Annotated in this window: 46 protein-coding genes and 8 pseudogenes (2 of these 54 cut by a window edge); 33 read left to right on the forward strand and 21 right to left on the reverse strand. The window is 69.4% G+C overall.

Annotation, left to right across the window (positions count from 1 at the left end; genetic code table 11):
• Positions 1–436: the end of a carbohydrate kinase family protein gene (locus BMZ82_RS04005; RefSeq protein WP_093771668.1), read on the forward strand. 527 nt of this gene lie to the left of the window's left edge; only the last 436 of its 963 coding nucleotides appear in the window; the start codon falls outside the window, past its left edge; the stop codon is at positions 434–436.
• 203 nt (positions 437–639) lie between these two features.
• Positions 640–942, forward strand: a complete 303-nt coding sequence (locus tag BMZ82_RS04010; protein WP_093771670.1) for a putative quinol monooxygenase — start codon at positions 640–642, stop codon at positions 940–942.
• 99 nt (positions 943–1,041) lie between these two features.
• Here BMZ82_RS04010 and BMZ82_RS04015 read toward each other — a convergent pair whose 3' ends face one another.
• Positions 1,042–2,982: an ATP-binding cassette domain-containing protein gene (locus tag BMZ82_RS04015; RefSeq protein WP_093771672.1), complete on the reverse strand. Its 1,941-nt coding sequence runs from the start codon at positions 2,980–2,982 to the stop codon at positions 1,042–1,044.
• An 869-nt stretch (positions 2,983–3,851) separates the two neighbouring features.
• Between BMZ82_RS04015 and BMZ82_RS04020 the strand changes: the two genes are divergently transcribed.
• A complete protein-coding gene (locus tag BMZ82_RS04020; RefSeq protein ID WP_093771674.1) occupies positions 3,852–4,436 on the forward strand; it encodes a dihydrofolate reductase family protein in 585 nt (194 codons plus the stop codon).
• The gene (locus tag BMZ82_RS04025; protein ID WP_093771676.1) at positions 4,433–4,846 is read left to right on the forward strand and encodes a VOC family protein; all 414 of its coding nucleotides are present in this window, start codon (positions 4,433–4,435) and stop codon (positions 4,844–4,846) included. Before BMZ82_RS04020 ends, BMZ82_RS04025 begins: the two co-directional genes overlap by 4 nt.
• Before the next feature lie 180 nt (positions 4,847–5,026).
• Here BMZ82_RS04025 and BMZ82_RS04030 read toward each other — a convergent pair whose 3' ends face one another.
• Complete coding sequence (locus tag BMZ82_RS04030) at positions 5,027–5,584, reverse strand: TetR/AcrR family transcriptional regulator (protein ID WP_093771678.1); 558 nt, start codon at positions 5,582–5,584, stop codon at positions 5,027–5,029.
• Positions 5,585–5,657: 73 nt separating this feature from the next.
• Here BMZ82_RS04030 and BMZ82_RS04035 point away from each other — a divergent pair, with 73 nt between their 5' ends.
• The 4 genes from BMZ82_RS04035 (at position 5,658) to BMZ82_RS41160 (ending at position 11,239) form a co-directional block, all read left to right on the forward strand.
• Positions 5,658–6,815, forward strand: a complete 1,158-nt coding sequence (locus BMZ82_RS04035) for an FAD-dependent monooxygenase (RefSeq protein ID WP_093771680.1) — start codon at positions 5,658–5,660, stop codon at positions 6,813–6,815.
• 487 nt (positions 6,816–7,302) lie between these two features.
• The gene (locus BMZ82_RS04040; protein WP_177244364.1) at positions 7,303–8,556 is read left to right on the forward strand and encodes a L,D-transpeptidase; all 1,254 of its coding nucleotides are present in this window, start codon (positions 7,303–7,305) and stop codon (positions 8,554–8,556) included.
• A 648-nt stretch (positions 8,557–9,204) separates the two neighbouring features.
• Positions 9,205–10,686, forward strand: a complete 1,482-nt coding sequence (locus tag BMZ82_RS04045) for a carboxylesterase/lipase family protein (RefSeq protein WP_177244365.1) — start codon at positions 9,205–9,207, stop codon at positions 10,684–10,686.
• A 352-nt stretch (positions 10,687–11,038) separates the two neighbouring features.
• Complete coding sequence (locus BMZ82_RS41160; RefSeq protein WP_093771686.1) at positions 11,039–11,239, forward strand: Tn3 family transposase; 201 nt, start codon at positions 11,039–11,041, stop codon at positions 11,237–11,239.
• A 352-nt stretch (positions 11,240–11,591) separates the two neighbouring features.
• On the opposite strand, the gene BMZ82_RS04055 is transcribed toward BMZ82_RS41160, so the two are convergent.
• Positions 11,592–12,551 (reverse strand): alpha/beta hydrolase family protein, encoded by a 960-nt coding sequence (locus BMZ82_RS04055; RefSeq protein ID WP_093771688.1) that lies wholly within the window; start codon positions 12,549–12,551, stop codon positions 11,592–11,594.
• A 168-nt stretch (positions 12,552–12,719) separates the two neighbouring features.
• Between BMZ82_RS04055 and BMZ82_RS04060 the strand changes: the two genes are divergently transcribed.
• The 6 genes and pseudogenes from BMZ82_RS04060 (at position 12,720) to BMZ82_RS04090 (ending at position 20,223) form a co-directional block, all read left to right on the forward strand.
• Positions 12,720–13,313, forward strand: coding sequence for a TetR/AcrR family transcriptional regulator (locus tag BMZ82_RS04060; RefSeq protein ID WP_093771690.1), 594 nt, complete (start codon positions 12,720–12,722; stop codon positions 13,311–13,313).
• A 436-nt stretch (positions 13,314–13,749) separates the two neighbouring features.
• A pseudogene (locus BMZ82_RS42615) lies at positions 13,750–13,920 on the forward strand (PadR family transcriptional regulator); the annotation flags it as partial.
• A gap of 431 nt (positions 13,921–14,351) precedes the next feature.
• A complete protein-coding gene (locus BMZ82_RS04075; RefSeq protein ID WP_093771692.1) occupies positions 14,352–15,332 on the forward strand; it encodes an NADPH:quinone reductase in 981 nt (326 codons plus the stop codon).
• A 913-nt stretch (positions 15,333–16,245) separates the two neighbouring features.
• Positions 16,246–16,431 (forward strand): hypothetical protein, encoded by a 186-nt coding sequence (locus tag BMZ82_RS41530; protein ID WP_256251746.1) that lies wholly within the window; start codon positions 16,246–16,248, stop codon positions 16,429–16,431.
• A 620-nt stretch (positions 16,432–17,051) separates the two neighbouring features.
• Complete coding sequence (locus BMZ82_RS42620) at positions 17,052–17,495, forward strand: GMC family oxidoreductase N-terminal domain-containing protein (RefSeq protein WP_177244366.1); 444 nt, start codon at positions 17,052–17,054, stop codon at positions 17,493–17,495.
• Positions 17,496–17,730: 235 nt separating this feature from the next.
• On the forward strand, positions 17,731–20,223 hold the full coding sequence (locus BMZ82_RS04090) for a glycoside hydrolase family 2 TIM barrel-domain containing protein (protein WP_093771698.1): 2,493 nt from the start codon (positions 17,731–17,733) through the stop codon (positions 20,221–20,223).
• A 15-nt stretch (positions 20,224–20,238) separates the two neighbouring features.
• Here BMZ82_RS04090 and BMZ82_RS04095 read toward each other — a convergent pair whose 3' ends face one another.
• Complete coding sequence (locus tag BMZ82_RS04095) at positions 20,239–20,814, reverse strand: TetR/AcrR family transcriptional regulator (protein ID WP_093771700.1); 576 nt, start codon at positions 20,812–20,814, stop codon at positions 20,239–20,241.
• Positions 20,815–20,894: 80 nt separating this feature from the next.
• On the opposite strand from BMZ82_RS04095, the pseudogene BMZ82_RS41540 reads away from it, so the two are divergent.
• A pseudogene (locus tag BMZ82_RS41540) lies at positions 20,895–21,431 on the forward strand (SDR family NAD(P)-dependent oxidoreductase); the annotation flags it as partial.
• Between the two features lie 66 nt (positions 21,432–21,497).
• On the opposite strand, the pseudogene BMZ82_RS41545 reads toward BMZ82_RS41540, so the two are convergent.
• Positions 21,498–21,677, reverse strand: a pseudogene (locus tag BMZ82_RS41545) (alcohol dehydrogenase); the annotation flags it as partial.
• Positions 21,678–21,792: 115 nt separating this feature from the next.
• Positions 21,793–22,616, reverse strand: a pseudogene (locus tag BMZ82_RS04110) (IclR family transcriptional regulator).
• Positions 22,617–22,665: 49 nt separating this feature from the next.
• Between BMZ82_RS04110 and BMZ82_RS04115 the strand changes: the two are divergent.
• The 3 genes from BMZ82_RS04115 to BMZ82_RS04125 all read left to right on the forward strand — a co-directional run bounded on the left by BMZ82_RS04115 (position 22,666) and on the right by BMZ82_RS04125 (position 26,906).
• Complete coding sequence (locus BMZ82_RS04115) at positions 22,666–24,378, forward strand: IlvD/Edd family dehydratase (protein WP_093771706.1); 1,713 nt, start codon at positions 22,666–22,668, stop codon at positions 24,376–24,378.
• The gene (locus BMZ82_RS04120; protein ID WP_093771708.1) at positions 24,365–25,057 is read left to right on the forward strand and encodes an SDR family NAD(P)-dependent oxidoreductase; all 693 of its coding nucleotides are present in this window, start codon (positions 24,365–24,367) and stop codon (positions 25,055–25,057) included. The genes BMZ82_RS04115 and BMZ82_RS04120 overlap by 14 nt, the downstream gene beginning before the upstream one ends.
• A gap of 148 nt (positions 25,058–25,205) precedes the next feature.
• Positions 25,206–26,906 (forward strand): CocE/NonD family hydrolase, encoded by a 1,701-nt coding sequence (locus BMZ82_RS04125; RefSeq protein ID WP_143098820.1) that lies wholly within the window; start codon positions 25,206–25,208, stop codon positions 26,904–26,906.
• A 69-nt stretch (positions 26,907–26,975) separates the two neighbouring features.
• Here the strand turns inward: BMZ82_RS04125 and BMZ82_RS04130 are convergent, their stop codons facing one another.
• The 6 genes from BMZ82_RS04130 to BMZ82_RS04155 form a co-directional block, all read right to left on the reverse strand.
• The gene (locus tag BMZ82_RS04130; RefSeq protein WP_093771712.1) at positions 26,976–27,476 is read right to left on the reverse strand and encodes a flavin reductase family protein; all 501 of its coding nucleotides are present in this window, start codon (positions 27,474–27,476) and stop codon (positions 26,976–26,978) included.
• Positions 27,477–27,495: 19 nt separating this feature from the next.
• Positions 27,496–28,878, reverse strand: a complete 1,383-nt coding sequence (locus tag BMZ82_RS04135) for an NtaA/DmoA family FMN-dependent monooxygenase (RefSeq protein WP_093771714.1) — start codon at positions 28,876–28,878, stop codon at positions 27,496–27,498.
• A 21-nt stretch (positions 28,879–28,899) separates the two neighbouring features.
• Positions 28,900–29,844: an alpha/beta hydrolase gene (locus BMZ82_RS04140; RefSeq protein WP_093771716.1), complete on the reverse strand. Its 945-nt coding sequence runs from the start codon at positions 29,842–29,844 to the stop codon at positions 28,900–28,902.
• A 36-nt stretch (positions 29,845–29,880) separates the two neighbouring features.
• Positions 29,881–32,331 (reverse strand): glycoside hydrolase family 2 TIM barrel-domain containing protein, encoded by a 2,451-nt coding sequence (locus BMZ82_RS04145; RefSeq protein ID WP_093771718.1) that lies wholly within the window; start codon positions 32,329–32,331, stop codon positions 29,881–29,883.
• A gap of 57 nt (positions 32,332–32,388) precedes the next feature.
• Positions 32,389–33,327: an ABC transporter substrate-binding protein gene (locus BMZ82_RS04150; RefSeq protein ID WP_177244367.1), complete on the reverse strand. Its 939-nt coding sequence runs from the start codon at positions 33,325–33,327 to the stop codon at positions 32,389–32,391.
• A 171-nt stretch (positions 33,328–33,498) separates the two neighbouring features.
• Positions 33,499–34,638, reverse strand: coding sequence for an adenosine deaminase family protein (locus BMZ82_RS04155; RefSeq protein ID WP_256251757.1), 1,140 nt, complete (start codon positions 34,636–34,638; stop codon positions 33,499–33,501).
• A gap of 182 nt (positions 34,639–34,820) precedes the next feature.
• On the opposite strand from BMZ82_RS04155, the gene BMZ82_RS04160 reads away from it, so the two are divergent.
• The 3 genes from BMZ82_RS04160 to BMZ82_RS04170 all read left to right on the forward strand — a co-directional run bounded on the left by BMZ82_RS04160 (position 34,821) and on the right by BMZ82_RS04170 (position 39,298).
• On the forward strand, positions 34,821–35,786 hold the full coding sequence (locus BMZ82_RS04160; protein ID WP_177244369.1) for an Lrp/AsnC family transcriptional regulator: 966 nt from the start codon (positions 34,821–34,823) through the stop codon (positions 35,784–35,786).
• Between the two features lie 311 nt (positions 35,787–36,097).
• Positions 36,098–37,858, forward strand: a complete 1,761-nt coding sequence (locus BMZ82_RS04165; protein WP_177244370.1) for a glycoside hydrolase family 3 C-terminal domain-containing protein — start codon at positions 36,098–36,100, stop codon at positions 37,856–37,858.
• Between the two features lie 36 nt (positions 37,859–37,894).
• Positions 37,895–39,298, forward strand: a complete 1,404-nt coding sequence (locus BMZ82_RS04170; RefSeq protein ID WP_093771728.1) for an NtaA/DmoA family FMN-dependent monooxygenase — start codon at positions 37,895–37,897, stop codon at positions 39,296–39,298.
• Between the two features lie 70 nt (positions 39,299–39,368).
• Here BMZ82_RS04170 and BMZ82_RS04175 read toward each other — a convergent pair.
• From BMZ82_RS04175 to BMZ82_RS04190, 4 genes and pseudogenes are all read right to left on the reverse strand, one after another.
• Positions 39,369–40,895 (reverse strand): annotated as a pseudogene (locus BMZ82_RS04175) (carboxylesterase/lipase family protein).
• Positions 40,885–41,796 (reverse strand): glycoside hydrolase family 3 C-terminal domain-containing protein, encoded by a 912-nt coding sequence (locus BMZ82_RS41550; protein ID WP_256251747.1) that lies wholly within the window; start codon positions 41,794–41,796, stop codon positions 40,885–40,887. The pseudogene BMZ82_RS04175 and the gene BMZ82_RS41550 overlap by 11 nt, the downstream one beginning before the upstream one ends.
• Before the next feature lie 300 nt (positions 41,797–42,096).
• Positions 42,097–42,489, reverse strand: a complete 393-nt coding sequence (locus tag BMZ82_RS41555; protein WP_256251748.1) for a hypothetical protein — start codon at positions 42,487–42,489, stop codon at positions 42,097–42,099.
• Positions 42,490–42,614: 125 nt separating this feature from the next.
• A complete protein-coding gene (locus BMZ82_RS04190; RefSeq protein WP_177244372.1) occupies positions 42,615–44,273 on the reverse strand; it encodes a CocE/NonD family hydrolase in 1,659 nt (552 codons plus the stop codon).
• A 326-nt stretch (positions 44,274–44,599) separates the two neighbouring features.
• On the opposite strand from BMZ82_RS04190, the gene BMZ82_RS04195 reads away from it, so the two are divergent.
• From BMZ82_RS04195 to BMZ82_RS04210, 4 genes are all read left to right on the forward strand, one after another.
• A complete protein-coding gene (locus BMZ82_RS04195; RefSeq protein ID WP_218159006.1) occupies positions 44,600–45,421 on the forward strand; it encodes an ABC transporter permease in 822 nt (273 codons plus the stop codon).
• Positions 45,422–45,429: 8 nt separating this feature from the next.
• Positions 45,430–46,239 carry an ABC transporter ATP-binding protein gene (locus tag BMZ82_RS04200; protein WP_052067543.1) on the forward strand — a complete coding sequence of 270 codons (810 nt, stop codon included), beginning with the start codon at positions 45,430–45,432 and terminating at the stop codon, positions 46,237–46,239.
• Positions 46,240–46,279: 40 nt separating this feature from the next.
• The gene (locus BMZ82_RS04205; protein WP_093771738.1) at positions 46,280–47,335 is read left to right on the forward strand and encodes an isopenicillin N synthase family dioxygenase; all 1,056 of its coding nucleotides are present in this window, start codon (positions 46,280–46,282) and stop codon (positions 47,333–47,335) included.
• Between the two features lie 118 nt (positions 47,336–47,453).
• Positions 47,454–48,563 (forward strand): amidohydrolase family protein, encoded by a 1,110-nt coding sequence (locus tag BMZ82_RS04210; protein ID WP_037750359.1) that lies wholly within the window; start codon positions 47,454–47,456, stop codon positions 48,561–48,563.
• Positions 48,564–48,616: 53 nt separating this feature from the next.
• Here the strand turns inward: BMZ82_RS04210 and BMZ82_RS04215 are convergent, their stop codons facing one another.
• The 5 genes and pseudogenes from BMZ82_RS04215 to BMZ82_RS04235 all read right to left on the reverse strand — a co-directional run bounded on the left by BMZ82_RS04215 (position 48,617) and on the right by BMZ82_RS04235 (position 52,857).
• Entirely contained in the window at positions 48,617–49,555 is a 939-nt protein-coding gene (locus BMZ82_RS04215) for an HpcH/HpaI aldolase/citrate lyase family protein (protein ID WP_093771740.1), read from the reverse strand.
• Positions 49,555–50,256, reverse strand: a complete 702-nt coding sequence (locus tag BMZ82_RS04220; protein WP_093771742.1) for a CoA transferase — start codon at positions 50,254–50,256, stop codon at positions 49,555–49,557. Before BMZ82_RS04220 ends, BMZ82_RS04215 begins: the two co-directional genes overlap by 1 nt.
• Positions 50,211–50,441, reverse strand: coding sequence for a CoA transferase (locus BMZ82_RS04225; protein WP_093771744.1), 231 nt, complete (start codon positions 50,439–50,441; stop codon positions 50,211–50,213). The genes BMZ82_RS04220 and BMZ82_RS04225 overlap by 46 nt, the downstream gene beginning before the upstream one ends.
• A 1-nt stretch (position 50,442) precedes the next feature.
• Positions 50,443–51,890, reverse strand: a pseudogene (locus BMZ82_RS04230) (aldehyde dehydrogenase).
• Positions 51,891–51,897: 7 nt separating this feature from the next.
• On the reverse strand, positions 51,898–52,857 hold the full coding sequence (locus BMZ82_RS04235) for a TIGR03621 family F420-dependent LLM class oxidoreductase (RefSeq protein WP_037750364.1): 960 nt from the start codon (positions 52,855–52,857) through the stop codon (positions 51,898–51,900).
• Between the two features lie 112 nt (positions 52,858–52,969).
• Between BMZ82_RS04235 and BMZ82_RS04240 the strand changes: the two genes are divergently transcribed.
• From BMZ82_RS04240 to BMZ82_RS04265, 8 genes and pseudogenes are all read left to right on the forward strand, one after another.
• The gene (locus BMZ82_RS04240) at positions 52,970–53,824 is read left to right on the forward strand and encodes an enoyl-CoA hydratase/isomerase family protein (protein ID WP_093771746.1); all 855 of its coding nucleotides are present in this window, start codon (positions 52,970–52,972) and stop codon (positions 53,822–53,824) included.
• A gap of 247 nt (positions 53,825–54,071) precedes the next feature.
• A complete protein-coding gene (locus BMZ82_RS41560; protein WP_256251758.1) occupies positions 54,072–54,665 on the forward strand; it encodes an aromatic ring-hydroxylating oxygenase subunit alpha in 594 nt (197 codons plus the stop codon).
• Positions 54,623–54,970: pseudogene (locus BMZ82_RS41565) on the forward strand (SRPBCC family protein); the annotation flags it as partial. The gene BMZ82_RS41560 and the pseudogene BMZ82_RS41565, both read left to right, overlap by 43 nt.
• Before the next feature lie 58 nt (positions 54,971–55,028).
• Positions 55,029–55,244, forward strand: a pseudogene (locus BMZ82_RS41570) (SRPBCC family protein); the annotation flags it as partial.
• A complete protein-coding gene (locus BMZ82_RS04250) occupies positions 55,241–55,600 on the forward strand; it encodes a hypothetical protein (RefSeq protein WP_093771748.1) in 360 nt (119 codons plus the stop codon). The pseudogene BMZ82_RS41570 and the gene BMZ82_RS04250, both read left to right, overlap by 4 nt.
• A gap of 57 nt (positions 55,601–55,657) precedes the next feature.
• Positions 55,658–56,392, forward strand: a complete 735-nt coding sequence (locus BMZ82_RS04255; protein ID WP_256251749.1) for an SDR family NAD(P)-dependent oxidoreductase — start codon at positions 55,658–55,660, stop codon at positions 56,390–56,392.
• A gap of 64 nt (positions 56,393–56,456) precedes the next feature.
• On the forward strand, positions 56,457–57,365 hold the full coding sequence (locus BMZ82_RS04260; protein WP_093771752.1) for a PaaX family transcriptional regulator: 909 nt from the start codon (positions 56,457–56,459) through the stop codon (positions 57,363–57,365).
• Between the two features lie 86 nt (positions 57,366–57,451).
• Positions 57,452–57,671 carry the 5' portion of an SDR family NAD(P)-dependent oxidoreductase gene (locus BMZ82_RS04265; RefSeq protein ID WP_037750376.1) on the forward strand. Its footprint extends 539 nt past the window's final position, so 220 of the gene's 759 nt are visible here — the first part of the coding sequence; the start codon lies at positions 57,452–57,454; its stop codon lies off the right edge, out of view.

Here is a 57,671-nt window from a genome sequence, read left to right on the forward strand (position 1 = left end):
CGCCCGGCTGGCGCACTGGTGCGCCCTCGCCGACATCCTGCGGCTGAGCGAGGACGACCTGGAACTCCTCCTGCCGGGCACCCCGCCCGAGGAGGCGTGCGACACCTGGCACGCCGCGGGGGCGCGGCTCGTCGTGATCACGCTCGGCGCGGGCGGCGCCCTGGCCTCGCTCGACGGCGAACGGGTGCACGTGCCCGCGGTGGCCACGCGGGTGGTCGACACCGTCGGCGCGGGGGACTCCTTCACCGCCGGCCTGCTGCACCACCTCGGCGCCCTCGGACTCCTCGGTGGCCGACTCGCCGACCTCGGTCTCGACGAGGTCGCGGAAGCCTGCCGGTTCGGCGCCAGGGTCGCGGCCCTGACCTGCTCGGTCGCGGGTCCCAATCCGCCCTGGCGGGACCAGTTGGCGCAACTCACGGCCGCGGGCGGCGCCTGACGTTCGGGCGGGCCGCGCCGGGCGATCCCGCCCGAACCGTTGACGGACCGGCCGGATCTCGCCCATCATCGGGCCACTCGATGTCAACGATGACACACCTGGTCGGGGGCGTGGACGACGACGCCGTCGGCCAGGGCCGTCACCCTGCTCGCCCACACGTGCCATCCACACGTGACATCCACAAGCGACAAGGACACGAGAACGTGAAGAAGACCCTGCTCGCCGAGTTCACCGCCCGCGAGGGAACACAGGACGAGGTCGCCCGCCTGATCGGGGACTACGCCCTCAAGGTGCGCGCGGAAGAAGGCAACATCGCCTTCGACGTCTACACCAAGTCAGCCGACCCCCGCGCGTTCTGGATCTTCGAGGTGTACCAGGACGAGGACGCCTTCCAGGCACACCTGGAGGCCCCCTACGGGGGCCCTTTCAACGCCGCCCTCGTCCCGCTCATCGAAGAGGACGCCTCGGTGCTGACCTTCCTGAACCCATCGCCCCCGACCTCCTGACAAACCGTGCGGAGTCCCCGCGCGGCCGATGCCGCGCATGACGCGACGCACGTCCGCCGGCGCGCAGGCGGACGCCCGATGCGGGGCGGGCGCCGGGCATCAGGCGGTCTCGCCGCTCATCCGTCGCTGCAAGTTCCACAGGGACTGGAAGAGCCCTGGTTCCTGGGTGAGTTGGGCGTACGTGCCTTCCTGCACGATCCGGCCCTCGTCCAGGACGACGATCCGGTCGGCGACAGCGACGTTGGTGAGCCGGTGCGTGATCAGCAGGACGGCGCGGTCCTTGGCCAGTTCACGAAGGCCGGAGAAGATCCGGTGCTCCGCGCGTGCGTCGAGGGCCGCCGTGGGTTCGTCCATCACCAGCAGCGCCGCCCGCCGGTGGAAGGCGCGGGTGAGCACCAGCCGCTGCCACTGGCCGCCGGAGAGCTGCTGACCGCCGAACCACTCGCTGGTCAGCAGAGTGTCCAGGCCGGAGCGGAGGTCGGGCAGCAGCTCCGCGGCGCCGGACGCCTCGCACGCGGCGAGCAGGGCCGCGTCGCCGGTGTCGCCCTGCCCGAAGGTGATGTTGTCGCGCATCGTCAGCGGGAGGTAGGTGAACTTCTGCGGGACCAGGGCGACGTGCCGCCACGCCTCCCAGGGATCCATGTCCACCGTTGCGGCGTGGTCCCAGGCCACCTCGCCCTCGGTGGGCAGCAGCAGTCCGGACAGCAAGCGGGAGAGGGTGGACTTGCCGGAGCCGTTCTCCCCGACCAGGGCCACGATCTCGCCGCGCCGCACTTGGAGGGACACGCCCGTGAGGCTGTTCTGCGGTGCGCCGTCGTAGCGGTAGGTGACGTCGCGGACCTCGAAGCGTTCCGGGACCGCGGGGAGGGCCGCGGTGCCGCGGGAGTCGGACATGGCCTGGCCGTGGGCGTTGTCGAGGAAGTTCTGCCAGTCCTGCACGTACCAGCCGGTGCGCACCAGGCGGGCCCCGCCGTTGATGATGCCGCGCACGGAACCGGTGGCCGTCTGGAGAGCGAAGACCGCGCCCCCTCCGGCTGCCAGGCTCATGCGGCCGGAGGCGAGGAGCCACAGCAGTGCCGCCCACACCGCGCTCGAAGCCACCCCGCCGGCGACCGCCCCGGCCAGCCCCATCCACGCGCCCGTGTTCGCGGCCTTGCGCTCCGCCGCGTTGACGGAGGCGGCCAGCTTCCGGTACCGGCCGATCAGGAACGGGCCGGCCAGGCAGGCACGCATCTCCTCGCTGGACTCCATGTACGCCATGTGCCAGCGCAGCTTGCCCAGCATCCTGCGCCGCCCGGAGGTCTCCAGGCCGGCGAGGTAGATCACCCGTGCCGACCGGACGTAGGAGGCGGCCTGCGGCAGGCACGCGAGGAAGAGGAGGGGAAGGAGCAGCGGATGCAGAACGGTCAGGACGGCCGCGCCGGCCGTGAGCGTCGCGGTCGCCGCGAGCACGTCCTGCGCTTCTTCCACCAGGTCGGGGGTGACCTTGGCGCCGCGGTCGGCGATGTCGTAGGCGTCGTTGTAGCCGGGCTTGTTGTTCGCGGCCAGTTCCGCGCCGAGCGCGGCCTCGATCATCGTCAGCTCCGCCGCCCGGCCGAGAACCGGTCGCAGCCGCCCGGTCAGCCAGACGACCGTGATGCCCAGCAGCGCGCGCAGACCGGTGGCCGCGGCGATGACGGACAGTTGCGGGGCGGCGTCCCACAGCCGCTCGGCGATGTCCCCCGAGGCGATCAGCGCGTTGATCGTTCCGGTGACGGCGAGGAGGCCAAGGGCCGCGAGGACACCGGTTCCGACCTGGCACGTCAGCAGCCCGATGGTCGCGCTCCGGTCGACTCGCCAGGCCATTTTCAGGGAACGCAGCACGAGCGCGGGCAGCCGCCGCGCCATGGTGCGGGTCGTCAGCAGCGACCCTGCCTGGAGCCGGGACTCATCCCGGTAGAGGAACTCCTCCTCTCGAACACCGGCTCCTTCCGACCCGTCGTCCCGCGCGGTGCCGTTCGGTGGCTGAGGCGGCTGTTCTTGTGTGATGGCCGAGGTCATCGTTCCCCCTAGGACGGTCGCTACGGCGGAGTCACGAGGACCAACGACCCCGCAGCAACTTCGAACACACGTCATTCGGACGCGCTCTGGAGCCCGCAATCGCGGGCGCGGGGGAGCACGCCGGGCCGCGAGCCCTGGTCCGACACAGGGCGACTGAGCATCCGGAATGGCCAAAACGCCGACATCGCCTTCACATGGAGCCGAACCGGAGGGACGCTGCGTGGGCCGGTCCGCCGATCCGCCGATCCGCCGATCCGCCGGTCCGTCCGTCGCCCAGCGGATGACTGGCGCAGGGCGGTCGCGGTCGGCTGGCATTTCGGCGGCTGAGCGTCGGCGCGGTAGGACGAAGGGGCTTCAGCTCCAGACGTTCGCAGGCGCGTCGTCGATGTACGCCCATAACCGCACGCCCCCGGCAGGTTGCCACTCGCCCAGAACAACCAGCCGCCACCGTCATGGAACTCGGCCGTCCGCCACCCGGAGCCGAAACGCGCCCCGCGCAGCGATCCAGCCGCCCTGGTGCCGCAAGTCCCCGAAGATCAGCGGGGTGTTGCCGCTTCTCTACCTGTCTACCTGCACGACTGCGCCCGCCGTCGCGGCATGCGCGCTTCCGTAATCCGCCCAGAGCCGATGCACAAAGGGCCGTGAACGCACCCCACCTCGTTAGCCTGCTGCCAGCCCCCTCAGAGGCAGAGGCAGAGGCAGAGGCCGGAGCGGAGACTCGGCAACAGGCCCGGCAACAGGCCCGGCGGGTTGGGCCGATGAGTCTGCCGGTTGCCTGAAGTCTTCCTTGTGACGGTCCCGCCCGTCGGCGGATCAGGAGAAAACGCCGGATCCCGGTGTGGTGTCACGCGGAAGAGATGGAGGCCAGGATGGACAATCCGATTCGGCTGTACATGTCGATGTCGCTCGACGGCTATATCGCCGGCCCGGACGACCGGCCTGGTCAGGAGCTCGGACGCGACGGCGGACGGCTCTTCGACTGGCTCGACGACCGGGAGTCCGACGGTCCGAGCGGCCAGGTGTACCGCGAAGCGCTGGCGACCGGCGCGGTGATCTCCGGCCGTCGGACGTTCGAACTCGCCGGGCGCTGGCAGGGCGACCACCACGACGGCGTGCCGATCCTCGTCCTCACCCACCACGTGGATGACGGGGACGTCCCACCCGGCCACGCGCGTTTCGTCACCGACGTCGAGGACTGCGCCCGTCAGGCCCGCGCAGCCGCAGGGGATCGGCCGGTCATGGTTCATGGTGCGGGCGCGGCCCAAGCGCTTCTGCGATCCGGGCAGGTCGACGAGATGGAGATCCACCTGATTCCGGTCCTCCTCGGGGACGGCCGACGGCTGTTCGACCACCTGGGCAGTGATCACATCGAACTCGACCTCGTCCGACGGCTCGAGGACCGAGACGTCACGCACCTCCGCTACCGGGTGCGCCGACCCGAGGAGGCCGCGTGAAGACGCTCTTCGTCTCCTACCGCGTCACCGACCTGGACCGCTCGCTCGGTTTCTACACCGCCTTGGGCTACGTCGAACTGGGCAGGGTCGAGAGCGCCGACGGGGCTCGCCTCACGATCCTCAAGTTCCCCGAAGAACCGGCCGCCTCGCTCGAACTGGTCCACCGCCCCGGCGACGGACCGGTCGACGTGGGCAGCGGTTTCGACCACCTCGCGATCCAGGTCGAAACGCTCGACACCACCCTGCGGACGCTGACCGAAGACGGCCTGGGACCCGAACCCCTCCAGTACCCGGGCGGCCCGCACGGCCCGAAGACGTCGTGGCTCACGGACCCGGACGGTTACCGGATCGAGTTGGTGGAGTGGCCGTTCGGACACCCCGACGGCATCACGGCTGCGGACTTCACCTGAGGCGGTCATGGCGACCTGCGGCGTGACGAAGCCCCCGGCATCGGTGCGGCTGCGGCGCAACGCGAGGGCGACATCCCACCCTATCCACAGGTCCTGCCCACAGGTCTCGACGATTGCTCGGGACGGGGGACCGGGGGCGGGGGACCGAGAACCGTGGATGGGGCCGGGTCCGTCTGCGTCCTAACGCAGGGCGGCGGCGACCAGGCCCTCAAGGGCCTCGCGCGGTACTTCGCCACCGCTCACCAGCCGGTCGAAGACCAGTCCGTCGATGCAGGTCAGCAGGGTGTGCGTGCGATTTTCGACGTCCGTCACGCCGTGCGCGGCGAGGAACAGCCGGACAGCATCGCGGCCGGCGTTCTCGCGGGGTACGAGGATCTCGCGCAGCTCCCGGTCACGCACGCTCTCGACGGTGCAGGCGTAGCGAGCGAGCGAGCGGCGGCGGCCCTCGCCGGTGAGTCGCTGTCGGGCGAGCAGCGTCATGCCGTCCACCAGTTCCTCAACGGTGCGCAGAGGAGGAAGAGCTTCGGCCATCGTGTGCAGTTCGGCCTGGTCGAGTTGGACCAGGCGGGTGACCAGTCCGGTGAGCAGCGCGGCTCGGGTGCGGAAGTAGGCGGACGTGGTGCCGGGCGGCATGGCCGCCTTGCGGTCGACTGCACGGTGGGTCAGACCGCGGACCCCGTCGTCGGCAAGTACGTCGAGAGCCGCGTCCGCGAGAAGGGTGCGCCGATCCGAAGCCATGACCCCTTTCTACACCTGTAGAGCCCCAGCTAGAGTCATCCTTCTACAGATGTAGAAGGATGGGGGCTTCGGCATGGGCAACACGGCAGTGGTGGTCGGAGGGGGCATCGGCGGACTGGCCGCCGCGATCGGCCTGCGCCGCATCGGATGGGAAGTGACGGTCGTCGAGCGCGCGTCCACGCTCGACGACGCGGGAGCGGGCATCTCACTGGCCGCCAACGGCCTGCGGGCACTGGACGAACTCGGCGTCGGCGACGCGGTACGGGACGCCTCGCGAGGCCAGTACAACGGCGGCACTCGCACACCGCGCGGCGGCTGGCTGGCCCGGATGGACGGCTCGGCGCTCGAGAAGGCGGTGGGTAGGCCGATCATGGGCATCCCCCGCTCCACCTTGCACCGACTGCTCCGCGATTGCGTCCCCGCCGAGGCACTGCTGATCGGCTCCGAGGCGGACTCGGTCGAGCAGCTCAGCCCCCGCACGGTTCGTGTCGTCTGCGGCGACACGGTCCTGGACGCCGATCTGGTGGTGGCGGCCGACGGCATCGGCAGCAAGGTGCGCAGCCAGCTTTTCCCAGCCCACCCGGGCCCGGTCTACAGCGGCTCGACGGTACTGCGAGCCATCACCGAGCAGGCGGTCGACCTGCGCACCGACTTCGAGCTGACCTGGGGGCGCGGGGCCGAGTTCGGGCACATCGCCTTCCCCGACGGGCGGGCCGAGTGGCACGCCGTCCTCAACCTCCCCGCCGGGATGCGGTTCACCGACCCACTGGACGAACTGCGCAGACGATTCCACATCTGGCACGACCCGATACCCACCCTCCTCGACGCGACCCGGCCCACGGCCGTGCTGCACCACGACGTCAACGAACTCCGCACACCGCTCCCCTCGTACACGGTCGGCCGGACCGCGCTGCTCGGCGACGCGGCACACGCGATGACCCCCAACCTCGGACAGGGCGCCTGCCAGGCGCTGGAGGACGCGATCACCCTGGCCGCCGCGCTGGCCACCGAGCCCACCGTCGAGGCCGGGCTCGCCCGCTACGACGCCGAGCGCCGACCGCGCAGCCAGTCCGTCGCGCGGGCCGCCCGCCGTGCCGGGCGGATCGGCCAGCAACTCTCCCACCCACTGGCCGTCGTCCTACGAAACACAGCGATGCGGCTGACCCCCTCCCGCACCGCAACACGCATGATCCTCCGCCACCACGTCTGGGCCCCACCACAACTGACCTGATCCGACCCACGCCCCGCCAACTCACCAGCGGTCTCGGCGTTGGCGGTCACGGTGGGCCAGGAGTAGCCGGCCCCCTTGGCTGTCCGGGTCGGCCTGCGGTCCGCTAAACGGACCGCACAACGGTCCGGGCGGCGGTCCCGGCGGCGATCTCGACGTAGACCGGCCGGAGTCCCCAGCGAGAAGATCGTGGAACTACGCCTCACCTGGCTCTCCCGGTAGCTGTTGCTGCCGACAGGCACCAGCGCGACCGACCCCGGCGGTGACCGGGGCGTGGTCACCCTCCAGAGGGACGGAGGCTGCGAAGTCTCTGGCGTGTCCAGGGGCGAGCCAACCGGCTAACGCGCCTACCGGATGGAGCAGAGCTGCCGCCCGCCAATGCGTGGCCTTCGCCACAATTTACCCATTTATGGACATATGGATGTCTTAGTGGTTTCAAGGCTGGTTGCACTCCTTCGGCGATCAGCACAGGGATGCAGAGTCCAACGGCATGGAGAAGCCTTTGATCACGCTCTATAGACGACGCACCGGGCTGGTGGCTACCGCCGGCGTACTCGGGGGCATACTCGCGGTCACGGCCCTCGGCGGTACGAGCAACGCCGCCACCGGCAGCAACGGCGCCGGGAACCCCCCGAGACCGCAGGCGCGGGTAAGTCAGTCGGGCACCCAGGAAGCCTCCGACGCCCGAATAGAGATCACGCCCGGCCAGGGTGTCCACGGCGTCGGGATCAACGACCCGGTCGGTGTCACCGTCAGTAAGGGCAAGCTCGTCAAGGTGACCATGACCGCCGTCGCGACCGGTGTCGAGATCCCGGGCACTCTGTCTGCGGACGGCACCTCCTGGAAGCCGGACGGCCGACTGGAGCGTGCCACCAAGTATCAGATCGCGGCGGAGGCCGAGGACGCCAAGGGCCGCTCCGCCACCGGCAACGCCACCATCACCACGGTCTCCCCGGCCAACGACTTCATCGGGCACGTCTCCCCCGAAAACGGCTCGACCGTCGGCGTGGGCATGCCGGTGACGGTCGACTTCGACACGGCGATCAGCGACAAGGCGGCCGTGGAGTCGGAGATCCAGGTCAGCTCCAGCAGCGGCCAGTGGGTCGTCGGTCACTGGCTCAACGACCACCGTCTGGATTTCCGCCCCGAGACTTACTGGAAGCCCGGCTCCACCGTCACCGTCACGCTCACCCGCGACGGCGTCCAGAAGACGGTCACGTTCAAGATCGGCCGGAGCCAGATCAGCACCGTGGACGCAAAGACGAAGCAGATGACCGTCGTCCGGAACGGCAGGACGATCAGGACCATCCCGATCTCGTCGGGCAGCCGCGAGCACCCGACGTACAACGGTCGGATGGTGATCTCCGAGAAGTTCAGCCACATCCATATGAACGGTGCGACCGTCGGCCTCACGGAGAAGGACGGCAAGCCCTCGTACGACATCAAGGCCGTACCGCACGCCATGCGCCTGACCGACTCCGGCACCTTCATCCACGGCAATTACTGGGGTGCCGACTCCGTCTTCGGCAAGGTCAACACCAGCCACGGCTGCGTAGGCCTCAAGGATGTCAGGGGCGGCGGCGACGGCAGTAAGCCCGCCGCATGGTTCTTCGACCACTCGATGATCGGTGACGTCGTGGTCGTCAAGAACTCCGCGGACAAGACCACGCTGGCCGCGGACAACGGCCTCAGCGATTGGAACATGGCGTGGAGCGAGTGGATCGCAGGCAGCCCGACCACCTGACACGGCCATCGTCGTCCGGCGGCTGCGCGGACCCACTGAGGCCGTAGCCGCCCCGACGAGAAGCTGACCGTCGTCATCGTCCTGCCGCCGGGTATGACCGGGACACGCTGGTCCGCCGCTGGTACGTCCATCGCATCCGTCTCGACAGCGAGAGCATCGCTCGCCGGGTGCGTATCGGCCCCGAGGCCTTCGCGCAGCCCACCGCAAGATGACTGAGCGGGGGCTGCCGACCGCACAGGAGCACGCCCGGGCGCAAGACGATGCGCACGTTAGTGAGGAGCTCGCGCCCGCACTGGACCAAGACGAGTTGCCCGCGCTGCCACCGTAGAGATCGGCCCGCTCGAGCTGGCGTCATCGAAGGTCTCCGTCGGCCACACCTGGGATCAGCCGCACCCGGCGAATGGGTGGTTCCGCTTTTCGACCACAAGACCTTGAGACTTCAATATCCTTCCATTGCTGCGTACTGCACAACTCCAGTACGTCGAGCGGTGAAAGGACAATCCCCCCATGTTCCGAGCCCGTCGCACAGCCGCCGTAACGTGTCTAGCGACCGTGCTGTCTGTGTTAACCCCTGCCTCTGCTCTCTCCTCCACCTCTGCCCCTGGTGCCGATCCCGCCCGGACCGCATCAGGATCAGGCAAGTCCCCGGTGATACAGACCACCGCCGGCCCGATCCGGGGCCAGGCGACCGCCGAGGGGCGGCAGTTCCTCGGCGTCCCGTACGCCGCCGATCCGGTCGGCGCGCTGCGCTGGCGTCCGCCGCAGCCCCACCCGGCCTGGAAGGGCATACGCGACGCCACGGCGTTCGGCCCCCGCTGTCTGCAGGGCACGAACCCCCAACAGGCCACCTACACCGAGAACTGCCTGAACCTGAACGTCTACACCCCGGCGAACCCGCGGCGGCTGCCCGTGATGGTGTGGATCCACGGCGGCGGCATGATCCAGGGCGGCGGCAAGGACTACGTCGCCGACCGTTTCGCCGCGGACGGCAACGTGATCGTCGTGACCATCAACTACCGCCTCGGTGCCTCCGGCTTCCTCACCCTGCCCGGTGTGCAGGGCAATTACGGCCTGCTCGACCAGCAGGCGGCGCTGCGTTGGGTACGCGCCGACATCGCCCGCTTCGGCGGCGACCCGCACGCGGTCACCATCGCCGGCGAGTCCTCGGGCGGCCGTGCCGTGTGCACCCAACTGGCCTCGCCCACCGCACGCGGCCTTTTCCGGGCCGCGATCAGCCAGTCCGCGTCCTACCGCGACTGCGCGGCCATCCCCGTCAAGACCGCCGAGACCACCGGCCGCGCCTACGCCGAAGCCCTGGGCTGCACGGACACCGAACCGGACACCGAACCGGACGCCGTGCTGGACTGCCTGCGCACCAAGACCCCGCAGGAACTTCTCGCCGCACAGTCCGGCCGCGGCTGGGGACCCGTCGCCGGCGACCGCGTGCTGCCGCGCCAGCCCGCCGAGACCTTCGCGGCCGGTCAACAGGCCAAGGTGCCGGCTCTCTTCGGCACCACCCGCACCGAGGGACGCTACTTCGACTACTTCGACTTCGACGGCAAGGGACAGCCGCTGACGGCGCAGCAGTACCCCCAGACCATGCGCGACTGGTTCGGCGAGGACATCGCCGACGAGGTGCTGGCACGTTATCCGCTGACCGGGTCCCCGACCCCGACGCTCGCACACGCCGCCGCCCGCGGCGACCGGGACTATTCCTGCCCGACCGCACGGGTGAGCCGGCAACTCGCCCAGGGCGCGCCGGTGTACCAGTACGAGTTCGCGGACGTGACCGGTCCGCCCGCCGAGAATCTCCGCAACCAGAACACCGACTACGACTTCGGGGCCACCCACACCAACGACCTCCAGTACCTCTTCCGCCACAACGGACACGAAGCACCGTTCAACGCCGAGGAACGGGAACTGTCCCGCCAGATGATCCAGTACTGGTCGTCGTTCGTCGCCCGCACAGTCCCCCGCGCCCCCGGCCTCCCGGCGATGGCCGACCAACGCCTGCGGCCCGGCGAGGTGACGGTCCTCCAGACCACGTCAGCCGGCGGCCCACACCAGGCCGACGACTTCACCGCCGCCCACCACTGCGCGCTGTGGGACACACGCGCAACCACCAGCTAAACCACCCCCCCACCTCCCCGGCCACACCACGACAACCAGGGACACCCCCGCCGAGCAACCGTTACCGACTCCAGGGGACGAACACGACGTCGGCCTCCACGACCCATTGCGGCCGCGAAGGCCGACGTCGCCGTTGCACGCCACGAAGATCGACAGATCTCCCGAGAAGACGGCCCGACCAGCACCTGGTCACCTGGAACAGGCCGAGCGCGAACACCGGATCCCCCTCGTCGGACCATCTCCGACACCTGCATCGCGCTGTTCACGCACTCCATCCCATGCGGTGTGGGGGAAGCCGTCCACATCATCGAGGGCCTGCTCAAGAACACGAGCGAGCTGAAGCCGACCACCCATGCCCGCCGATATCCAGGGCCAGGCCTTCCCGGTTCGTGCCCTGGCTCATCTGCTGGGCTTCGAGCTCATGCCCAGGATCAGGATCAGGATCAGGATCAGGATCAGGAACTGGAAGGACCTCACCTTCTACCGGCCCGCCAAGCAGACCGAGTACCTCCGCATCGAGCCCTGTTCGGCAAAAGCGGCCGTAACGTCATGACGTCATCGACTTCGACCTGATCGAGTCCCGGTTTCGGCACCTGATGCGGGTGGCGATCCCCGTTCGGGAGGGCGCCGTCTCCTCCACCCTGTTGCTGCGACGCCTGCGCTCCGGCTTCCGCGAGAACGCACCTGCACCGCTTTTCGCTGACCCCCGTACGACCCGTACGACCCGTACGTGGACGTCGACTTCAGCCCGCTCCACGGCGACGGCTCGCCCGCTCCGGCGGTTACGGCCGAGCGGCCTGACCGGGCGAAGCCGGGCGGCAGCTCGTCCGGGAGGCCGTCCGGGAGGTCACGGGGAACCGGGAAGCGGGGCCGCGGGCGGTCTCGTGCTGCTGGCCTGGGCGGACCTACTTGGATTCGACCTGTCCGAGCGGGTTGGGGCCGGCCGTCATCTCGTCGCGGGCTGTCTGCCAGGCGGAGTCTCCGGGGTAGAGCTCGGTGCGGAGGTAGGCCGCGGTGAGCCGTGCGACTGCGGCGACTCGATCGGGGTTCTCGTCCGTGGTCTCGGCCACGTCGTATCCGGGGATTCCGCCGAGCGCGTGCCCCGCGCCGAACAGGGTGAGCAGGGACTTGGGGCTCGGGCCGAGGGTGTAGGGGTCGGCGTGCCAGTCCGGCCCCATGTCGGTGAAGTGCCGGGAGTCGTCCTCGTCGCCGACGACGACCAGCGTGGGCGTGGTCATCGTGGAGAAGTCGATGGTCCCGAAGACCGGCAGCGCGCTGCCCATGGGTCCGTTGAGGACCTCGCCCCGACCGGGCGAGGCCAGCAGGACACCCGCCTTGATCCGGGGCTCCATGAGGCTCACTTCCTCCCCGGTGTCGGGGTCGGTGACCCGGGCGCCGAGCAGGAGGCTGGAGGTGAAGCCGCCGAAAGAGTGTCCGGCGACGGCGACCTTGGTGTGGTCGATCCGGCCGGCGAGCAGAGGCACGGCCTTGTCGATCACATCGAGCCGGTCGAGGATGTGCGGCATGTCTTCGGAGCGCGAGCGCCAGAAGAAGGGTGCCCCGGGGGCGTCGGCCACCAGGTGGGCCAGTGTCCTGGAGGTGAGGTGGGTGGGCTGGATGACGACGAATCCGTGCGCCGCCCAGAAGTTGACGAGTGGCGCGTAGCCGTTCAGCGAGGAGAGGTTGTTCGAGGGGCCCTGGCCGTGGGAGAGCAGGATGACGGGCAGGTCGGTTCCGGTCTCGGGTGCGGTGACTCGTACCTCGAGGTCCACGGGGCGTCCGGGTACGGGCAGCACCACCGGGCTGTAGGACAGGACCGGGACGGGCGAGCCCAAGATGTCGGCGGTGGAGGTGGATGTGCTCATGATTGTGCCGCTTCCCCTTCTACGGGCCCCGCCGCCGGTCTCGGCCGGTTGACGGCGGACAGGGCGTACCGGAGCGCTCCTTCGGTTAGCCTTTAAGTGGAGCGCTGCACCACTTAATATCCGGAACAGTGCTCCGTTTTGTCAAGTGACGTCGGAAGGAAGAGCGTGATGCCCACCGAGAGCCCCGCGGACAAGGGGGCCCGAAGTAAGCGCGCCGACGCCCAGCGCAACCAGCAGAGGGTGCTCGCGGCCGCCGCCGAGGTGTTCGTCGCCTCCGGCGTCGACGCGCCGATCCGCCGGATCGCGGCCCAGGCCGGCGTCGGAATGGCCACGATCTACCGCCACTTCCCGACTCGGGCGGATCTCGTCACCGCCGTCTACCGCCACCAGATCGAGGCATGCGCGGAGGCCGGCCCGAACCTGATGGCCAGTGCGGACTCTCCGTTCGACGCGCTGCGTCAGTGGATCGACCTCTTCGTCGACTTCCTGGTCACCAAGCACGGGCTCGCCGATGCCCTGCAGTCCGACACCGACCGCTTCGCCGCGCTGCACGCCTACTTCATCGACCGCCTGCTGCCCGTGAGCACCCAGCTGCTCGACGCCGCAGTCGACGCCGGGGAGATCAGGTCCGGCATCCAGCCCTACGAGCTGATGCGCGGCATCGGCAACCTCTGCGTCGGACGCGACGACGACCCCCGTTACGACCCCCGCCGACTGATCGAACTGCTCCTCCAAGGGCTGCGGCAACCGCAGTCACCTTGAGCTCTACGGCGAGCGCGCCCGCGCCACCGCCATGGTGCCGATCGAAGAGGTCCCCGACGGCGGCCGGGCCATCTCCGGCAACGTGCTGACCCTCGCCATGCCCGGCGGAGAGGCGACATCTACCGATACCGACGACGCCTGACCGCACCGGCCGTCGTTCGGCCAGGACGGCGTGCACGTCGTAGTCCGCCTCAGCGCGTGTGCAGGCAGCCGGGATCAAGGAGACCGCGCTGACCGGGCCGGTGCCCACGGCGATGAACTTGTCGATGAGCGGGTGCGGGTGAGTGGCGTCGAGCCAGCGGCAGTGGCGGCGGCAGCGGCGGTGGCCATGGCGCCGGAAATGTAGCCGCAGCACGCAGTACCGATCAGGACTCGGAGAGTAAAACATCGAATCGATGTACGCATCGATTCGATGCAGTCGTGTGATGATGGAGTCATGCTGGAGCTAGCGATCCTTGGCTTCCTGGCCGAGGGGCGCCTGCCGGGACACGAGCTGCGCCGCCGCGTCTCGCGGCTGACCGGTTACACACGACCGGTCAGTGACGGCAGCCTCTACCCGGCGATCAACCGCCTCGCGAAGGCGGGTGTGCTGGAGCGGCGCGCCGATCCGGCCGCAGGTGCCGCGAGGTATGTGCTGAGCCTGACCGAGGCCGGGCGCGCAGAGTTGCTCGGACGCCTACGCAAGCCGGCCGACCACGAAATCACCGACTTCACCCGGTTCTTCACCATTCTGGCCTTCCTCTCCCAGGTGCCCGACGTGGCCGAGCAGCACGCGGTGCTTCGTAGGCGACTGGAGTTCCTGGAGGAGCCGGCGAGCTTCTTCTACGACGGCGAGCGGCCGCTGCGAGCGGAGGGCGTCTCCGATCCCTACCGCCGCGGCATGCTGCTCACCGCCCGCGCCATCAGCACGGCCGAACGTGCCTGGCTGCGCGAAATCCTCGGCGAGGAGCTGCCCGCGCCCTTCACGGCGCGCACCGACAACGATCCCCCCCAGGCTCGAAGAACCTGCGAGCTGACCGGCCCCGGAGGCACCTGCCCATGCTTGCGTCCTGGTACGACGAACAGGGCCCCGCCGCCGACGTCCTGCGCGTCGGTGAACTGGCCGATCCTCAGCCCGACCCCGGCGAGGTCCGCGTCCGTGTCACCCTCTCGGGCGTCAATCCCGGCGACACCAAGAAGCGGCGCGGCTGGCTCGGCTCGTCGATGCCCTACCCGCGGGTGATCCCGCACAGCGACGCCGCCGGCGTCATCGATGCGGTCGGCAAAGGGGGCGACGCCCGCCGAATCGGCCGGCGGGTCTGGGTGTACGGCGCCCAGTCCTACCGTCCCTTCGGTACCGCCGCCCAGTACACCGTCGTACCCGACAGCCAGGCCGTGCCGCTGCCCGACCACCTGGGTGACGAACTCGGCGCGGGCCTGGGCATCCCCGGGATCACCGCCCACCGCGCTGTCTTCGCCGACGGGCCGGTCGAGGGAAAGTTCGTGCTCGTGCACGGCGTGCTCGGGGGAGTAGGTTCCCTGGCAGCCCAGCTCGCCCGCTGGGCAGGCGCCACCGTGCTGGCCACCGTCCGCCGTGACGCGGACCTCGACCTCGTCGACCCGGCCGTCGTAGCCCACGCCGTCGCCTTGGACCAGGAGGACCCGGCGGCGGCGATCCGCGCGTACGCACCCCAGGGCGTCGACCGGATCATCGAGGTGGCCCTGTCGGACAACGCCGACCTCGACAACGCCATCGCCGCGAACAACGCGGTGATCGCGGCCTACGCCACTCGCGCCGACCGCACCGAGATTCCGTTCTGGCCTCTGCTGTTCAACAACGTCACCCTGCGGCTGCTCGGCAGCGACGACTTCCCGGCCGAGGCCAGAAGCCGGGCCGCCCGCGACCTGACCTCCGCAGCCGCTGTCGGCGCTCTCACCATCGATGTCGGCGACCGCTACTCGCTGGAGGACATCGCCAAGGCCCACGACCGCGTCGACGCCGGAGGCCGTGGCCGCGTCCTGATCACCATCCCCCGATGACGCGGAGTTGGCTCCGATAGCATCCCGGCGCTGAGCTTGGCGGAGTCCACTCCGTCATCGACTGAGTTGAGCGTCGAGGATGCTGCTGCGGGCACGCCGGCAGGGCGGCATGCCCGAAGGCTCTTCGAGGCTGTGCGCCACTACCAGCGGGTGAAGACAGCCGTCGCACCCTTGTGACGCGGGCTACCCCAGGATCAGCCCCGTGAGCGCCCGCCATCTCCACGCGAGGCCGCACGCTGGATCACCGCCTACCCGGACCGCCGCAGTTATGGCCGTGAGGGTGCCTGACGGGAGATTTCCCAGGTCAGGCACCCTTTCGTTTGACCTCAGAAGAAGCCCAGCTTCTTCGGTGAGTACGACACGAGCAGGTTCTTGGTCTGCTGGTGGTACACGTCTTGCATGTCGCTGACCTGTGGAAACAGCCTCGAATGAGGCGAGTGGCGGCTCGATGGTCCGGGAATGGCCCGGATCTTGCCCCGAGGTCCGACCCGGCGGACTGAGCTCTGCCTGGGGAGGTGGAGCCCTGCGGGCGGAACGTAACTATGCTGGGGACGCAAACACGGGTGCCACCGAGGGGCAGGCTGGGGGGCGTCCCGCCCCATGCTGCAGGCGGAGGCATGGGGCAGACGCTGGGATTCCGATGCTGATCAGACGGCCAGCGTGACGCGTCCCGACCTGGTGAGCGCGACGTAGTAGGTGCTAGGTGGGGAAGACGGCGGAGACATCATCGGCGAGCGGACCGACGACCGCAACTCTGCGCGTGCCGGGTGCCGAGGGGAGGACGGCGTCCGCGTTCGTCAGCAGAGTCACCGACTTGGGGGCCGACTCTCGGCACAGACCGGTGCTCTCGGCGGCGGTTCGCTGGATGACGACGGGATCCCCGTCGATGTACGGGCGGTCGAAGAGGCCGAGGGTGAACTTGTCACGCAGTACGCGGCGTACGGACCGGTCCAGTACGTCCTCGCCGATCCGGCCCGCCTTGACGGCCTCGGCGAGTGCGGGGGCCGCATCCGGCGATGCCGGGGAGTTCGACGTCGAGCCGGGCGGCCAGGGCCAGGACGCCGACCCCCTGGTGGTCGGCGACGCCCCGTTGCTGTGAGGCGAGCCACTTGGTGGTCGTGTAGTCGGCCACGACGATGCCGGTGAACCCCAAAACGCCCGCACAGCAGCTCGGTGAGGATCGCGTGGGAGGCACCGATGGGCACGCCGTCGTGCTCGGAGTAGGAGTTCATCACCGGGCCGAGATGCGCCAGGGGGATCGCGGCCTCGAACGGGCGGGCGTGCACCTCGTGCAGTTCCTGTGCGCTGGCCGCGGTCGAGGCAGCGCATGTCGATCTACGTGGGCAACGCGGGTTCGGGAGCCGGGAACCCCCCCCCGAGACTCTTCGATCGCGCCGACGGCACCGTGGCGCGACTTGAGGGTGATGGGAGCCCGTTCGCGTAGGGCCTTGTGGCGATGTGCCTGGGCGGCGGCACCTGCCTGTGTCGGGGGATGCCCTTGCGGTTCTTCCCCGAGGTGTTTGTCATGGTGCGCCGCTATGGCGCGCCGGAGGGCAGCGTTGTGGCGGTGACTGGCCGTTCGACCATGACGAGCTCGTTCCCTACTGCGACCGGGTGGAGTAGGAGATCGGGGTCGCCGGTGCGTCGCAGGGACCGGTGGTGCGCCGGACCCCCCCCATGCACCCGCGGCTAACTCATGCTGGCCCTGCTGGGCCTCCGATGAGTCAGGTCCATGCCGAAGAGCCGCGTGGTCTTGGCTGGAGGGCGGGACCCGTACCGTTCGCGATCAATGCCGAACATCGCCTCGGGCGACCCGCATGCGTGGGTTGCCCGCAGTGTGTCGGCCACGTCTGGCCGGTCGACGCGAAGAGCGGCGCCCACGACGCGCCGGTGCCGCGAGGCCTCGCAACCGGCCGTTGCGATTTCCTCTTGCGGGCACAGGCCGTTGAGGTCGTGCACGATGGCCGAGGCGGTGCCACCGCGGTGAGGACGGTCGTCGACGAGGAGGGGCCGGTCCAGCGGACGATCAGATGCGAACGCGTCGTGGTCGCGGCGGGTGCGGTGGAGGCACCACGAGTACTGCTCGCGACCGGTCGGGGCAACGAGCGGGTCGGCCACAACCTGTATTGGAACATATTGCAACAAAGAGGGCGTGTCGGGTGAATGTGTGGGGGTGAGTGATCGTATGCGGAAAGCGGGCAGGGAAAGATCGCCGAAGTGCTGTGAGCGAGCCGCTGGTTGGTCAATCCGTGCGGTTCGCCGTGGGAGGGCTTCCTGGTCGAGAGCTCCCTGTACATCGGAGCTGCCCCGGTCGGCTCCTTCGCGCTGCCCTCTGTTCAGTGATCCGTACAGTGGCGTACGTTTCCTCTTGTCTGGTGGCCGACTCGGAGGAACACTGATGAGCCGCAGCAGCTTCAACGGCGGATGGCAGTACCGCGAGAAGTCCAATCCGTTCGCCGAGATGGGCGGAGCCGCCGTCCCGTACCAGGACGTCACCCTGCCGCACGACGCGATGATCACCCGCACCCGCGATCCCGAACTGCCGCGGGGAGCCTGGACGGCCTACCACCCCGGGGGCGTCTACGAGTACCGCAAGTTCTTCGACCTCCCCGAGGCCGAGGCCGGTAAGCGGGTGGTCCTCGAGTTCGAGGGCGTGTACCGCGACGCCGTGATCCATGTGAACGGCGACTACGCCGGTCAGCGGCCTTCCGGATACGCCCGGTTCCTGGTGGACGCGAGCGACCTGGTCCGCGCGGGCCGCAACGAGATCCACGTCGAGGCACGCAACCACCAGGACGGCCGCTGGTACACCGGCGCCGGCATCTACCGGGACGTCTGGCTGCACGTCCTGGAGCCGGTGCATCTCGCGGTCGACGGAATCCGGGTCCGCACACCCGACATCGAGCCCCGACTGGCGGTCGTGGAAGCCGAGATCACGGTCGTCAACGACTCCGTCGCCACGCGCACGGTCGAGGTGCGAACCGAGATCGCCGACCCCGGTGGCCGGGCTGTCGCCTCGTCGTCCGCCGTCGTGACCGTGCTGCCCGGCGAGCCGGCCGTCAGTCGCCTCAGGCACTACGTGGACGAGCCCGCCCTGTGGAGCGTCGACACCCCGCAACTCCACACCGCCACCGTCGAGTTGTACGACGACGGCCGGCTGTCGGAGTCGCGGACGGCCCGATTCGGCATCCGGCGGCTCCAGTTGGACCCGGCCTCGGGACTGCGGATCAACGGCGAGACGGTGAAGCTGCGTGGCGCTTGCGTCCATCACGACAACGGCGTCATCGGCGCCGCGACCATCGCACGGGCGGACGAGCGCCGGGTGGAGATCCTCAAGCGGGCGGGGTTCAACGCGATCCGGTCCTCGCACAACCCCGTCAGCACGGCCATGCTCGACGCCTGCGACAGGCTGGGCATGCTGGTGATCGACGAGGCCTTCGACATGTGGACCACCGGCAAGACCGAGTTCGGAGCCGCCCTGCACTTCGTGGAGTGGTGGGAGCGGGATCTGGAGTCGATGATCGCGAGGGACTTCAACCACCCGAGCGTCGTCCTGTACTCGATCGGCAACGAGATCCCCGAGACCGGCACGCCCAGGGGTGGGGTGTGGGGTCGCAGACTCGCCGAGGAGGTGCGCGCGCTCGACGACACGAGGTTCGTCACGAACGCCGTCAACGGCATGCTCGCCGTGCTGCCCGACGTCGTCGAGATGATGCAGCCCAAGTCCAAGCCCAAGCCCGAGCCCGAGTCCGAGCCCACGGACAGCGGCCTTGTGCCGGCTGCCGGTGACGACAGCCCTGGCATCAACACCCTGATGTCGGACCTCGGCGACCTGATGAACGGCATCGGCTCCTCCGAGAACGTCACCCGCAAGACGGCCGAGTCGTTCGGCGTGCTCGACGTTGCCGGCATGAACTACCTCGACGGCCGCTACGAGACGGACCGCAAGCTGTTCCCGAACCGGATCATCCTGGGCACCGAGACCTTCCCGACGCTGATCGATCGGTACTGGGACCTGGTCGAGCGCAACACCCACGTCCTCGGCGACTTCACCTGGACAGGCTGGGACTACCTCGGCGAGGCCGGCATCGGCCGCGTCCGCTACCCCGACGACGAGGATCCCGGCGAGCCGCTGAGCGGCCCGTATCCCTGGCTGGTGGCCGGGTGCGGCGACATCGACATCACGGGGTGGCGACGACCCGCCTCCTACTACCGCGAGATCGTCTACGGCCTGCGCGCCGACCCGTACATCGCCGTGCAGCGCCCTTCACGCCACGGCCAACGGGTCGAGGTCGGTGCATGGGCGTGGAGCGACAGCGTCGCGAGCTGGAGTTGGGGCGACTTCGAAGGACGCCCTGTCGTGGTCGAGGTCTACAGCGACGCCGACGAGGTCGAGCTGCTCGTCAACGACCGGTCGGTCGGCCGTAGTCCCGTGGGTCCCGGCCACCGGTACCGCACCGCCTTCGACACCGTCTACGAGCAGGGGAACGTCACCGCGATCGCCTATCGCGACGGCGTCGAAACGGGCCGCTTCGGCCTGACGTCGGCGACCGGACCGGTGCGGCTCCGGGCGGTCGTCGACCGGGCCGTGATCCGGGCCGACTCCTCGGATCTGGCGTTCGTCGAGATCTCCCTCGTCGACGGTGAGGGCAATCGGTTCGCGGAGGACCGCCAGGTGACCGTGACGGTGACCGGTCCGGGCGTGTTGCAGGGGATGGGCAGCGGCAACCCGGCCACCGAGGAGACCTTCACCTCTGCCACGCATCGCACGTACGACGGTCGTGCCGTCGCGGTCGTCCGGCCGGGCGGAGCGGGAAGGATCGGCGTCACCGTCACGGCGGCCGGATGCGCACCGGTCGAGGTCGTCGTGGACGCGGTGGAGTCGCCGTAGGGTCTGCGCCGTCCGTCAGCCGTGGTGCTCCTGCCCCGTGAAGAGGGCTCGGTGGAGCATGGCGCGGACGCGGTCGTTCAACTCCTCGCGGTGGACGGCGTCGTTGTCCGCCATCGCGCCGGCCGCCATGGGGAAGGCCAGCATCAGGTCCTCGACCTCGACGTCCGGGCGGACGATTCGGGCCGTGAGGCCGCGTTCGAAGTGGGGCTGGAACGCGGCCACGGTCCTGGTGGAGAGGCCGGTGAGCCATGCCACGTCCGCGCCGGACAGGATGTGCGCGAGGGCCCGGTTGTCGCGCTGCATGTCGAGCACGAAGTCTAGGAGACGTACGACGGCGTCCGGGCGCTCGCCCAGTCCCGCGGCGTGCTGCTCGATGTGCGTGACGTTGTCCTCGTAGACCGTCGCCGCGAGTTCCTGCCGAGTGGCGAAGTTGCGGTAGAGCGTGGTCCGGCTGACGTCGGCGGCGCGGGCGATCTCCTCGAAGGCGACGTCGGGGCCATGTTCGGCGAACGCCTTGCGTGCGGCAGTCAGCAGCCGCTCCCGGTTGCGGGCGGCGTCTCGCCGTTTCGTGTGCTGATCCTCTTCTGACATGCGGCGCAGACTACTGGTACTTATCCGTACATCACTGTACGTTTCTTGCGGCCTCGCATCGAGCTTGAAGGAGATCACTGATGGAAGGCCTCAACAACAGGGTCGTCGTCTTCGCCGGCGCGGGCGGACTCGCGACCGCCACGGCGAAGTTCCTGGGCGCGGGCGCTGCCACGATCGTGGTGAGCGACGTGGTGGAGACCTCGGCCGAGGCCCCATTGCGGGGTCACGGAAAAGGTAACGGGGGAGACGGCGTCGCGATGGTCGTCGGCATCTCGGACGAGGGCCAGGTCAAGAGCCAGATCGACCGGGCGATGAAGGAGTACGGGCGGATCGACGGGCTGTTCAACGTGGCGGCCAACATCCATCCGGAGGAGGTCGCCAAGGACACGAACGTCGTGGACATCGACCTGGCGGCCTGACAGCGCACGATCGACGTCAACCTGACCGGCTACCTGCTGACACTCAAGCACGCCCTGCCCCACATGATCGCGGGCGGCGGCTCCGTGGTGAACACCGTGTCCGGTGCCGTCTACGCCGGTATGGCGGACAAGGTCGCGTACTCGGTGATGAAGGCCGGCATCGGCGCGCTGACCCGGCATGTCGCCCGCAAGTACGGCAAGGACGGCATCCACGCCAACGGCGTCGCCCCTGGGCTGGTGATGACGGAGGCGACGAAGCTGAACGTGCCCTTGATGGAGGTAGGCCATCGCACCGGTGTAGAACTCCATGTCGGTACCACACACGCCAACCCGTTCGACGTCGACGACGGCCTCACCGGGTGCGGCCGCCGGTGCCGGGACCTCCTGAACGGCGTACTTCCCGGGGGCCGTCAGCACGAAGGCCCGCATCGGACGGGTGCTCATCGTGTTCCGTCCGCGTACGTCTCGTCGTGGACAGGGGTGACGGGCTTCTCGGCGTCGGGGGCGTCGATGCGCATGAGGTACACAGGTCGGACTCCGTTGCTGGGGCGGCGGGGGTTCATCGGTGCGGCTCACCCAGAGGTCCGAGTACGGCACGGATCTCGGCGAGTGAGTCGAGCAGGGTGGACAGGGGTGTGCGGTAGGTCAGCGCACTGATGCTCACGGCGCCGGAGGGTGTCGTGGGCGAGGTCGCGTACACAGGCAGGGCAAGGCAGTTGATCCCCGTCTCGTTCTCCTGGTCGTCGCAGGCGTGGCCCTTGGCGCGGATCGTGCGCAGCTCACGGTGCAAGTCGTGGGCCGTGTGCAGGGTTCGGGGTGTCCGGCGTTCAAGTGGGGAGTCGCCGATCCACGCCTCGACGTCCGCAAGGGTATCCAACTGGTGGGTGAGCAGCAGCTTTCCGACACCGGTGGCGTGCGCGGGGTTGCGGCCGCCCACCGTCGAGGTCAGTCGGACGGCGCCGGCCGGCGGGTCGACCTTGGCGCGGTACACCACCTCACGCCTGTCGAGGATCGCGTAGTGCGCGGTCTCGCCGAACCGCGCGGCCAGCGTGTCCAGCAGGGGTCGTAGGCGGACGTGTTCGGGTCGGGCCTCGTGGTGGGCGAAGGCCATGCGGAGGAACTCGTCGCCGAGGACGTAGTGGCCGCGGTCGTCCTGGTCGGCGAGACGGCCCGGCGCAGTGCGCCCAGAGCCCGGTGCACGGTCGGCTTGGGGCTGCCGATCGCCCGGGTCAGCTCCTCAAGGCCCACCCCGCCGGGGTAACGGGAGAGTTCCCTGAGGACGGCCAGGACCCGGTCCGAACCCACAAGTCGGATGCCCTCGGCGCCTGTTGGACCGTCCTCGCCAAGGTCTGTCGGTCCGTCGTGCGGCTGCGTATGCTCCATGTCGTTCCAAAAATTAGACCATCGTGTCGATTATTGGAAGGAGTTCACGGTGAGACTCCGTAGCGCACAGTGGTACGAGGGCCAGGACCGCAACGCCTACATCCACCGGGCGTGGATGCGGCGCGGTGTTCCGGAGGACGCCTTCACTGGTCGTCCGCAGATCGCCATCGCCAACACCGCCTCGGACCTGACCCCCTGCAACGCGCACCTGAACGAGGTGGCCGCCTCGGTCTGCAACGGGGTGTACGAGGCTGGCGGTATCCCGCTGGACCTGCCCGTGGTGTCGCTGGGGGAGACCCAGGTACGGCCCACGGCCATGCTGTGGCGGAACATGGCGGCGATGGCCACCGAGGAGATGCTGCGGGCCAACCCCCTTGACGGCGTCGTCCTGTTGGGCGGTTGCGACAAGACGATTCCGTCGCTGCTCATGGCCGCCGCGTCGGTGGACCTGCCCGCCGTCGTGGTGCCGGGCGGCCCGATGCTGACCGGGACCTTCCGCGGTACACCACTGGGCTGCGGCACCGATGTGTGGCGGCTGTCGGAGGAGGTCCGCGCCGGCACGCTCTCCCAGGAGGAGTTCACCCGCTCCGAGTCGTCGGTGATCCGCAGCCGGGGGCACTGCAACACGATGGGTACCGCCTCGACGATGGCTGTGGTCGCAGAGGCCCTGGGCACGGTCGTTCCCGGGGTCGCCGGCACCCCCGCCCCCGACAGCCGACTGCTGGCCGCCGCACACGACACCGGCCGGCTGGCGGTCGACATGGTCGCCGCCGACCGGCGACCCGGCACCTTCCTGACCAAGGCGTCCTTCCACAACGCGATCGTGGCGCTGGCCGCAGTCGGTGGGTCGACCAACGCGGTCGTCCACCTGCTCGCGATCGCCGGACGGCTCGGTGTCGAACTGACCCTCGACGACTTCGACCGCATCGGCTCCCGCGTGCCGGTCCTCGTGGACCTCCAGCCGGCCGGCCGCTTCCTCATGGACGACCTCCACCGCGCCGGAGGCCTGCTCGCCGTGCTGCGCGAGGTCCGCGACCTGCTCGACCTCGACGCGCTGACCGTCACCGGCAAACCACTGGTCGACTACCTCGACGACGCCCCGATCTGGGACCCCGAGGTGATCCGCACCCGAGCCGAACCGCTCGTCGCCGAGGGCGGCATCGCCGTACTGCGCGGAAACCTCGCACCCGCCGGAGCACTCATCAAACCCGCGGCGGCCTCCGCCCACCTGCTGCGCCACCGTGGCCGGGCTGTCGTGTTCGACAGCATCGAGGACTTCCACGCCCGCATCGACGACCCGGACCTCGATGTCGACGCCGACTCGGTCCTCGTTTTGCGCGGCTGCGGCCCCAAGGGGTACCCCGGCATGCCGGAGGTGTCGAACATGCCTCTGCCGAAGAAGCTCCTCGAACAGGGCGTTCGTGACATGGTTCGCGTCTGCGACGGCCGGATGAGCGGCACGGCGTACGGCACGGTCGTCCTGCACGTGGCACCGGAGGCCGCGGCCGGCGGACCGCTCGCCCTCGTACGCACCGGGGACCTCGTCACCCTGGACGTGGCAGCCCGCCGCCTCGACGTCGACGTACCGGACGCCGAACTGGCCCGCAGGACGCCGGACTCAGCCACCGTCACGGGCTTCGCCACCCCCAGGCGCGGATGGGAACGGCTCTACGTGGACCACGTGTTGCAGGCCGACACCGGCGCCGACCTCGACTTCCTCGTCGGGTCCAGTGGCTCGGAGGTGAGCCGTGAATCGCACTGATACGACAGCCAGGACGGCCCTCGTCACCGGAGGCGCCGGCGGACTCGGCGCGGCCACCGCCGAGCGTCTCCGGGCCGACGGCCTGACCGTGACGACACTCGACCTCCAGGGCGCCGACGTCCACGCGGACGTGACGGACGAGGACGCGCTGCGCAGGGTCGCCGGCGAGATCGGGCCCGTGGACATCCTGGTCAACTCGGCCGGCGTCGTCGGCCCGAACAAGCCGCTCACCGAGACCACGGCAGAGGAGTGGCGTCGAGTCCTCGACGTCAACGTGCTGGGCACCGTGAACACCCTGCGGACCTTCGTCCCCGGTATGCGCGAGCGCGGCTGGGGGCGTGTGGTGAACTTCGCCAGCATGGCCGGCAAAGACGGCAACGCCAATCTGTCGGTCTACTCCGCCTCCAAGGCCGCCGTGATCGCCCTCACCAAGTCCGCGGGCAAGGAACTGGCCACCACCGGAGTCCTGGTCAACGTCATCACGCCCGCGGTCATCGCCACGCCCATGAACGACAGCACGGTGCCCGACGTGCTGGCCCACATCACCGGTCTGATCCCGATGCGCCGGATCGGCCGGCCGGAGGAAGTGGCCGAACTGGTGGCGTTCCTGGCGTCCGAGAGGGTCAGTTTCTCCACCGGAGCCGTCTACGACATCAGCGGCGGACGAGCGACGTACTGACTGCCGACGTGTCACGGCTTCAGCAGGGTGCGCGATCGTTGACCGGTTCATGTCGCGGTACTAACGTACGCGATTGCGTACCCACACAGCTTGATCACAAGGGAGTGGCGCTGTGGCACGTCTTCCCCGCTCACGGAGAACCGCAGTGGTGGCCGCTGTTGTGGCCACCGCGCTGACCCTGGCCGGCTTCGCCCCGGCCCCGGCGAGCTCCACCGGCGGTTCCGCGCAGGACTCGTATCCGACCCCCGGGTTGCTGAACTCGCCCGCCCCGAAGGCGATCCACGATTGGCTCGGCTACGACCGGCCCGCTGAGTACGACAGCATCGACACCGAGGTGCGCGTGCCCATGAGGGACGGCACCCGCCTCGACTGCTACCTCTACAAGCCCGGCCATGACGGCAAGGTCGACAGCGGCAAACACCCGAGCCTGCTGGTCGACTTCACGCCGTACCAGATGTACCGCCAGAACCCGGCGTACAGCTATCTGGCCGGGCGCGGCTACAACGTTCTGACCTGCAACGTCCGAGGCTCGGGCAGCTCGACGGGCACCTTCCCCTCGTGGTTCCAGCCCAAGGAGGCCACCGACAACTACGACCTGATCGAGTGGCTGGCACGACAGCCCAACTCGACCGGCGACGTAGGGCAGATGGGGCAGAGCTACGGCTCCATCACGTCCTACCGTGCCGCCGCACTCCAGCCGCCGCACCTGCGCGCCATCATCCCCATCGTCTCCCCGACCAACATCTACTCGGAGTGGGTCTACCCCGGCGGAGTCCCCTCGACCAACGGCACCTGGTGGGCCAACGGCGGCCCGATCCTCAGCCCCGCCGACCACACGAGCACGCTCCGCAGCTTCCAGCAGAACCCGCTCTACGACGCCTACTGGAAGCAGGCGGTCACCACCGACAAGCTGCACGACGTCAAGGTCCCGGCGCTGCACATCGGCGGCTACTTCGACATCTTCAAGAACGGCGGCTTCGACGCGCTCAAGCAACGGCCCGAGCAGACCTGGCTGTTGAACGGACCGTGGATCCACGGCGGCTTCCTCCAGATCCCGGGACTGGATCCGGCCCTGCAAGGCGTCGACGCCACCAACTCGATCTCGCTCTCCGTCGTCCTCCAGTGGTTCGACCACTGGCTGGCCAAGCTCCCCGGAGCAGAGCTGCCCCCGGACCGTGTGATCAGCTACGCGTCCACCTCCACCAAGGCGTCCGGCAGTTGGCACGGTTACGACCAGTGGCCCTCGACGGCGACTTCGGGCTCGCTCCTGTATCCGACGTCGGACGGCTCTCTCGCCGAGAGTGCGCCCGCGTCCACGGGATACCGCTACCAGATCAACCCGATCGACGGACCGTCGGCGGCCGTCACCGGAACCCTGCCCTACGACCCCGGCCAGAACCAGGCCGCGGCCGAACAGAACAACGTGCTGTCCAACGGCCGATATGTGACCGACCGGGCCACCTTCACCCTTCCGGCGTTCACCGCGGACACCACACTCGCCGGCCCGGTCACGCTGCACCTGAACGCGTCGATCGACACGAAGGACACCTACTTCGTCAGCAAGTTGGAGACCGTCCTGCCCGATGGCCGCGTCCTGCCGATCGAAACAGGTTATCTGCGGGCGCAGCTGAGGGCCGGTCTGGAGAAGGCCAAGCCGGTCACTCCCGGCGCGCCGACGCAGTACACGGTCCAACTCGGCCAGACCCACTGGGAGTTCAAGCCGGGGGAGAAGCTGCGCATCACGATCGGCGGCGGTGACTATCCGCGGATCGTTCCCGACAACCCGCTCGGTGACGTGACCGTGCATCTGGGCGGCAGGACCTACGTGGAGCTTCCTGTGGTCAAGTAGGACGGTTGGAGAAGCAGTTGAGGCGCGGCCCACGTCGTTGCGGGCTGCGCCGCGCTGTGCTGGTCTGGTTCAGACGGCCACGGGGGTGTGGAACCGCGAGTTGTGGAAGACCAGCGGCAGCTGCTCGGGGTTCGTGTTCGTGGCGAGAACCTCAAGGACGATGACCCGGTGGTCGCCGGCCGCGTAGTCATGCACCACGCTGCATTCGAGGTGGACGGGCGACCCGTTGATGAGCAGGGCGCCGGACTCCAGTTCGGTGACCTCGATGCCATGGAACCGTGCGGCCCTGTCCTTGCCGGCCAGTTGGTGGACCTGTGCGCTGTGGCTGATCCCCAGGACGGAGACGCCCAGGCGTTCGGCGCGGGCCAGGACCGGCCAGGTCGTCGAGGTGTTCTGCACCGCGAACAGGCACATGGGCGGCTCCAGGCTCACGCCGACCGTGAAGGAGGACGCGATGAGCACCGTGGGTTCGCCGTCGACGGTCGCGGCCAGGGCTGCCACACCGGAGGGGTAGGCGCCGAACGTCCGCCGCAGCAGCTTCGTATCGGAGGGCTGATGAAGAAAAGACACGGCTGTTCCCCCAAGTCGTCTAGTCGTCGGCTGACGCTGTCGTCGTGAACGTGAGCTCCGCCCCGGGGTGGGTCGCCGCCACGCGTGGCCCCGCGCCGAGAAGCTGCTCCCGCAACGTGACGTCCTCACGGGTGGGCCGCATCAGATCGCGCTTCAGCAGCACGGGCCTGAGCAGTTCGATGAAGTCGTCGTGCGTTCCGGGGGTGATGTGCTGCTGGACGAGGAATCCGTCGGCGCCGGTGGCCTCGACGAAGGCCTCGACCTCGTCGGCGACCTTCTCCGGGGTGCCGATGAAGGTGGTGCCGTTGATGCCGTGCCGACGGTAGTCCTCCAGCATCTCCCGGACGGTGGGGTTCGTGCCGTCCGGTGAGCGGAAGCGGTCGAGGTTGGTCTGGCCGATCTCGCTGTGCACCTCCGGGAGCGGCTTGTCCAGGTCGAACTTGAGCAGGTCGACACCGGTCGACCAGGCGAACGTCGCCGCCGCGTGCTCCAGGGTCGCGAAGCCGAGGAGATTGTCGTACTTGCGTTGCGCTTCGGCTTCACTCGTGCCCACCACGAAACCGGCGCCGACGAGGAACTTCACTGAGTCCCGTGGCCGGCCGATCTCCTCGGCGCGGTCCCGGATGGCGGTGATGTTGCGGGCGACGACCGCCGGATCGCCGCCGCCGACGAAAACGCACTCGGCGTAGCGGGCGGCGAAGTCGCGGCCGGCCGAGGAGGTGCCCGCCTGCAGGAGCAGGGGTGTGCGCTGTGGCGAGGGAGGAAGGGTGAGGATGCCCTTGGTCCGCAGGTACTTGCCCTCGTAGGTGACCTGGCGGACGCCGGCGGGTTCGGCGTAGACGCCGGCTTCCCGGTCCACGCGAAGCGCGTCGTCGGCCCAGGACGCCTCCCACAGCCGCAGGCAGATCTGCAGGTAGTCGTCGGCCAGGAGGTAGCGTTCGTCGTGCGGGATCATCGGCTCGCCGAAGAGCGCGGTCGACGACGACTGGCCGCCCCCGCTGACGATGTTCCAGCCGATGCGTCCCCTGGTGAAGTGGTCCAGGGTCGCGAAGCGGCGGGCGAGAGCGGCGGGCTTCTCGTGCGTCGTGCTGTTGGTCAGCACGACGCCCAGCTTGGAGGTGGCCGCGGCGATCGCCGACACGATGGTGACCGGGTCCGCCATGGGCACGTTGTACCCGGCTTCGACGGCGAACGGGATGAGTTCGCCGTCGAGGGTGGGGTAGCCGTAGGTGTCGGCGAAGAAGAGGAAGTCGAATCCTCCCGACTCCAGTTTCCTGGCGAGCTCGGTCCAGTGCTCGATCGTCAGGTAGTCGGTCTGGGTGTTGGACGGGTCCCGCCAGCTGGAGCCGATCACTCCGTTGGGGCTCAGCGCCTGGAACGACGCGAAGATCAATGGGCTCATGTCTGTCTCTCTCTGGGTCGTTCAGCGCTGCAGGTAGGCGGCCATGCGGTCGAGCGTGGCGCGGGTCTCCGGCAGGAGCGGCAACATGCTGAGGTGTCCGTGGACGACGCCGGACGCGAAGTACCGTTCGACGTGCAGGCCGTCCTGCTCGGCCCGGGCCAGGACGGCTTCGGCCGGGAGGCGTAGATCGTCGTACTCGCTGAGCACCGCGAGCATCGGCGGGAGTTCGCCCAGGGACGGCATGTTCTCGAACGAGAGGTACGGGGTGTCGGTCTCGCCGGCGGCGTAGGTGCGGAAGATGCCGCCGATGGCTTCCTGCTCGAAGCGGAAGAGCGGGGGGATGTCCGCCATCAGCTTCTCGTGCGGCTCACTGGTGGTGAACGTCGCGCTGAGGGCTGGGTACACCAGGATCAGCCGGGCGGGCATGCGTTCGCCGTTGTCCCGGAGATCCATGGTGGCCGCCATGGTCAGGTTTCCGCCGGCGGAGGCGCCGCCGAGGACGACGGTGTCGGCGTCGACGCCGAGTTCGGCCGCGTTGCGCAGCGTCCATCGGAACGCCTCTGCCAGGGCGCGGTGGAGCGTGGGGTAGCGGACGGTCGAGCCGTTGGCGAGGGGGTAGTCGACCGATACGACGACGACGTCAGCGCGGGCGCACAGGTCCCGGCTGACGGTGTCGGCCTCGTGGTCGTCCAGGGTGCCCGCGACGAAACCGCCGCCGTGGGCCCAGACGAACGCACGCCGCCCGGGGCGGAAGCCGGTCGCGGGTGTGTACACCCGCACACGCAGCCCCTCGAACCTGGCGATGGTCTCGTCGCGTACGTGCACGTCGGGCTGGTCGTAGGGGCGGTTGTCGCTGAACACCTTGGTGAATCTGTCCCAGAGGGCCTCGTCCGCGTTGAGGGCTTCCTCCCGGGTGACGTCGGCGACCAGGGCCACCTTGTCGGCGAGATACGGATCGAGCGGCATGAGACTCCTTGGTTCTGGTGACGGGACTACGCGGCGTCAGTTGTCGACGGCGTGCACGGTGGCGGTGGCCTCCGGGCAGCCCTCGGCGTGGACGCGGACCTGGATGGCGCCGGGGCCGGTGGGCCGGACGACGGCCATGGCACGGCCGTCGAAGGTGGTGCAGGAGTCGGCGTCGAACCGCTCCTTGGTGTGTGTACGCCCGGTGCCCAGACCCGCCAGAACAGCAGGCCCGGTCACGTCCACGCGGACCCGGCAGTCCCGGTGACTGGCCAAGTTGCCCGCACCGTCGCGCAGTTCGATGGAGACGTAGGCGAGATCCCGGTCGTCCGCGCGGATCTCGGACCGATCCGCCGCGACAGCCAGACACAGGCCGGCACCGGCGCTGCGCAGCACGCACCGCCCCGTCTCGACGTCCGCCCGATAGGCGACCGCCGTCAGCTCACCGGGCCGGTAGACCGACTCGAACCGCGCGATGCAGGGCTTGTGCCCGCCGACCTTCACCCGCTCCAACGGCGCGCCGTCGAGAAGCAGTTCCACTTCGTCGGCGGAGCTGTAGACGTCGACGGTGACAGGGGAGCCCGCCTCGACGTCCCAGCTCCAACTGGACACCGCGTCCGCCCACGACCACGGGGTCTGGAACATCGCGCGGCCATGGAACTCAGGCCGGTGCACGGCGATGTACGGCTGCTCGCGCAGCCCGAACACGGTTTCCCGGTAGTACGACATGGGACGCCGGTGACCGGTGATGTCCACGTCGGCGCAGCCGGCGGTCAGCGCCGGGAACACGTCGTGGATGCCGCCGAGCATGTCCTCCTTGGGGCCGTCGTCCAGGTAGTCGGTCCGCCCGACCCCCGATTCCCCGAGGTAGTCCCAGCCGGTCCAGGTGAAGTCGCCCAGCACATGGCTGTTCTCGCTCACCAGCCGCCACAGCTCGTCGATGTGGCCCGGGAAGGTCTCCGTGCCGAGGATCAGCCGGTTCGGGAAGGCGATGGCGTCGGGTACGTAGCGGGCGTCGCCGTAGTTGATGCCGGAGACGTCGAGCACGGCGTGGGACTCCTCGGTCCGCTCGCTGACCAGTCGCGACGCGCTGAACTCGTTGATCTTCTCGCCCAGTGCGGTGATCAGGGAGTTGATGTCGGTGGGTCCCTCGGTCGAGCCGACGACCAGGGAGGGCAGTTCGTCCGGTACGGCGACCAGGCCGTTCACGGCGTTGGTGACGAACCGCGTGTCGTCCAGCTCTCGTACCTTCTCGGCGAGTCGGCGTCCCCATGTCGAACCGACCGGACTGCCCGCCTCGAAGATCTCGTTGCCGATGGAGTACATGATGACACTCGGATGGTTGAAGTCCTTGGTGACCATCGCCTCCACGTCCCGCTCCCACCACTCGGGAAACGCCAGCGAGTAGTCGAACGGCCGCTTCGGCTTGGTCCAGGCGTCGAAGGCCTCGTCCAGGACGAGCATCCCCAGCCGGTCGCAGGCGTCGAGCGCCGCGACGCTGAGTGGATTGTGCGCGCTGCGTACCGCGTTGAAGCCCGCCGCCTTGAGGATCTCGATACGGCGCTCCTCCGCGCGCGCGATGGCGGCCGCGCCCAGCAGACCGGTGTCGTGATGGATGCACGCACCGCGGAGTTTCACCGTCCGGCCGTTGATCCGCAGCCCCCGTGCCGGGTCCAGCTGGAGGGTGCGGATGCCGAAGGTGGTGTGCTCCTCGTCCACCGTTCCGTCCACGGCCTCGCTGCCGCTCAAGGTGGTGCGGGCGACGTAGAGGTGCGGCGAGTCGACGTCCCAGAGGGCCGGCCGCGGGACGTGCAGACGCAGCCGCGCCGACGCGCTCGTGCCCGGCAGGAGCGTGACGGGTGCGGTGCCTTCGGCGACCGTGGTTCCGTCGGCGGCGGCGACGGTCGTGGACACCCGCATCGTCCTGGTGAAGCGCTCCTCGTTCACCACGGTCACCGCGACGACGACCACGGCGAGTTCGTCGTCGACCTGAGGGGTGGTGACGCGGACGCCGTCCAGGGCGATGTGCACCGGGTCGCCGACGATCAGATGCGTGTCGCGGTGGATTCCCGCGCCGGAATACCACCGCGAATCGTGGTGCGCACGGGCCTCCACCCGGATCGAGTTCGGCTGCCCGTAGCGCAGATACGGGTCGCACTTGATGTGGAAACGGCTGTATCCGTATGGCCGCTGGGCGACGAACTCCTCGTTGATGTACACGACCGCGTCCCGATAGACGCCTTCGAATTCAAGGAAGACGCTTTTGTCGCGGAAGGCTTCGGGCACGTCGAAGCTCTTGGAGTAGTGGAAGTAGCCGCCCGGAAAATAGCCCGTGTGGGCGCCCTCGGAAACTGTCGCGCTCCGCGCCAGGCCCCGCACGGAGTCGTGCGGGAGAATGACTTCCTGATCGTCATCGCCGCCTACGGCGCTGGCAAAACTCGTCTCGGCGGGACCTGTGGTCCAACCGTGATTGAAAGACTGGCGGAACATCGAGTTTGTCCTTTGTGAAGAAATGCGCCGAGCGTGAGCAGATGGGGCGCCGGGCTTTTACTTGGGCAGGTAGGAGTTGGTGACCAAGGACTTCACGTCGATGTTCTTGAGGGTTTTGCCGTCGGCCCCCGTCAGGACTCCGTGCGTGATCATCCAGTCGGCGTAGGTCTGCCAGTGCTTGACCGACTGCGTGCCGATCGGACCGTAGGGGTTGAGCAGGTCCTTGGCTTCGCGGGACGAGACGTAGGTGGCCAGCTTCGAGTCGATATGGGCGTTCGGGAACTGGGCGATGAGCGCCTCGTTCGCGGCCTTCGGATCGTCGATCGCGGCCTGGTACCCCTCGCTCAGGGCTTTCACCAGGCCGCGGGCGAGGTCGGGACTCTTCTGGAGGAAGCTGTTGCCGGCCAGCGTGAGGAGACCGGATGCCTCCGGGATGCCGTAGTCGGCCGCCAGGAACCTTGTGTACTTCACGCCGCTCTGGGCGAAGTCGTACTCCTGGTCGGGCCAGGTGGCCGCCACGTCGACCTTCCCGGTCTTCAGCGCCTCGGTGGAACCCACCTGAAGCACCACCTGCTTGACCTTGCCGTGTCCCCCCGCGTTCGCGATCATCGCGTTGATCATCGCGAGTTCGAGCTTGCTGCCGTATCCGCCGTAGGTCTTGCCCGCCAACTGGGCGGGCGAGGTGATGCCAGAGGATGTGAGGACCGTGACGGCGGACGGGTCGTGCGGCATCGCCGAGAAGATCGCCTTGAGGGGCGCCCCCGCGGAGGCGCTCGTCAGAGCGGTCGCGTAGTTGTTGGTGAAGCCGGCTTCTGCCTGTCCCGCTGAGATGAGGGCGTCGGAAGCCGTGCTGCCGACGGGGAGGATCTTGAGATTGATCCCTTCCTTCGCGAACAGACCCTTCTGCATGGCGTACGCGAGGCCGTTGTGCGTGGGGTTCGGCAGGAAGTCGAGCGCGAACGTGACGGTGGTGAGTTTAGAGCCGGCACCAGCCACGGATCCGGCGTCGTTTCCGGAGCCGCTGTCTGTACACGCCGTCAGCACGAGCGCGCCGACGGCGAGGGCGGATCCGAGGCGAATGACGGAGCGACGCGAAACCGGTGCGCCTTCTCGTGTGTTTCTGGTCATGGCGAGCACTTTCTTTGGGTGTGCTGGGGGGCACCTGTTTCATGAAGGGTTCTGCTGGGCCGTGACTGCGGGTGCGGTCTCTGTTACTCGGGAAGCCAGGCGGTTGATCTCCATGCGGAACTCGCGCCGGAGTGCGTCCTTGTCGCTCTCGTCGAGCCAGGTCGCCGAGATCCCGTCGAGCGACGCCTGGACGACGTCGCGGGTGCTGAGTCCGTACCAGTCGGCGATGATGCCGTATTCGGTTCCGATGTCGGTGTGGACCATCGACTTGTCATCGGTCCCGGGAACGATCCAGACGCCGCCTCGCAGCATCGTGCCGATCGGATGGGTCTCGGGCCGACTGTATTCGGGGAGGGCGTCTCCCGCGACGAGTTGTGTGATCGTCGGGCAGACGGTGAAGGGGAGACCCGATTCCGCGGCACGGCGCAGAACCGGTTCGTCCTCGGTGACGGGGTAGCCATGGTCTATTCGGTCGCAGGCCAGGAGGTCGGTGTACACCGAGTATTCGGCAGCCCCGTACCGCACGTAATGCGCGGTACGCTTGAAGCCGTGCCTTCGTGCTCGACGAAACACGTCGGCGAAGTGGACGGGGCGATGTTCGTCGAGGAATTCCGGTCCGTCGAGTCCGATACCGATGAATTCCTCGCGTCGGTGCGCGATCAGTTGGTCGAGCATCTCCTCGGCGTACGAGACGGGCTCGTCGCGCATCACGCACGCGATGAAGTTGGTCCGGACGCCGAAGTCGCCCTCGGCTGCTCTCGCGCCGTCGATCAGTCCGTCCTGGATCTGGGTGAACGACATACCGGTGCGGGCGAGCGCGGTCGGATTGACGAAGAGTTCGAGGTAGCGGAGGTTGCTCGCACGAACGTCGTGAGCCACGAGCCCGTAGACGGCGTCACTCAGATCGCGGGGCGTCCGCACGAGCTCCCCCAGCAATTCGAGCGCGTCGAAGAAGGCCTGCTCCCGCGCCTCTCCGCTGTGCTGCCGCAGGTCGTACGCGGCCTCGATCGCCGATCGGCCGGTGCTCACCTTGTTGCGTCTCGCCAGCTCGACAGCGGTGTCGCGGGGGATGGAGCCGGTGAGGTGACAGTGCACGTCGACCTTCGGCAGTGCTTGGGAGAGTTCCCGGACGTTCATGCCCGCGATCTCGAACGAATGTGGTTTGCCCGGTCCGTTCATCACGGATCTCACCTTTGTTCGCATCGGCTAAACCTGCCGGATTGGCTGTACTATGACAGAAACAGCGAGCCTGGGGAAGAGGGCTTTTGCGGGTCCGTATACAGATGCGGCGGCCTGACTCGTCCGGGGACGGCCGACGGCAGCGTCTAAACTCCCCGGGACGTCACCAAGGGGAGGCTGATGTGCTCGACGCCGTTGACGACATGATCGTCGCCGCGCTGAGGAACGATGGACGGGCGACCGTCCGGTCGATCTCGAAGCTGGTCGGACTCCCGGAAACCACCACCCGGGCCCGGGTGAACGGTCTCTTGGAGTCGGGCCGGGTCAGCGTCATCGCCGTCCTGCACCCCTCCGTGGATCCCAGCGAGATCACGCTGTACATCCGTGTCCGGCTGTCGCCGGGCTGGGCGTCGCAGATCGCGGACTCCGTCCTCGGGCACTCCTACTGGCTGGCGGAGATCATCGGGGAACCCGAGGTGATCGCCACGTTCGACGTGACGTCACTGAGTCACGCCGCCAGGCTGACCGACGAGATCGCTCAACTGCCCTTTGTGTCCATGGTCACGACGGACCCGGTTCTGGCGATCTACACGGGCGCGGGAACGCCTGACGAGGCGGGTGGCGAAGCGGGGCTCTGGCCCGCCAGGGACGAAATACGACTCGACGCCCAGGACCGCCAGCTGATCCGCTCCCTCCAGGTCGACGGGCGCGCCACCTACACGGCACTCGCCCGCTCGGCCGGCCTGTCGCTCTCCCAGGCGAGGCGACGCGTCCTGGATCTCATCGACTCCGGCGCCATCCGGATATGGACGACGGTTCAGACGGCCGATCACGATCTGGCCCGGGCCGCACTCGACCTGACCGTCAACCCCAAGACCGTCATGACCACGGTCGAGCGTCTCGTCCGACGTCCCGGTGTCGTCTCGGTCTCGCGCATGAGCGGGACCTCCGCGCTCGCGGTCGACGTCGCCGCCCGCGACGCATCGGAACTCGGTCAACTCGTCGGAGACATCTCCGCTCACCCCGATCTCATCAGCGTCCGGGTGCAACGGATCCGTCTCCTGCGCCGCCAGCTCCAGCAGCGGCTTCGGAGTGCTCCCGACCCGTCCTCGGAGGAGGAACCGGCCAGGTCGGAGGCCTTGGACTAGTCAGGCTCGGGGCGGGTGCACGCACCCGCCCCCCATGTGGGCCCGTCCGGCGTGTCCGTCGGGCCTGAACGTCATTCGCACATCGGTACGATTGCACGTACGAACGTACTCTGTCACGTATTTGAGTCACACCCCTTACTGGCTGGAAACGCAAGACCGTCGCCATGGCGGTCGCCCTTGGTGTTTTATGTTGTAGCACCGCGCTTAAGAACGAAAACGCCATTCTTGCGTCGGGGCATGTGCCGTGCCTCAGAGCGCGCGCCACGCCGCAGCGTGTTCGCGTGCGTCCGACCACCGTTGAGGAGTTCTCCATGCCCCGGTCCGTCGAAGAGCTGCTCGGCCGGCTGACCTTGGAGGAGAAGGTCGCCCAGCTCGGCGGCCCCGGCTTCCCGCAGCTGGAGCCCCTGTTCGCGAACCCCGCTGCCGATCCTGGCGTATCGCTGGCCAAGGGGTTCCAGGAGATCGCGCCTCACGGCGTCGGGCACCTCGCCATGCTGGGCGCCTTCTGTAATCTGACCGTGCTGTTCCATCTGGCCCCGAGCCTGAAGGAGGCTGGCCGGATCGCCCTCGGCGCGGGCATCGACGTGGAGTTCCCCGAGTTCCGGGCGTTCGGGGAACCGGCGGAACTGGTGCGTGAGGGCGCCTTGGACGAGTCGGTCGTCGACCGCTCGGCCCGGCACGTCCTCGAACTCAAGGAACGCCTCGGGCTGCTCGACCACCTGCTGACTCCGGCCACCCCTGTGCCGGCTCTCCCTGCCGGCACAGCTCCGAAGGCCGAGGTGGAACTGGACCTGAGCGGTGCTATGGCGGCACAGGCCCTCGTGCTGCTGCGAAACGACGGAGTCCTGCCGCCGCACCCGGCGCCCGGGCGGGTGGCCGTCATAGGGGAACTCGCCGCACAGGTCCGCGTGCACTACGGGGCGTACAGCGGAGTCGCCGCCCACGAGTCGACCCTTTCGGGGTTCGAGGTGAACTTCGAGGGCGGCCGCCTGGACGACGTGCACGGGATGCGACTCATCCCCACGCCCGGCTTCCCGCACCGCTTCGAGGAGTTGGTGCGTGAGCTGGAGCCGCACGCGGTGAGCGTGAGCGACGCCCTGGAAGAGCTGCTGGAAGACCAGGCCATCCTGGTCAGCGCCCCCTCCGGCGGCCTGGAGGCCACCACCCCCGACGACCTGGCCCGCGCCGCCGAAGCCGCCACCGGGGCGGACGTCGCCCTCGTCGTTGTCGGCGAGCGCACCGGCTGGGTCGGTGACGTGACGGCCGGCGAGCAGGTCGACCGGCAGGATCTGCGTCTGCCCGGCGACCAGGAAGCCCTGGTCGAGGCGGTCGTCGCGACGGGCACGCCGACCGTGGTCATCGTGATCAGCGGGCGCCCGCTCCTGCTGGACCGGGTGGCCGAGAACGCGAACGCCGTTCTGTGGGCACCGCTGCTCGGCCCCGCCGCGGGCCCGGTCCTGGCGGACGCCCTCCTCGGACGCACCGCACCGGCCGGACGTCTGCCCGTCTCCTTCCCCGTCTCGATCGGCCAGCTCCCGGTCTTCCACGGAAGCCGCGCGGGCAGCGGGTACGACACCCCCGGCGGCGCCGAGGTCACTTACGTCGACGGCCCGGCCCGCCCCCTGTTCCCCTTCGGCCACGGACTCACCTACACGCACTTCACCTACGGCGACGCGCGACCGGCCGCCCGCGAGGTCACGGCCGGCGGTGACATCGACGTGAGCGTGGACATCACCAACGGCGTTGACCGGGACGCCGACGAGGTGGTCCAGCTCTACGCCCGCGATCTGGTCGCCTCCACCGTCCGCCCGGTGCAGCAGCTCCTGGCGTTCACCCGGGTACACATCCCGGCCGGCGCCACCAAGCGCGTCCGCCTGACCGCCCCCGTCAACGCGCTCGCGCTCATCGACCCGCGCGGTCTGCTCGTCGTTGAACCCGGAGAGGTCGACCTCATGATCGGCGCGAGCTCCGCCGACATCCGCGCGCGCACCACGCTCACGATCACGGGCGAGGTGACCCGTATCCCCCGCGACGGCCGGTTCCTCGGCAGTGCGGACGAATCTTCCCGCTAAATAGCCGCATTCGAACGGCAGTTGGAGGCAGCAGACATGAGTACCGAGCGAAAGCCACTCACTTTCGGAGTCATCCAGGGCCTGAGCATGTCGGGCCTGGTCACCGGCATCTGGGCGCACCCGGACAACACGTCGGGGGAGTTCCTCACGCTGGACTACTGGACGAAGATGGGCCGCAAACTGGAGGAGGGAGGCATCGACTTCCTGTTCCTGGCCGACCAGTTCGCCTATCCGCTGAAGAACGGCACGATGGCGGCGCGCGCGGTCGAGGACGCGGTCGCCTTCCCCATGGGTGACCCGCTGGTCGCCCTGTCCGCCATCGCGGCGGCAACCTCCCGGCTCGGACTGGTGGCGACGATGTCCACCATGACGGAGTCGCCCGCCCATATCGCCCGCCGGCTTTCGACGCTCGACTCCCTGAGCGGAGGGCGCATCGGATGGAACATCGTGACGGGTGCCAACCAGGAGTCCACCACGCGCCTGTTCGGCACCGCCATACGGCCGCATGCCGAGCGCTATGCGATCGCGGACGACTTCCTGGAGCTGACCCTCAAGCTGTGGGAGGGCTCCTGGGAGGACGACGCCGTCGTCTACGACAAGGCCAACCGGATCTACGCCGATCCCGCCAAGGTGCACGAGATCAAGCACGAGGGCCCCTACTTCAGGTGCGAGGGCGCGCTCCCGGTGCCGCCGTCCCGGCAGCGCACACCGCTGCTCTTCCAGGCGGGCACGTCGAGCGCCGGCCGACGGTTCGCGGCCAAGTACGCCGAAGCCGTGTTCATCCCGGGAAGCCACCCGGAGAAGGCGGTCGCCGACATCGCGGCCATTCGTACCCTGGCGCAGGAGGAGTTCGGGCGCGACGCCGATGCGATCAAGTTCGTCTGCGGCGCGCTGTTCATCACCGGAGACACCACGGAGGAAGCCGTACGACGGCGTACGGAGATGGCCGGCTACTCGACGCTGGAGTCGGCCAAGCTGGAGTGGGCCTATCACACGGGCGTGGAACTGTCCGACGCGGACATGGACAAGCCCATCCCCGGCAGTCGGCAGACGACGCAGGACAGTTCCAAGTCACTGGTCGAGAAGTACGCGAGCGGCAGAGGCGCCGAGCGGCAGCCGCAGACGATCGGCGAGATGCTGGAACACCTGAGGGTCCACGGGACGACCGGGCTGGGGTTCGTCGGCACGCCCAAGCAGATCGCCGACGAGGTCGAGGAGTTCGTGGACCGCACGGGCGTCGACGGCTTCCTCATCGAGCCCTTCACCACACCCGGCACCTACGACGACTTCGTCGACCGGATCATGCCCATCCTGCGGGAACGAGGCCTCGCGAAGACGGGGTACGAGAACGCTACGCTCCGCGAGCACCTGTTCGGGGCGGGCCGGGTGACCCTTCCGGAGAACCATGTGGGCGCGTCGTTCCGGCCCGGGGCGAAGTGAGCAGGTGAGATGACGGGAACGGTGTCCGGCCTGGAGCAGGCCGGGCACCGTTCCCGCCGCCGGTTCCCCGTCACCCAGCCGATTCGGGGACGGTCGCAGGACGCGCCGCGAGGTGCCAGGCATCGGCGGTGGCGGCGGGCGGTTCGGTGACGGGGCCGGGGGCACCGAACACCTGGACGTCGGCGGTGCCGGGTGTGTGCGGGGCCCAGCCCGGGTCACCGGTGCGGGCGAAGCCGCTCCAGGCTGTCATCATCCGTCGGCCGAGTGCCGCGGAGCCGGGCCACTGTCGGTACAGCGGAGCCAGCGGGTTGTCGTCGCTGTCGTGGTTGCCGAACACAAGGGCCGTCTCCATGCCGTGTGACGGTCCGAGGTCCGGCAGGTCAGCGGCGAAGAGGTAGCGGTGCGCGGTGCCGCCGGCGCGGATGTGGGCCTCGGCCATGCGGGCGGCCGGGACGCGGTAGAGGTGGTCGCCGAGGAAGCGCAGGCGCAGCCGCGCGGTGGTGGCGTCGGGCTCGGCGGCCCGGTAGGCGTTCAGCAGGCCTCGGGCCGCCGCTTCGCCCACCGCGCCGGCGATCTCGTCATGCAGCGCGACGGTGGTGGGCGGTGTGGCGCCGGGCTGCTCGAACGCCTCGGTCGCCAGCATCTCGTCGCGGTTCGCGCCGATGAGCAGTGGTACGCCGGCGGTGTCGCCGGCTTCGGCGGCCTGCACCGGCGTGCGCGGCAGAACGGCGCCGTCCAGGACCGGTCCCCAGGAACGTCCGCCGGGCAGGGCTCGCGCCCCCATGTCGGCGGGGACGATCTTCGTCTGGGTGGCCCGGATGTCCTCGACCGGCAGGTCGAGGAGCTGCTCGGGGCGGCGGGCGCCGACGGTGTCTAGCAGGTCCGCGGCCAGTCGGCGTGCCGTGGCGGGAGCGTAGATCCGTGCGACCGGCGGGCTCATCAGCATCGCCCGCCGGAACAGACCTCGGGCGGAGGGTATGGCCAGCAGGCAGCCTACGGAGCTCGCCCCCGCCGAGCCCCCGAAGACGGAGACGTCGTCCGGGTCGTCGCCGAACCGCGCGATGTTGCGGCGCACCCAGTGCAGGGCGGCGACCTGGTCCTGAAGTCCCAGATTGACCGACCCGGACCAGCTCTCGCCGCCGATGCCGGTCAGGTCCAGGAAGCCCAGGGCGCCGACCCGGTAGTTGAAGCCGACCACGACGACGTCGCCGCCCCGCATCAGTCATTGCCCGTCGGTGCCCGGCGGCACGGCGCTTCCGGACTCGAAGGCGCCGCCGTGGATCCACACCATCACCGGCCTGCGGCCGTGCACGTCCGGGGTCCATACGTTCACGTGCAGGCAGTCCTCGTCGTATACGGCGTCCGGGGGCGACCACGCGTCGGGGTTCTGGGCGGGCGATGCGCGGAAGGCTGTAGCGTCTCGCACTCCCTGCCACGGCCGGGGAGGTCGCGGCGGACGCAGCCGCAGCCGCCCGACCGATGGCTCGGCGAACGGGATTCCCGCGAACACTGATCGACCGTTGTCCAGCGCCCGCCCGGCCAGTTCCCCTTCTTCGACGGTTACGGAAACGGTGTCCGACAACTGCTCACTCCTCATCGGCCGCGACGGTGATCTTGGTGCTCACCGGACAGTCGGTGACGCTGCGCCCGGCCTCGACTGCGTAGGTGCCCGGGACGGTGGTCCAGGCGGAGGCGTCCTCGTCCCAGATCTGGAAGGCGCGGGCCGGAAGGTCGATGGCGACCTCGGCCGCCTCACCGGGGGCTGCCTGTACGGAGGCGAAGCCCGCGAGCCAGCGGGCGGGGCGCTCCACGGTGTCGGCGACCGGGGCGAGGTAGAGCTGGACGACCTCACGGCCGGGCCGGGAGCCGGTGTTGCGGACGCGGACGGTCGCTGTGCGGCCGTCTTCGGCCTCCGCCTCGTGCGACCACTGAGTGTGGCCGAGACCATGGCCGAACCAGTAGGCGGGGGGCCGGGGCGCCGGGACACTGCCAGGCACGGTAGCCGATGAAGAGGACCTCGGTGTAGGGGAGGGTGCCGTCCGCGGCGGGGACCACCTGGGTGACGGGGGCGTCGACGAGACGGACGGCCAGGTGGTGGGGAGCCGGCCGCCGGGTTCCTCGGCGCCGAGCAGGACGTCGGCGAGGGCGGCGCCGGCCTGCTTGCCGGGGAACCAACTGAGGAGGATCGCGGCGACGTCGTCGCGCCAGGGGAGTTCGACCGGCGAGCCGGAGTTGACGACGGTGCGGGGATTGGCGGCGCCGACCCGGGCGACGAGTTCGTCCTGGCGGCCGGGGAGCCGGAGGGAGGTGCGGTCGAAGCCCTCGCTCTCGGCGCGCTCGGTCGTCGCGACCACCACGACGGCGACTTCGGACGCGGCGGCGACGGCTTCCTCGACCAGTTCGTCGGCGTCACGTTGCGGCTCGCCGTGCACCAGCGAGAAGTCGATGATCTGGATCACGGCGTCATCGTTGTCCGGCAGGATGTGGGTGAGGCTCACCGCGACCGGCTGTCCTGCCGTCAGCTCGACGGTGCCGTGGCTCGTCGGGGAGCCGAAGAACGCTTCGAGGGGGGTCCTCCGCGTCGCAGACCTGCACTCCGTCGAAGAGAACCTCGCCGTTGACGACCAGGGTGAAGGCGGCGAATCCACTGGTACCCGAAGGTGTGGGCGCCGCTCTCACCCGGTGTGAAGGTGCCGACCGCCTCGACGCTGTGGACCGTCTCGAACGACACGCCCTCGGGCAGGTCGATGCCGGACTACCACACCTTGCCGTTGCGCAGCGCGCCGGTGCCGAGTACGTCACCCTCGGCGTCGCGCACGACGGCCCGCAGACCGTCGAGGGGTGGGACGACGCTTTCCGGGAGTGCCTGCGCGGATCCGCCGCCGAGTACCCGGGCCTCCCGCGCCTCCTTGCCGATGAGGGCGACGCCGCGCAGTACGGAGGGCGAGCTCCGGGTCCCAGGTGGCGGCGAGCGCGGTGGGGCTGGGCAGCGCGATCGACGGTTCGGCGGCCGTCCAGCGCACACCGCGCACCCCGATCGGGCCGTCCGACATCACCAGGGAGCCCAGCCCGATCTCGGGCAGCGCGGGCAGCGTCCACATGTCCTGGTCGGCCAGGAGCCGTGCCTCGGCGTTCAGGCCGAGGTTGCCGAGAGCCGACTCGACGGCGTTCGTGAGCTCTGCGTCGGGCATGGGATGCGTGCTCCCCTATGAGATCGTACGGGTGGTTCGGCGGGTGCTCTTGATGCGCGTCGCCGACAGGGCGCCGACGAAGAGGACGGCCGGCTCGACGGGCCCTCTGCAGGAGCCCGGCCGCGTCAGGCCGACGGCGGGATCACCGGGAGTTCGATCCAACTGTCGCCCGCACCGAGCAGGACGTCGCTGATGAACGAGCCGTCCGGCTGGCTCAGGCCCCAGCGCGGGAAGTTGCTGTGGGCCAGGTGCACGCGCAGTCGGTGGCCGGCCGCGAGCTCGATGCTGGTCGACCACAGGTCGACGGTCACGGTCCGTTCGCCCGACGTGTCGGCCCGGCCGTCGGTGGACTCCACCCGGGTCACCCCGTCGACCAGGTTGATCGACCTGCCGTCCGGCCGGACGGCGCACACGCGCACCACCCAGTCCGAGACCGCCGCCCCCGGCCGTACCCGGAGATGGGCGCGGACCCGGCCGGTGATCTCCAGCGGCTCGTCCAACGGATCGGTGGTGAACACGAGCACGTCGTCCCGACGCTCGACGTCGCGCTGGTTCCAGGCACCCCAGGGAAAACTGTCGTGCATCGCCAGGCCGCCGCCCACCGTCGGCACCGGCTCGGACGCCTCGAACGTGAGCGTCGCGACCGCGGGCGATCCGCTGTCCGCGTCTTCATCGGCCGAGGATTCTCCGTGGGGGCTGCGCAGGACGGCGCGCTCAGCGGACCCCAGCTCCAGCCGGGTGGTCGCCGCTCGGGCGAGCGGCCAGCTCTCCTCGTCCCGCCACTCGTTGCGCCCCATGACGAACAGCCGTACCGGCGCCCGGTCGAGGGGACGGTCGGCGAGGACCGCGTCGAAGAACTCGAAGTGCTCCGCCGCGATGGACGAGGTGAGGCCCATGGACTGTCCGCCGGCGGCGAGTCCGAAGTTCATCTCTCCCACCTGCGGGGTGAAATCCGGGCTGTGCGTCCACGGTCCGACGATGAGATGGCTGGCGACGCCCAGTTCACGCTGGCGCGCGAAGTTGTCGAGAGTCCCCTGCAGGAAGATGTCGTACCAGCCGCCGATGTGCAGGGCAGGAGTACGGATCTCGTCCAGGTAGGAGTCGACGTCGAGCTCCGCCACCGTCTTGGGGTCGGCATCCGCTCGGCGCAGACCGATGTCGGGTACGTCCAGCTCCTCCAGCCATGGAATGCGTCCCGCCGGATAGCTCGGGTACTCGCCCCGGCCCAGCCCGTCGTAACGGTGCGCCGCCTCCATCGCCTCGGCGGCCTTGCCGCGGCGCAGCAGCTCGGTCATTCCTGTCATGAGCGACCAGACCACGTTCAGTCCGTGCTCCGGGGCACCGCCGCGGCGCAGGATACCGTCCAGTGGATTCGACCAGGTCATGCCCGGCGCGATGGCACGCAGCTCAGGGACACCCGATGCGGCTGCCCGCCACTGGGTGTTGCCGAGGTAGCTGGCGCCGCACATGACGACCCGGCCGTCGCAGAAGTCCTGCGCGGCCACCCAGGCGACGGTGTCGAAGCCGTCCTCGGTCTCGTGTTTCCAGGGCAGCCATTCGCCCTCGGAGGTGCCGCGGCCCCGTACGTCCTGGATGACCACGACGTACCCGCGACTCGCGGCGAACCGCGGATCGAGGTACAGGGGCTGGTAGGGGGATGCCTTGTCGTACGGCGTCCTGACCAGCAGCGCAGGGCGTCGGTCGGCGTCGTCGGGACGGTGGATGTCGGCGCGCAGCACGACTCCGTCCCGGGTGGTCATCGGAACGTCGGTCTCGAGTGTCATCCGCATCTCGGTACAATTACACGTACTTTCGTACCCTGTCACGTACTCGTTCCGGGTGGGGCGGGTCATGCGCCTTCGGTGGGCCGACGTGTCCAGAGCCTTACAAGCTCGAAACGCGAGACTCTCGCCAAGATGGCCAATGGTGGTGTTTTATGTCATCACTCCGCGCTGGCGAACAAAAACGCAAGCACTCTCGGATCCCGGGACGTGACGCGCAAGCCAACCGCACCAGCGCCGGCATGGCCCCCTTTGAGTAAGGACATCCTGCGATGACGGAGATCCAGGCAAGCGCACGTAACGGGCCGGCTGTTCAGCAGCCGCCGGCCGTGAGCGTCAGTTCTGCCCGTAAGGCGAAGCGGGCGCGCCGGGAGTGGGGAGACTCACCGCTCTTCCGCACGATCACGCCGACCCTGGCCGTGGTGTTGGCGGTGGTGGCCTGGCAAGTCGCCACGAAGGTCGGGAACTTCGCCCCCACGGTCCTGCCCTCCCCGACTCGCGTCGCCGAGGCCGCCTGGACCGATCGCGAAGCGCTCTGGCAGAACACGATCCCGACCCTCCAGGTGACGATCGTCGGGCTGGTCGTCTCGGTCGTCGTATCGGCGGTTCTGGCGACGCTCCTGAGTTTCGTTCCCCTGCTGCGCAACGCGACGCTGCCGCTGCTGATCGTCGCGCAGTCCATCCCGGTCATCGTGCTGGCCCCGCTGTTCGTCATCTGGTTCGGGTTCGGACTGGGGCCGAAGATCGGGCTCATCGTGATCACCACGGCGCTGCCCATGACGATCTCCCTCCTCCAGGGATTCCTGTCGGCCGACCCCGACGCGGCGACCCTGATGAAGTCGCTCGGAGCGGGCCGCGTCAAGGTGTTCCTGCGCCTTCGGGTCCCCTCCTCACTGCCCTTCTTCTTCACCGGTCTGCGGGTCGTCGCCAGTTTCGCCGTCCTGGCGGCCATCTTCGCCGAGACGGTCGGCGCGGTGAACGGGCTCGGTATCTACATGGCGACGGAGAAGAACATGCTCCGGACGGATCTGGTGCTGGCCGCGGCAGTCATCAGCATCGTCGTCAGCCTCCTGCTGTTCGCGCTCACCTACCTGCTCGAAACTCTCGCGATGCCGTGGGAACGCCGTCGGAAGGCGATGAGGTCCGAATGACGAACACCATGACAACCAGCAAGGCCACCCACTCCGTGACTGGCCCCCTGCTCTCGGTCCAGAACGTGACCAAGACCTTCCCCGGCCCGCGCAAGACCCGCAACCCCGTGATCAACGACGTCTCCCTGGACCTCGCGCCCGGTGAGTTCGTGTCGGTCATCGGCCCCAGCGGCTGCGGCAAGTCCACCCTGTTCCAGATACTCGCCGGGCTCCTGCGCCCGGACGAGGGGTCCGTCACCTACCACGGCGACGCGACCCGAGGCCCGTACTCGGCGTACATGCCGCAGAAGGACCTGCTGCTGCCCTGGCTCACCGCCCAGGACAACGCCGCGCTCGGCCTGACGCTCGGCGGGATGTCGAAGGCCGACGCCCGCAAGAAGGTGGCTGACCTGCTGGGCACGTTCCGGCTCGACGGGTACGCCGACGCCTACCCGTTCGAGCTGTCGGGCGGTATGCGGCAACGCGTCGCCCTGCTGCGCACCATGGTCCTGCAACGGCCGATCCTGCTGCTCGACGAGCCCTTCGGCGCACTCGACTACCTCACCCGCACGGAACTGCAGATCTGGCTCTCCCAGATCTGCGCCGAACTCGGCCAGTCGACCATCCTCATCACCCATGACGTCCCCGAGGCGCTCATGCTGTCCGACCGCGTCTACGTCCTGTCCAACCGGCCGGCCGAGGTGCGCATGGTGCTCGAACAGCCCGAACCGCGCCCGCGCACCCTGGACTTCATGGAGACCGAGGCCTTCACCCACAACGAACGCACGCTGCTCGCCGAACTCACCCAGAGCGCGGCGCGACCGGCGGGTGTCAGCTGATCACCGACCCGACAGTCCACTCGACAGCCCAGGGGGCACCATGTCATCCGCGTTGTCCGAATTCCGTGTTCCGGCCATCGACATCGGCCCGTACGTGCGTGACGGGTCCGCTGCCGACAGGGCAGTGGTCGCGCGCCGACTCGACCAAGCCTGCCGCACCGTGGGTTTCATTCAGGTCGTCGGCCACGGCATCGCGGACGAGGTCCTCGACGGACTCGGCGACGCGATCGACGGGTTCTTCGCGCTTCCCCTGGAGTCGAAGAAGCAGTGGGTCCGCCCGGCGGGCGAGAACCGCGGCTACAGCCCGCCCAAGAGCGAGTCGCTGAGCTACAGCGTCGGCCTCGACCCAGTGACCCGTATGAACGACTTCTTCGAGGCGTTCAACGTCGGGACCTCCGCCGCCGAGTACCCGGGCGCCGCGGTGTCCGAAGCGGACTACCCGCCCTCGGTGTGGCCCACCGAACCGTCCTCGTTCAAGAGGCAGGTCGAGGCCTACTACGCCGAGGCCCGGCGCGTCGCCCGCACCCTCACCGAGGTCGTCGCGGACGCCCTCGGGGTCGAGCGGTCCTGCGTCGGGGGTCTCACCGACCACTCGATCGACGTGCTCCGCATGAACAACTACGCCTTGCCGCCGGGTGAGATCGAGCTGGGCGCCGAACTCACCGGTATGAGCGAGCACACCGACTTCGGTCTGCTGACCGTTCTGTGGGCCGACCAGGTCGAAGGCCTTCAGGTGCTCGGCAGCGACAACGCGTGGCACGACGTCCAGCCCGCGGACGGCGCACTCCTGGTCAACCTCGGTGACGTGGCGGCCCGGCTCACGAACGACGTGTGGATGTCCACGCTGCACCGGGTCACTCCGCCCGTGGTGAACGGAACCGTCAAGCGCCGCAGGTCGGCCGCGTTCTTCCACGACGGGAACGCGGACGCCGTCGTCGCGCCCCTGCCCTCCTTCGTCGCCGAGGGGGAGGAGCCGTTCTACGAACCGATCACGGTCAAGGACCACATCCTCGCGAAGCTGAAGGGCTCCCGCGCGGGCCGTAAGAACCCCCACGCCCCGCGCGAGGCCGCCAGGGTGACCGCCGCCGCCGGCTGACGGGGCGTACGCCGTTGACCACACCGGTCCCACCGGCCGGCGATGAGCCCTGTGCCCGCCGGCGGGACCGGTACCCCTGCGCGGTCGGCGGGCGCACTTCGACCCAGGAGGTACGACCATGCCCTCATCCAGCGACCCGAACGCCACCGACGAGTTCCCGCCGATGGCACGGGAGGAGGAGCGGGTGGTGCTGGCCCGGCGGCTCCCCAAGGCGGAGCTCCACATGCACCAGGTGGGCTCGCTCGCACCGTCCGAGCTGGCCCGGCTGCACCGGCGGACCACCGGGGCCGGCCTGGCCCGGGCCGAGGCGGACTCCGCCTACGACCTGCGCAGCCTCGGGAAGTTCTTCGACGACCTGGACCGGGCAGTCCGGCTCTGGGGCGACGAGGCGCTGGTCACCGAGGGCGTGCTGCGGATGATCGCCGGCGCCTACGACCGAGGCGTCCGCCACCTGGAGCTGCTGTGCACCCCGGATCTGCACCGGGACGAGATCGGCATGGAGCCCGAGGTGCTGCTGCGGGCGGTCGGCGAGGCGTTCCGCGTCGCCGGGGACGAACTCGGACTCACCGGCGGCATCATCATCGAACTGCACCGCTTCGGCGGCCCGCAGGCCGCCCTCGATCTGGTCGAACAGACTGCCGCGCTGCGCGAGAAGGGCGTCCCGATCCTCGGCTACGGCAACGACGGCGACCATCACACCGTCCCGTTCGAGGCCCTGGCGCCGGCCTATGAGCGGGCCCGGGCCGAGGGCTACCGGCTCACCGGCCACGCCGACATGATCGAGGACATCGCCGCCGCGCTCGACCTCGGCCTCGACCGCATCGACCACGGCTGGATGGGCGTCGACGACCCGGAGATGCTGCGCCGCCTGAGGGCCACCCGTACGCCGATGACCTTCACGCCCACCGCGTACGCGCTCGGCGGACTGGTCTCCCGGACCCGGTATGTCGACGCCTGGCGCGTCCTCGACGACAGCGGCGTACCGATGCTGATCGGCACCGACGACCCGGAGCTGTTCCACACCGACCTCGCCCAGGACTACGCGCTCCTGGCCAACGCGCTGCGATGGTCCAACGAACAGCTGGGCGCCGCCGCGAAACGTGCGCTGGCCCACGCCTGGTTCTTCGACGGCGACGGCGCCGAGGTACGCGCACACTGGTTCGCCGAGATCGACGCACTCGTCGCCGACCCCCGCAGCCCGCGCCGGGAACCACCGACGGAAGACTGACAACGTCCGGTCGGCCCAACTGTCCCACCACACCTGTCAGTTGGAGGAAACCGTCAGCCCGTCCCCGCGGCCTTCGCGAGAACGTTGGCCGCGAGCCGGACGTGGGCCGCGTCGACGAGGCGGCCGTCGTGGCCGACGGCACCCGTGCCGCCGGCTTCGGCGTCGCGGTACAGCGCTGTGATCTCCTCAGCGGCGGCGATCTCCGCCGGGGTGGGAGTGAACACATCGTTGGCAAGGGGAACTTGGCTCGGATGGATGGCCCACTTGCCGTCGAATCCGAGGAGGGCCGCCTGCCTCGCGGACCCTAGGTAACCGTTGGTATCCCGGTACGCCGGGTGTGGGGCGTCGATGGCGGCGATGCCCGCGGCGCGGGCGGCGGCGAGGATCTGGACCCGGGCGTAGTGCCAGAAGCCGCCGGGGTAGGGGCCGACGGGGTCGAAGTTGCCGTCGACGCGGGCGTGCAGTGACACCGAGAGATCGCCCGCGCCGAAGATGATCGCCTCCAGCCGGTCGCTGGCGCGGGCGATCTCGGCGGCGTTGGCCAGCCCCTCGGCCTCCTCGACGAGCACCTCCAGGGCGATGGGCCGGGCGAGGCCGAGCTTCCGCTCCAGCTGGGTCAGCAGTACGTCGACCCACCAGACGTCACGGGCCCGGCGCACCTTGGGGACGATGATCACGTCGAGTGCCTCGCGGGCGCCGGTGACGATCTCGATGATGTCGTCGTGGCACCAGACCGTGTCGAGGCCGTTGATCCGCACGGCGCGCAGCGTCCGCCCCCAGTCCTGGCCGGTCAGTGCGGCCACCGCGATACCGCGCGCCGACTCCTTGACGACCGGGGCGCAGGCGTCCTCCAGGTCGAGGAAGACCAGGTCGGCCCCGGATTGCGGCGCCTTGGCGCACATGCGCTCGCTGCTGGCCGGCGTCGCCAGTTCGGACCGGCGGGCCCGGCCGGCGGGCAGGGGGCGGTCGGGCGTCGGACCGGCGGCGCGCATCAGATCGTCCCCGTCGAGCGCAATGCGTCGAGCTCGTCGGGGCCGAGACCGAGCAGGCCGCCGTAGACGAGGTCGTTGTCCTGGCCGAGGGTGCCACCGAGGTGGTCGACACGGCCCGGGGTCTCGCTCAGCCGGACGACCGGGGCGTGCACCGTCATCCGGCCGAGGTCGGCGTCGTCCACGTCGAGGAACATGCCCCGGGAGCACAGGTGTTCGTCGGCCAGCAGGGCGGGTGCGTCGTAGACCGGCGCCGCGGCGACCTCGGCCGACTCGAAGATCTTCATCGCCTCGTCCAAGGTCTGTCGGCCGATCCAGTCGGCCACTGCTTGGTCGACCTCCGCGGCCCGCTCCTGGCGCCGCACGGGGTCGACGTAGTCCGGGTTCCGTGCCAGGTCCGGCCGCTCGACGGCGCGGAACAGCCGTGCGGCGATGCTGGGCGACGCGCTGGAGACGGCCAGCCACCTGCCGTCGGCGGTGCGGTAGGTGTTGCGCGGGGCGCTGGCCGGCAGCATGTTGCCCAACCGGTCTTTGACCAAGCCGAGTTGGTCGTAGGCCAGTGTGCCTGCTTCGAGCAGCCGGGCCAGGGGCTCGACGAGATTGACGTCCACCAGCTGGCCGCCGGCGCCGTGCACGTCCCGGTGGTAGAGGGCCATCATCACGGCGTAGGTCGCGGCGATCCCAGCGACACCGTCGGCGAGCATGAACGGCGGGAGCGTGGGTCGCCGCCGTCGGGCTGCTCGACCTTGATGACCTCGGCGCCGAACTCGCCGAGCGCGGTGGCCACGGTGGGGCCCGCCGCCAGCGTGGCTGCCTCCACCACACGCAGCCCGTGGAGCGGGCCCGGTCGCTCCGGAGCCGCGGATCCCGCCGGTGTGCCGGACGCCATGTCAGCCCACCTCCGCGACCGAGACGGACTTCGACTCCAGGTAACCGTCCAGGCCCTCGGGCCCCAACTCCCGTCCGATACCACTGGCCTTCATCCCGCCGAAGGGAGCGGCCGGGTCCATGCTGTACGGCTGGTTGACGCCGTAGGAGCCGGTACGCACCCGGCGGGCCACCGCCAGCCCTCGCTCGGTGTCCGCGGTCCAGACCGAACCGGACAACCCGTAGTCGGAGTCGTTCGCGATCCGGACGGCGTCCTCGTCACCGTTGTGGGGGATGACGCTCAGGACGGGTCCGAAGATCTCCTCGCGGGCGATCCGCATGCCGTTGTCGACGTCGGCGAAGAGCGTGGGGCGGACGTACCACCCGGTGTCCAGTCCGTCCGGCTGCCCGGTACCGCCGACCACGAGGCGGGCTCCCTCACGTTGTCCACGATGCAGCCGCGGACGCGGTCCTGTTGCCGACGGCTGACCAGCGGGCCGATTCCGGTGGCGGGGTCGGCGGGGTCGCCGACCTGGAGGCCCTCGACCATGGTGGCCAGTGCGTCGAGGTACTCGTCGTGGCGGGCGGCCGGGACGAGTACACGGGTCTGTGCGACGCAGGTCTGGCCGCTGTTCATCAGGCCCGCCAGTTCGATGCCCTCCGCGACCGCGGCGGGGTCCGCGTCGTCGAGGACGACGGCCGCAGACCTTCCGCCCAGTTCGAGACCGACCCGCTTCAGCGAGGCGCCGCAGGTCGCGGCTATCTCGCGGCCGACGGCCGTCGAGCCGGTGAAGGACACCTTGTCCACGCCCGGGTGCCCGACCAGATGGCGGCCGGCCTCGGCGTCGGCGGGGAGGATGCTCACCACGCCTTCGGGCAGGTCCGCCTCGGCGACGAGTTCGGCGAGCAGCTGCGCGTCGAGCGGGGTCTGGGGTGCCGACTTGACGACGACGGTGCAACCGGCCAGCAGTGCGGGGGCGAGCTTTCCGACGATCAGGAACTGCGGCATGTTCCACGGAACGATCGCGGCGACGACCCCGACCGGTTCCCTGCGGACCAGGATGTCGCCACCGAAGCGGCCGGGACGCCGCTCCTCCCACGCGACCGTGCCGGCGATGTCGGCGTAGGCGTCGAGGAGCAGCGTGGGCAGGGTGGCCTGGGAGAACTTCGAGAAGCTGATGGGGGCGCCCATCTCCGAGGTGATCAACTGCGCCATCTCGCGGCGCCGTTGCCTGTAGAGGCCGGCGAGCCGCCGGACGGCGGCGACGCGCTCCACGGGAGCGAGTCGCGGCCACGGCCCCTCGTCGAACGCGGTCCGCGCCTTCGCCACTGCCCGGTCGACATCCGCCGGGGCGGCCGCGGCGACCGTCGCGATCACCTCCTCGGTGTGCGGGGACACCACGTCGATGACCCGGTCGGTGCTCGGATCCGCCCACCGACCGCCGATGAACAACCGCTTCTGTTCGGTCATGTGACCCTCATTTCCCGGCGAGGCGGGCGGCCACGGGGGCGAACCTCTCCGCCTCGGACTGCTGGACGGTGATGTAGTTCGGTCCGAAGACCTCGCGCCGTTCCTGTAGTCGGTCCACGATCTCGTCGACGGTGCCGATCAGTACGTTCGGGTGGTTCAGCAGTACGGCGGGCGGGGTGTGGAGCGCCTCGGCCAACTTGGCTGCGGCGGCCTCGGGTTCGTCGGTGATCCGGACGAAGAACGGGGAACTCTCGATCTCCAGGTCGCCGAAGCGCTCCCCGGCTGCGTCCTGGACCACACCGAACCGATGCGTGGCTTCCTCCGGCGGAGTCCGGCCGGCGCTGTTCACCTCGTCGAAGGGCACGTTCGCGATGCTCACGATGTCCGCCGCGCGTGCCGCGAAGGAAAGGACGCGTCTGCGTGACCCGCCGATCATGATCGGCGGTCGCGGACGCTGGACCGGGAGCGGCAGGCCCGCGAAGTCCACGGCCGTCGCGAACTCGCCCCGCAGGTCGAGGGGGTCCCCGCTCCAGTGGGCCTTGACGAGCGTCACGACCTCCTCCAGTTGGTCCACCCGCTGCGGGGCCGCGGCGAACGGGAGGCCGAGCGCCGTGAACTCGCGCTCGCTCCAGCCGGCGCCGATCCCGAACTCCAGCCGCCCGTCGGACAGCAGGTCGAGGGTGGCCATCTCCTTCGCGAGGACGGCCGGTACGTGATAGCCGACGCAGAAGACCCGGCAGCCCACCCGGAGTGTCTCCGTGCTCGCGGCCGCCATGGCCATCGCGGTGATCGGCGCGAGGTGCTGGGGCGGCAGCCGGGACTCGCGCGCCGCCCGGCCGGGCCCGAGGTAGTGGTCCGCGACGAACAGTGTGGTGTAGCCGAGGTCCTGCACCGAGCGGGCGAGGTCCCGCCACTCGCGCGCCGAAGTAGCCCTCGTGCCCTGGACGGCGAATCGAAAGAGCTGCATTCTTGTCACGCATGAGACGATAACTGTTCACTACTGAGGGTGCCATGCCTCGGGATGGCGCTCTTCCGGTGAGGGGCCGACAGCGCCCCGCCGAGGCGGCGAAGGGACGGCAGTGGTCAAGCGCGCGAGGTTCGAGGACTACCGGGACCGGTATCCCAACTACGAGTTCGAGCTGAGCGAGGAGGGCATCCTCCTCATGCGGTGCCACACCGGCGGCGGGAGCCTGGTGTGGGACTGGAAGTCCCACGAGGACATGGCGGACGCCTTCGCGGACGTCGCCGGGGACCGGGAGATCAAGGTCCTCATCCACACCGGCACCGGTGCGAACTACAACGCGGACTGGGGCCGGATGCCCGACGGCGAGCTGCCGAAGGAGCCGGTCTACGACGCGATGCCCGGCGTTCGCGGTCTGCACAAACTGGACGAGAAGGCCTGGTACAACCACAACCTCATGTGGAACGTGCTCAACGTCGGCGTTCCTATGATCAGCGTCGTCAACGGGCCGTGCAACATCCACTCCGAGGTCCCGTTGATGGGCGACATCGTGCTGGCCTCGGAGGATGCCTACTTCCAGGACGTCTCGCACTTCCCGCGCGGCCAGGTGCCCGGCGACGGGCAGCATGTGATCTGGCCGTTCCTGGTCGGTCACAACAGGGGCCGCTATCTGCTGCTGACCGGCCGGAAGCTGCCCGCGCGGGAGGCGATGGACTGGGGCGCCGTCGCCGAGGTGCACCCCAAGGAGGCGGTGCTCGACCGGGCCTGGGAACTGGCCCGCGAGCTGGCGAAGCGGCCCCACCTGACGCTCCGCCACACCCGGCAGCTGTTCACCCAGGAACTCAAGCGCCGCTTCCTCGACGAGCTGGGCCACGGTCTCGGCCGCGAGACGTACGCGCAGCAGGAGTTCTTTCCCTTCGGCGGTGGCATGGAGCCCCTGGACCGTCCTTGGGACGAGAAACCCTGGACGTAATAGACGACAGATATCTTGTGTACGCGACACAAACTGATTAGCGTATTGGCGAGGTCGACGAGAGGACGAACGACATGACGGGGCTGCAAGAGCGCCTGGCCACCGGCAAGGGCAAGTTCACACCGCAGTACGCGGACCTCGGCACCGCACCGGCTCGTACGAGGACTGTGTCTCCCCGGAGTTCTTCGAAGCCGAGCGGGAGGCGGTCTTCAAGAGGTCCTGGCTGTACGTCGGCCGCTCCGAACAACTGCGGCGCGCGGGTTCGTACTTCACCCGGGAGCTACCCGGACGACTGGCGTCGATCGTCGTCGCCCGCAGCCGGGACGGGAAGGCCAACGCCTTCCACAACGTCTGCGCCCACCGGGGCAACAAGGTCGTCTGGCAGGAACACCCGGGGGAGGAGAGCAAGGGCTTCTGCCGCGAGTTCCACTGCAAGTACCACGGCTGGCGGTACGGACTCGACGGCCAGGCCACGCACGTCACCAACGAGCAGGAGTTCTTCGACCTCGACAAGAGCCGGCTGCGCATGCCGCGGGTGCACTGTGAGGAGTTCGCCGGGTTCGTCTTCGTGAACCTCGCCGAGGACCCGGTCCCGCTTCGGACGTTCCTCGGCGACCGGCTGCTGGAAGTGGAGGAGTACCCGTTCGAGCTGATGACGCAGCGCTACGGATTCCGCTCCCGCATCCGCGGCAACTGGAAGCTCGCCGTGGACTCCGTCTGCGAGTGGTACCACCCGCCGTACGTCCCGCCCGCTTCATCGACAAGGACGTCAGCAAGGCGGAGAAGCTGGTGCCGCCCGTGGACTCGTACCACTACGACCTGTTCACCCCGCACATGCTGACCTCGGTTCCCGGGCCGCCCCCGTTGCGGCCCCGCGAGCCCGGCACGGCAGGGCCCGCCGCCCGCGACCAGAAGTGGGTCTACCGGCTGTTCCGGGTCGGCCTGTTCGGCCCCGACGACGTTCCCGACATCGGCCCGCAGCCGGAGTTCCTGAACAAGGGGCGGATCCGGGCGTGGAGCAACGACCAGTTCTGGCTGTTCCCGAACCTGTCCGTCCAGATCTGGCAGCGCGGCTACTACATCACCTACACCTACTGGCCCGAGTCGGTCGACTCGCACATCTACGACATCGACCTCTACTTCGTGCCGCCCAGGAACGCCCAGGAACGCCCAGGAACGCCCAGGAACGCCCAGGAACGCCCAGGAACGCCTGGCCCAGGAACTCGTCGTCGACAGCACCATCGAGTTCGCCATGCAGGACGTGAACACGATCGAGGCGACCCACTCCGGGCTGTCCACCCGGGCCACCCGGGAGTTCCACCTCAGCGACCAGGAACTGCTCATCCGGCACTTCCACAAGACGGTCCGCGACACGGTGGCCGCGCACCGGGCGGGCGCCGAACAGGAGGAGGCCCGATGACCCGCACACCGACGACCGACACCACCGTACGACTGCTGCCCGACGGGTTCGCCGACCTCGAACCCTACGTCGCGGAATGGGCGCGGCCCACACGTCAGGAGCGGTACGCCACCCGGCTGTCCAGGACGCTGCCCGAACTGACCGAGTTCTACGACGCCGTCGCATCGCGCGCCGAGGAGGCGATCACCCACCTCAACGGTCAGGACGTCAATGAACTGTCCGAGCCGGCGAAGCGACTGCTGCAACTGCTCTACTCGATGATCCTGGTGTCCTACGCGGTGAACGTCTTCGAGCAGCCGCGCATCCCGGACTCGGGCGCGGCCTTCTTCGACACCACCGCCGAACCGGCGGTCTGAGAGGGGAGGGGATGGCATGGCGGTGCAGTTGAGCGAAACCGGCGGACGCCGGCCGCGGTGGTGACCGGCGGTGGGTCGGGCATGGGCCGGGCGATCGTCCACCGCCTCGCGCGGGACGGGTTCGCGGTCGCCGTCCTCGAACTCGACACCTCGGCCGCCGAGACGGTGGCCAAGGAGGTGCGGGCAGGCGGCGGCGAGGCCCTGGCGGTCGGCGGGGTCGACGTGTCCGACCGCGCACAGGTCGACGAGGGGATGCGGCGCGCCCGGCAGGCGTTCGGTCCGCTGCTGGTGCTGGTCAACAACGCGGGCATCACCGGTTTCCGCGACTTCGCCGACATCACGGACGAGAAGTGGGACCGGATGATGGCGGTGAACCTCCACGGCCCGTTCCACTGCACCCAGGCCGTACTCCCCGACATGGTCGACGCGGGCTGGGGGCGCATCGTCAACATCTCCTCGTCCAGCGCGCAGCGCGGGCAGCCGTACATGGTGCACCACGTGACCTCGAAGGCAGGGCTGATCGGCTTCACCAAGGCGCTGGCCCTGGAACTCGGCCCGAAGGGGATCACGGTCAACACCATTCCGCCCGGGTTCATCGACACACCGATGCTGCGCGAATCGGAGCGACGCGGGGTGCTCGGCGGCAGTGTCCGGGAACACGCGGCCCTGACGCCCGTACGCCGGGCCGGCCGCTCGGAGGACATCGCCGCCGCGTGCGCCTTCCTCGTGTCGGACGAGGCCGGGTACGTCACCGGACAGGTCGTCGGCGTGAACGGGGGGCGAAACACCTGATGACGCGCTCCCCGAAGGCCGGCCGACCGGTCGTCCGACGCCGGCCGCCGGTAACCTCACGCTGATGACCGTCCAGACACTCGTCGACATCGACCTGCCCCGGACCCAGACCGGCGCGAACCCGCAGCACCTGATCCTCGGCCTGTTCACCGACTACTGGTTCGGGACCGACGAGCCGCTCCCGTCCGCCGCGCTGGTCGCGCTGCTCGGCGACTTCGGCATCACCCCGGTGAGCGCCCGCGCGGCCATCGGGCGGCTGGCCCGGCGGGGCGTGCTCGACGTGTCCAAGCAGGGCCGCCGGACGTTCTACGCGATGGCCCCGGACGCCGCCCGGGCCCTGGAACAGAGCCAGCGCCGCATCGTGGAGTTCGGCACCGGCGACCGGGAGTGGGACGGCCTGTGGACGACCGTGGTCTTCTCCGTCCCCGACGAACAGCGTGACCTGCGGCACGTACTACGACGCCGGCTGCGCTTCCTCGGGTACGCCGCGGTCCACGACGGCGTCTGGATGTCGCCCCACGCCGACCACGAGCAGACCGTCGAACTGCTGGACAGCGTCGGCGTCGGCAGGGCGACGGTGCTGCGCTCCACGGTGACGCACGCGATCGGCCACGGAGACCCGCTGACCGCCTGGGACCTGGACGCCATCCGGACCGGCTACGAGGAGTTCGACGCCGAGTACGCCCCCCTGCTGGAACGCGTGACCCGAGGCCATGTCGGATCGGCGGAGGCCCTGGTCGCGCGCTCGACGGTCAAGGACTTCTGGCGCGAGATCATCAGCACCGACCCCGAACTCCCCGAGAACCTCCTGCCGGACGGCTGGCCCAACCCCACCGCGCGATCGGTTTTCGCCCGCATCTACGACTCCCTCGGACCCTTGGCCGAGTTTCGCGTCCGGCAACTGCTCACCGAGCACGCCCCGGCCCTCGCCGAACGGACCAGCCACCGCACCACGGCGGACATCCCGTCGTGACCCCGGGCGCCGCGGTACGGCCCGGCCGCCCGTCCTCTCCCGGTGACCCCTCTCCGGGGGAGCCCACCCCGTAAGGAGCTGAAGCCATGACGGTCACAGCAGGACGACTCGCCGGCAAGGTCGCCGTCGTCACGGGCGCCGGGTCCGGCATGGGCCGGGCGGCGGCGCTGCTGTTCGCGCGCGAAGGCGCCCGTGTCGTGTGCGCGGACCGCAGCGGCGCCCAGGACAAGGTCGCTGCGGAGATCGGCGAGGCGGCCCGCGCCGTACACGCCGACGTGTCGGTCGCCGCCGACGTACAGCACATGG

Origin of the sequence: Streptomyces sp. yr375 (assembly GCF_900110755.1) — a bacterium.
GTDB lineage: Bacteria > Actinomycetota > Actinomycetes > Streptomycetales > Streptomycetaceae > Streptomyces.

Excerpts from the sequence above, each read along its gene's own strand:
- BMZ82_RS04095 (WP_093771700.1), bottom strand. The coding sequence starts at position 20,814 with ATGTCAGAAGAGGATCAGCACACGAAACGGCGAGACGCCGCCCGCAAC.
- BMZ82_RS04040 (WP_177244364.1), top strand. The coding sequence starts at position 7,303 with ATGGAGAAGCCTTTGATCACGCTCTATAGACGACGCACCGGGCTGGTG.
- BMZ82_RS04155 (WP_256251757.1), bottom strand. The coding sequence starts at position 34,638 with ATGAACGGACCGGGCAAACCACATTCGTTCGAGATCGCGGGCATGAAC.
- BMZ82_RS04220 (WP_093771742.1), bottom strand. The coding sequence starts at position 50,256 with ATGCTCGCCGACGGTGTCGCTGGGATCGCCGCGACCTACGCCGTGATG.
- BMZ82_RS04235 (WP_037750364.1), bottom strand. The coding sequence starts at position 52,857 with ATGCAGCTCTTTCGATTCGCCGTCCAGGGCACGAGGGCTACTTCGGCG.
- BMZ82_RS04165 (WP_177244370.1), top strand. The coding sequence starts at position 36,098 with ATGCCCCGGTCCGTCGAAGAGCTGCTCGGCCGGCTGACCTTGGAGGAG.
- BMZ82_RS04075 (WP_093771692.1), top strand. The coding sequence starts at position 14,352 with ATGCTTGCGTCCTGGTACGACGAACAGGGCCCCGCCGCCGACGTCCTG.
- BMZ82_RS04020 (WP_093771674.1), top strand. The coding sequence starts at position 3,852 with ATGGACAATCCGATTCGGCTGTACATGTCGATGTCGCTCGACGGCTAT.
- BMZ82_RS04190 (WP_177244372.1), bottom strand. The coding sequence starts at position 44,273 with ATGACACTCGAGACCGACGTTCCGATGACCACCCGGGACGGAGTCGTG.
- BMZ82_RS42620 (WP_177244366.1), top strand. The coding sequence starts at position 17,052 with ATGAGTCAGGTCCATGCCGAAGAGCCGCGTGGTCTTGGCTGGAGGGCG.
- BMZ82_RS04090 (WP_093771698.1), top strand. The coding sequence starts at position 17,731 with ATGAGCCGCAGCAGCTTCAACGGCGGATGGCAGTACCGCGAGAAGTCC.
- BMZ82_RS04055 (WP_093771688.1), bottom strand. The coding sequence starts at position 12,551 with ATGAGCACATCCACCTCCACCGCCGACATCTTGGGCTCGCCCGTCCCG.
- BMZ82_RS04140 (WP_093771716.1), bottom strand. The coding sequence starts at position 29,844 with ATGCCGCTCGATCCGTATCTCGCCGACAAGGTGGCCCTGGTCGCCGAC.
- BMZ82_RS04145 (WP_093771718.1), bottom strand. The coding sequence starts at position 32,331 with ATGTTCCGCCAGTCTTTCAATCACGGTTGGACCACAGGTCCCGCCGAG.
- BMZ82_RS41555 (WP_256251748.1), bottom strand. The coding sequence starts at position 42,489 with ATGCCCGACGCAGAGCTCACGAACGCCGTCGAGTCGGCTCTCGGCAAC.
- BMZ82_RS04260 (WP_093771752.1), top strand. The coding sequence starts at position 56,457 with ATGACCGTCCAGACACTCGTCGACATCGACCTGCCCCGGACCCAGACC.
- BMZ82_RS04210 (WP_037750359.1), top strand. The coding sequence starts at position 47,454 with ATGCCCTCATCCAGCGACCCGAACGCCACCGACGAGTTCCCGCCGATG.
- BMZ82_RS04225 (WP_093771744.1), bottom strand. The coding sequence starts at position 50,441 with ATGGCGTCCGGCACACCGGCGGGATCCGCGGCTCCGGAGCGACCGGGC.
- BMZ82_RS04215 (WP_093771740.1), bottom strand. The coding sequence starts at position 49,555 with ATGCGCGCCGCCGGTCCGACGCCCGACCGCCCCCTGCCCGCCGGCCGG.
- BMZ82_RS04135 (WP_093771714.1), bottom strand. The coding sequence starts at position 28,878 with ATGAGCCCATTGATCTTCGCGTCGTTCCAGGCGCTGAGCCCCAACGGA.
- BMZ82_RS04200 (WP_052067543.1), top strand. The coding sequence starts at position 45,430 with ATGACAACCAGCAAGGCCACCCACTCCGTGACTGGCCCCCTGCTCTCG.
- BMZ82_RS04170 (WP_093771728.1), top strand. The coding sequence starts at position 37,895 with ATGAGTACCGAGCGAAAGCCACTCACTTTCGGAGTCATCCAGGGCCTG.
- BMZ82_RS04015 (WP_093771672.1), bottom strand. The coding sequence starts at position 2,982 with ATGACCTCGGCCATCACACAAGAACAGCCGCCTCAGCCACCGAACGGC.
- BMZ82_RS04250 (WP_093771748.1), top strand. The coding sequence starts at position 55,241 with ATGACCCGCACACCGACGACCGACACCACCGTACGACTGCTGCCCGAC.
- BMZ82_RS41160 (WP_093771686.1), top strand. The coding sequence starts at position 11,039 with ATGCCCGCCGATATCCAGGGCCAGGCCTTCCCGGTTCGTGCCCTGGCT.
- BMZ82_RS04035 (WP_093771680.1), top strand. The coding sequence starts at position 5,658 with ATGGGCAACACGGCAGTGGTGGTCGGAGGGGGCATCGGCGGACTGGCC.
- BMZ82_RS04060 (WP_093771690.1), top strand. The coding sequence starts at position 12,720 with ATGCCCACCGAGAGCCCCGCGGACAAGGGGGCCCGAAGTAAGCGCGCC.
- BMZ82_RS04030 (WP_093771678.1), bottom strand. The coding sequence starts at position 5,584 with ATGGCTTCGGATCGGCGCACCCTTCTCGCGGACGCGGCTCTCGACGTA.
- BMZ82_RS04205 (WP_093771738.1), top strand. The coding sequence starts at position 46,280 with ATGTCATCCGCGTTGTCCGAATTCCGTGTTCCGGCCATCGACATCGGC.